52 protein-coding genes (2 of these 52 cut by a window edge) are annotated in these 57,671 nt (G+C 55.6%); 21 read left to right on the top strand and 31 right to left on the bottom strand.

What is annotated here, in order from left to right; all coding sequences use genetic code 11:
• The 11 genes in view from Q1B27_RS18980 to bchF are tightly spaced (at most 43 nt apart) and all read right to left on the bottom strand, a layout consistent with a single transcriptional unit that may run on beyond the window.
• Nucleotides 1-183, bottom strand: partial view of a hypothetical protein gene (locus Q1B27_RS18980; RefSeq protein WP_299849920.1) — the 5' portion only. The gene continues 114 nt to the left of window position 1, outside the view; only the first 183 of its 297 coding nucleotides appear in the window; it begins with the start codon at nucleotides 181-183; the stop codon falls past the left edge of the window.
• Nucleotides 183-668 carry a photosynthetic complex assembly protein PuhC gene (gene puhC, locus Q1B27_RS18975; RefSeq protein ID WP_299849918.1) on the bottom strand — a complete coding sequence of 162 codons (486 nt, stop codon included), beginning with the start codon at nucleotides 666-668 and terminating at the stop codon, nucleotides 183-185. The genes Q1B27_RS18980 and puhC overlap by 1 nt, the downstream gene beginning before the upstream one ends.
• A 9-nt stretch (nucleotides 669-677) precedes the next feature.
• Nucleotides 678-1,310 (bottom strand): photosynthetic complex putative assembly protein PuhB, encoded by a 633-nt coding sequence (puhB, locus tag Q1B27_RS18970; protein WP_299849916.1) that lies wholly within the window; start codon nucleotides 1,308-1,310, stop codon nucleotides 678-680.
• A 15-nt stretch (nucleotides 1,311-1,325) separates the two neighbouring features.
• Nucleotides 1,326-2,099, bottom strand: a complete 774-nt coding sequence (puhA, locus tag Q1B27_RS18965) for a photosynthetic reaction center subunit H (protein WP_299849914.1) — start codon at nucleotides 2,097-2,099, stop codon at nucleotides 1,326-1,328.
• Between the two features lie 27 nt (nucleotides 2,100-2,126).
• Complete coding sequence (locus Q1B27_RS18960) at nucleotides 2,127-3,572, bottom strand: PucC family protein (RefSeq protein ID WP_299849912.1); 1,446 nt, start codon at nucleotides 3,570-3,572, stop codon at nucleotides 2,127-2,129.
• Complete coding sequence (gene bchM, locus Q1B27_RS18955; RefSeq protein WP_299849910.1) at nucleotides 3,569-4,249, bottom strand: magnesium protoporphyrin IX methyltransferase; 681 nt, start codon at nucleotides 4,247-4,249, stop codon at nucleotides 3,569-3,571. The genes Q1B27_RS18960 and bchM overlap by 4 nt, the downstream gene beginning before the upstream one ends.
• Nucleotides 4,249-5,145 (bottom strand): ferredoxin:protochlorophyllide reductase (ATP-dependent) iron-sulfur ATP-binding protein, encoded by an 897-nt coding sequence (gene bchL / locus Q1B27_RS18950; protein WP_299849908.1) that lies wholly within the window; start codon nucleotides 5,143-5,145, stop codon nucleotides 4,249-4,251. The genes bchM and bchL overlap by 1 nt, the downstream gene beginning before the upstream one ends.
• 43 nt (nucleotides 5,146-5,188) lie before the next feature.
• Nucleotides 5,189-8,761: a magnesium chelatase subunit H gene (locus Q1B27_RS18945; RefSeq protein WP_299849907.1), complete on the bottom strand. Its 3,573-nt coding sequence runs from the start codon at nucleotides 8,759-8,761 to the stop codon at nucleotides 5,189-5,191.
• Nucleotides 8,751-10,277, bottom strand: coding sequence for a ferredoxin:protochlorophyllide reductase (ATP-dependent) subunit B (gene bchB / locus Q1B27_RS18940; RefSeq protein WP_299849906.1), 1,527 nt, complete (start codon nucleotides 10,275-10,277; stop codon nucleotides 8,751-8,753). Before bchB ends, Q1B27_RS18945 begins: the two co-directional genes overlap by 11 nt.
• Nucleotides 10,274-11,551 carry a ferredoxin:protochlorophyllide reductase (ATP-dependent) subunit N gene (locus tag Q1B27_RS18935; RefSeq protein WP_299850007.1) on the bottom strand — a complete coding sequence of 426 codons (1,278 nt, stop codon included), beginning with the start codon at nucleotides 11,549-11,551 and terminating at the stop codon, nucleotides 10,274-10,276. Before Q1B27_RS18935 ends, bchB begins: the two co-directional genes overlap by 4 nt.
• Nucleotides 11,552-11,586: 35 nt before the next feature.
• Entirely contained in the window at nucleotides 11,587-12,075 is a 489-nt protein-coding gene (gene bchF / locus Q1B27_RS18930) for a 2-vinyl bacteriochlorophyllide hydratase (protein WP_299849905.1), read from the bottom strand.
• Between the two features lie 335 nt (nucleotides 12,076-12,410).
• Between bchF and Q1B27_RS18925 the strand changes: the two genes are divergently transcribed.
• From Q1B27_RS18925 to Q1B27_RS18880, 10 genes are all read left to right on the top strand, one after another.
• Complete coding sequence (locus Q1B27_RS18925) at nucleotides 12,411-13,235, top strand: hypothetical protein (RefSeq protein WP_299849904.1); 825 nt, start codon at nucleotides 12,411-12,413, stop codon at nucleotides 13,233-13,235.
• 93 nt (nucleotides 13,236-13,328) lie between these two features.
• The gene (gene ppsR, locus Q1B27_RS18920) at nucleotides 13,329-14,699 is read left to right on the top strand and encodes a transcriptional regulator PpsR (protein ID WP_299850005.1); all 1,371 of its coding nucleotides are present in this window, start codon (nucleotides 13,329-13,331) and stop codon (nucleotides 14,697-14,699) included.
• 69 nt (nucleotides 14,700-14,768) lie between these two features.
• Nucleotides 14,769-15,680 (top strand): chlorophyll synthase ChlG, encoded by a 912-nt coding sequence (gene chlG / locus Q1B27_RS18915; RefSeq protein WP_299849902.1) that lies wholly within the window; start codon nucleotides 14,769-14,771, stop codon nucleotides 15,678-15,680.
• A complete protein-coding gene (locus Q1B27_RS18910; protein ID WP_299849900.1) occupies nucleotides 15,677-16,966 on the top strand; it encodes a BCD family MFS transporter in 1,290 nt (429 codons plus the stop codon). Before chlG ends, Q1B27_RS18910 begins: the two co-directional genes overlap by 4 nt.
• Before the next feature lie 2 nt (nucleotides 16,967-16,968).
• Nucleotides 16,969-18,147 (top strand): geranylgeranyl diphosphate reductase, encoded by a 1,179-nt coding sequence (locus tag Q1B27_RS18905; protein ID WP_299849898.1) that lies wholly within the window; start codon nucleotides 16,969-16,971, stop codon nucleotides 18,145-18,147.
• Nucleotides 18,144-18,659, top strand: a complete 516-nt coding sequence (idi, locus tag Q1B27_RS18900; RefSeq protein ID WP_299849896.1) for an isopentenyl-diphosphate Delta-isomerase — start codon at nucleotides 18,144-18,146, stop codon at nucleotides 18,657-18,659. Before Q1B27_RS18905 ends, idi begins: the two co-directional genes overlap by 4 nt.
• Nucleotides 18,660-18,833: 174 nt before the next feature.
• A complete protein-coding gene (locus tag Q1B27_RS18895) occupies nucleotides 18,834-19,208 on the top strand; it encodes a hypothetical protein (protein ID WP_299849894.1) in 375 nt (124 codons plus the stop codon).
• Nucleotides 19,205-21,493 (top strand): ATP-binding protein, encoded by a 2,289-nt coding sequence (locus Q1B27_RS18890; protein ID WP_299849892.1) that lies wholly within the window; start codon nucleotides 19,205-19,207, stop codon nucleotides 21,491-21,493. Before Q1B27_RS18895 ends, Q1B27_RS18890 begins: the two co-directional genes overlap by 4 nt.
• A complete protein-coding gene (locus Q1B27_RS18885; protein WP_299849890.1) occupies nucleotides 21,486-22,091 on the top strand; it encodes a response regulator in 606 nt (201 codons plus the stop codon). The genes Q1B27_RS18890 and Q1B27_RS18885 overlap by 8 nt, the downstream gene beginning before the upstream one ends.
• Nucleotides 22,092-22,551: 460 nt before the next feature.
• Entirely contained in the window at nucleotides 22,552-23,379 is an 828-nt protein-coding gene (locus Q1B27_RS18880) for a hypothetical protein (protein ID WP_299849888.1), read from the top strand.
• Nucleotides 23,380-23,845: 466 nt separating this feature from the next.
• Here Q1B27_RS18880 and Q1B27_RS18875 read toward each other — a convergent pair whose 3' ends face one another.
• The gene (locus Q1B27_RS18875) at nucleotides 23,846-24,100 is read right to left on the bottom strand and encodes a GMC oxidoreductase (RefSeq protein ID WP_299849886.1); all 255 of its coding nucleotides are present in this window, start codon (nucleotides 24,098-24,100) and stop codon (nucleotides 23,846-23,848) included.
• Between the two features lie 32 nt (nucleotides 24,101-24,132).
• On the opposite strand from Q1B27_RS18875, the gene Q1B27_RS18870 reads away from it, so the two are divergent.
• The 10 genes from Q1B27_RS18870 (at nucleotide 24,133) to Q1B27_RS18825 (ending at nucleotide 34,334) form a co-directional block, all read left to right on the top strand.
• Nucleotides 24,133-25,836 carry a proline/glycine betaine ABC transporter permease gene (locus Q1B27_RS18870; RefSeq protein WP_299849884.1) on the top strand — a complete coding sequence of 568 codons (1,704 nt, stop codon included), beginning with the start codon at nucleotides 24,133-24,135 and terminating at the stop codon, nucleotides 25,834-25,836.
• The gene (locus Q1B27_RS18865; protein ID WP_299849882.1) at nucleotides 25,833-28,163 is read left to right on the top strand and encodes a molybdopterin guanine dinucleotide-containing S/N-oxide reductase; all 2,331 of its coding nucleotides are present in this window, start codon (nucleotides 25,833-25,835) and stop codon (nucleotides 28,161-28,163) included. The genes Q1B27_RS18870 and Q1B27_RS18865 overlap by 4 nt, the downstream gene beginning before the upstream one ends.
• Nucleotides 28,160-29,101 carry a hypothetical protein gene (locus tag Q1B27_RS18860; protein ID WP_299849880.1) on the top strand — a complete coding sequence of 314 codons (942 nt, stop codon included), beginning with the start codon at nucleotides 28,160-28,162 and terminating at the stop codon, nucleotides 29,099-29,101. Before Q1B27_RS18865 ends, Q1B27_RS18860 begins: the two co-directional genes overlap by 4 nt.
• A complete protein-coding gene (locus Q1B27_RS18855) occupies nucleotides 29,101-29,283 on the top strand; it encodes a glycine cleavage T C-terminal barrel domain-containing protein (RefSeq protein ID WP_299849878.1) in 183 nt (60 codons plus the stop codon). Before Q1B27_RS18860 ends, Q1B27_RS18855 begins: the two co-directional genes overlap by 1 nt.
• A gap of 67 nt (nucleotides 29,284-29,350) precedes the next feature.
• The gene (locus tag Q1B27_RS18850) at nucleotides 29,351-30,535 is read left to right on the top strand and encodes an iron-containing alcohol dehydrogenase (RefSeq protein WP_299849876.1); all 1,185 of its coding nucleotides are present in this window, start codon (nucleotides 29,351-29,353) and stop codon (nucleotides 30,533-30,535) included.
• Nucleotides 30,536-30,579: 44 nt separating this feature from the next.
• Nucleotides 30,580-31,437, top strand: a complete 858-nt coding sequence (locus Q1B27_RS18845; RefSeq protein ID WP_299849874.1) for a CoA ester lyase — start codon at nucleotides 30,580-30,582, stop codon at nucleotides 31,435-31,437.
• Nucleotides 31,438-31,440: 3 nt separating this feature from the next.
• A complete protein-coding gene (locus Q1B27_RS18840) occupies nucleotides 31,441-32,790 on the top strand; it encodes a selenium-binding family protein (RefSeq protein WP_299849873.1) in 1,350 nt (449 codons plus the stop codon).
• Complete coding sequence (locus tag Q1B27_RS18835) at nucleotides 32,787-33,152, top strand: 2Fe-2S iron-sulfur cluster-binding protein (protein WP_299849871.1); 366 nt, start codon at nucleotides 32,787-32,789, stop codon at nucleotides 33,150-33,152. Before Q1B27_RS18840 ends, Q1B27_RS18835 begins: the two co-directional genes overlap by 4 nt.
• Nucleotides 33,153-33,155: 3 nt before the next feature.
• Nucleotides 33,156-33,620 (top strand): CoA-binding protein, encoded by a 465-nt coding sequence (locus tag Q1B27_RS18830; protein WP_299849869.1) that lies wholly within the window; start codon nucleotides 33,156-33,158, stop codon nucleotides 33,618-33,620.
• A 75-nt stretch (nucleotides 33,621-33,695) separates the two neighbouring features.
• On the top strand, nucleotides 33,696-34,334 hold the full coding sequence (locus Q1B27_RS18825) for a glutathione S-transferase family protein (protein ID WP_299849867.1): 639 nt from the start codon (nucleotides 33,696-33,698) through the stop codon (nucleotides 34,332-34,334).
• Between the two features lie 195 nt (nucleotides 34,335-34,529).
• On the opposite strand, the gene Q1B27_RS18820 is transcribed toward Q1B27_RS18825, so the two are convergent.
• The 5 genes from Q1B27_RS18820 to Q1B27_RS18800 all read right to left on the bottom strand — a co-directional run bounded on the left by Q1B27_RS18820 (nucleotide 34,530) and on the right by Q1B27_RS18800 (nucleotide 39,878).
• Complete coding sequence (locus Q1B27_RS18820; protein ID WP_299849865.1) at nucleotides 34,530-35,354, bottom strand: ABC transporter permease; 825 nt, start codon at nucleotides 35,352-35,354, stop codon at nucleotides 34,530-34,532.
• The gene (locus tag Q1B27_RS18815) at nucleotides 35,354-36,223 is read right to left on the bottom strand and encodes an ABC transporter permease (RefSeq protein ID WP_299850003.1); all 870 of its coding nucleotides are present in this window, start codon (nucleotides 36,221-36,223) and stop codon (nucleotides 35,354-35,356) included. The genes Q1B27_RS18820 and Q1B27_RS18815 overlap by 1 nt, the downstream gene beginning before the upstream one ends.
• Nucleotides 36,224-36,234: 11 nt before the next feature.
• Entirely contained in the window at nucleotides 36,235-37,329 is a 1,095-nt protein-coding gene (locus Q1B27_RS18810; protein WP_299849863.1) for an ABC transporter ATP-binding protein, read from the bottom strand.
• Nucleotides 37,330-37,394: 65 nt separating this feature from the next.
• A complete protein-coding gene (locus Q1B27_RS18805; RefSeq protein WP_299849861.1) occupies nucleotides 37,395-38,435 on the bottom strand; it encodes an ABC transporter substrate-binding protein in 1,041 nt (346 codons plus the stop codon).
• A gap of 99 nt (nucleotides 38,436-38,534) precedes the next feature.
• Complete coding sequence (locus tag Q1B27_RS18800; RefSeq protein ID WP_299849859.1) at nucleotides 38,535-39,878, bottom strand: FAD-binding oxidoreductase; 1,344 nt, start codon at nucleotides 39,876-39,878, stop codon at nucleotides 38,535-38,537.
• Between the two features lie 154 nt (nucleotides 39,879-40,032).
• Here Q1B27_RS18800 and Q1B27_RS18795 point away from each other — a divergent pair, with 154 nt between their 5' ends.
• Nucleotides 40,033-40,932, top strand: a complete 900-nt coding sequence (locus tag Q1B27_RS18795) for a LysR substrate-binding domain-containing protein (RefSeq protein WP_299849857.1) — start codon at nucleotides 40,033-40,035, stop codon at nucleotides 40,930-40,932.
• A 154-nt stretch (nucleotides 40,933-41,086) separates the two neighbouring features.
• Here the strand turns inward: Q1B27_RS18795 and ugpC are convergent, their stop codons facing one another.
• The 14 genes from ugpC to Q1B27_RS18725 form a co-directional block, all read right to left on the bottom strand.
• Nucleotides 41,087-42,142 (bottom strand): sn-glycerol-3-phosphate ABC transporter ATP-binding protein UgpC, encoded by a 1,056-nt coding sequence (ugpC, locus tag Q1B27_RS18790; RefSeq protein ID WP_299849855.1) that lies wholly within the window; start codon nucleotides 42,140-42,142, stop codon nucleotides 41,087-41,089.
• A gap of 3 nt (nucleotides 42,143-42,145) precedes the next feature.
• A complete protein-coding gene (gene ugpE, locus Q1B27_RS18785; protein ID WP_299850001.1) occupies nucleotides 42,146-42,982 on the bottom strand; it encodes a sn-glycerol-3-phosphate ABC transporter permease UgpE in 837 nt (278 codons plus the stop codon).
• Nucleotides 42,983-43,002: 20 nt separating this feature from the next.
• Nucleotides 43,003-43,884: a sn-glycerol-3-phosphate ABC transporter permease UgpA gene (gene ugpA, locus Q1B27_RS18780; RefSeq protein ID WP_299849853.1), complete on the bottom strand. Its 882-nt coding sequence runs from the start codon at nucleotides 43,882-43,884 to the stop codon at nucleotides 43,003-43,005.
• Nucleotides 43,885-43,940: 56 nt separating this feature from the next.
• Complete coding sequence (ugpB, locus tag Q1B27_RS18775) at nucleotides 43,941-45,254, bottom strand: sn-glycerol-3-phosphate ABC transporter substrate-binding protein UgpB (RefSeq protein ID WP_299849851.1); 1,314 nt, start codon at nucleotides 45,252-45,254, stop codon at nucleotides 43,941-43,943.
• A 421-nt stretch (nucleotides 45,255-45,675) separates the two neighbouring features.
• Nucleotides 45,676-47,073: an exonuclease domain-containing protein gene (locus Q1B27_RS18770; RefSeq protein ID WP_299849849.1), complete on the bottom strand. Its 1,398-nt coding sequence runs from the start codon at nucleotides 47,071-47,073 to the stop codon at nucleotides 45,676-45,678.
• A gap of 1 nt (nucleotide 47,074) precedes the next feature.
• On the bottom strand, nucleotides 47,075-47,596 hold the full coding sequence (locus Q1B27_RS18765; RefSeq protein ID WP_299849847.1) for a hypothetical protein: 522 nt from the start codon (nucleotides 47,594-47,596) through the stop codon (nucleotides 47,075-47,077).
• A gap of 30 nt (nucleotides 47,597-47,626) precedes the next feature.
• The gene (locus Q1B27_RS18760) at nucleotides 47,627-49,453 is read right to left on the bottom strand and encodes a DUF294 nucleotidyltransferase-like domain-containing protein (protein WP_299849845.1); all 1,827 of its coding nucleotides are present in this window, start codon (nucleotides 49,451-49,453) and stop codon (nucleotides 47,627-47,629) included.
• A 59-nt stretch (nucleotides 49,454-49,512) separates the two neighbouring features.
• The gene (locus Q1B27_RS18755; protein WP_299849843.1) at nucleotides 49,513-51,312 is read right to left on the bottom strand and encodes a sodium:solute symporter family protein; all 1,800 of its coding nucleotides are present in this window, start codon (nucleotides 51,310-51,312) and stop codon (nucleotides 49,513-49,515) included.
• 4 nt (nucleotides 51,313-51,316) lie between these two features.
• The gene (locus Q1B27_RS18750) at nucleotides 51,317-51,598 is read right to left on the bottom strand and encodes a DUF4212 domain-containing protein (RefSeq protein WP_299849841.1); all 282 of its coding nucleotides are present in this window, start codon (nucleotides 51,596-51,598) and stop codon (nucleotides 51,317-51,319) included.
• Between the two features lie 48 nt (nucleotides 51,599-51,646).
• A complete protein-coding gene (locus Q1B27_RS18745; protein WP_299849839.1) occupies nucleotides 51,647-52,333 on the bottom strand; it encodes an adenylate kinase in 687 nt (228 codons plus the stop codon).
• Entirely contained in the window at nucleotides 52,333-54,312 is a 1,980-nt protein-coding gene (gene acs, locus Q1B27_RS18740) for an acetate--CoA ligase (protein WP_299849837.1), read from the bottom strand. Before acs ends, Q1B27_RS18745 begins: the two co-directional genes overlap by 1 nt.
• Before the next feature lie 674 nt (nucleotides 54,313-54,986).
• Entirely contained in the window at nucleotides 54,987-55,769 is a 783-nt protein-coding gene (locus Q1B27_RS18735) for a dimethylarginine dimethylaminohydrolase family protein (protein ID WP_299849835.1), read from the bottom strand.
• 13 nt (nucleotides 55,770-55,782) lie between these two features.
• On the bottom strand, nucleotides 55,783-57,384 hold the full coding sequence (locus Q1B27_RS18730) for a 5-guanidino-2-oxopentanoate decarboxylase (protein ID WP_299849833.1): 1,602 nt from the start codon (nucleotides 57,382-57,384) through the stop codon (nucleotides 55,783-55,785).
• Nucleotides 57,381-57,671, bottom strand: partial view of a pyridoxal phosphate-dependent aminotransferase gene (locus Q1B27_RS18725; RefSeq protein WP_299849832.1) — the 3' end only. It continues 897 nt past the right edge of the window; the window shows 291 of its 1,188 coding nt (coding positions 898-1,188); its start codon lies off the right edge, out of view — the gene reads right to left on this strand; the stop codon is at nucleotides 57,381-57,383. Before Q1B27_RS18725 ends, Q1B27_RS18730 begins: the two co-directional genes overlap by 4 nt.

Here is a 57,671-nt window from a genome sequence, read left to right as displayed (position 1 = left end):
GCGTTCTTCACTTACGATCTGGCCGAAAGGGGCCATGATCTCGGGTCCGTGGACCTTTACCTCGTCACCGGGGTAGATGACCGCGCCGTTGTTGAAGCGGACATGCGCGTGCAGACTTTCAAACTTGTGACTGATTTCCACTGTACACGGCGCATGTTCGATATCTTTGGTAAGCCATCCCATTATTGGCCTCCTCTCTGTTGTGGTGCCAAAAGCCGTGCGAAGGCCTTGGCGTTACCTGCGCCGAATCCCATTAAATCGGAGCTCCAGCCTGTGCTGGGGTCTTGAATTGAAATGCGTCCCGTGTCCTGCCAGATGAGTTGCACGGGACCGTCAAGCGGGACGCGGTTTTTCAAACGCTCACGTTCGACGACGCGTCCGACGCCGGAGATAAACCCACCCTGTTCGGGTGACAGGTCGGCGACCAAGGTACCATCCGCATCACGGACGGTGGCCGCGCCGCTGGTGCTGACCGCCAGATGGACAACCCGGCTTGCCACGGTCTTGCCTTCGGGCGGGGTTGCGATCAGCGGCGTGTTGGTCATCCGCGCCAGTGTCACAATGGCGAGGCAGACCAGAACCAGCACCAGCATCATCCGCACCATCATGCGCGGTATCAGTTCCTTGTCGTGCAGCTTTGCTGGCTGGTGGGTTTCGATCTGTACCATTTGGTCCTCTTATTCTGCGGCAACGGCCGTTGGGGGAACATATCGCGATACTTGGGGCATGCTGATCCGGGCCTCGGCTGCTTCGGACAGCAGGCGGGCCACTCTTTCGGCGTCGGGGATGCAGCGCAGCGCCGGTTGCGTGCGGCGCATGACCCAGGGGCGCGTATGTGGCCAGCACACCAGGTATGACAGGCGGGTCTTGCCCATTAGATCCATGGCAATCGTGCCGGTCCCATCGCGGTTCAGCTTCAGGTTGGCGTTTCCAACCTGTGTAAAGGGCAGGTTCAGCGTGACGGTCAGCGCCGCACCGATACGCATGGCGACACGGCGATTTGTGACCGTGTAGACCGTGGCCCTCGCCTGGACATATCCAACGATCAGGAGCAGGGCGCAGACGACGAGGCCCATGATCAGAAATGGCGAAGATGCGGCAAACGCCGTGATGACGCCCGCCTGATCGACAAGCGTGATGAACCGCCAGACAGCCAGAAAGACGAAATATCCCGCGACCCAATAGAGGTTCAGCGCCTCGCGCGTCAGCGCCCACCAGTTTGGCCGGCCCTGCCAGAGAATTTCTTCCCCCTCAGGCGGCGGTTCGGGCAGGCCCTTGACCGGTTCTATTGCGAAGTCATCGTGGCTCATGATGCGTCTCCCAGATTATCCCAGCACCGGCTCTTGCCGTTCTTCACTGGCGTAAAGCGTGCCGCCGGCGAAGTAGCCGCAGATCTTGTCTTCCTCGAGAAGGGTCACCTGATGCGGCGACGCGATTTGTGGCACGCCCGCGAAATGCTTGCCAAAGATCGAACGGACCTTGACGCAGTCGGATTTGATGCACGCCATGGTCAACGGGACAAGGCGTTTGCCCTTGCCGAATTCACCGTCCAGTTCGAATTCGAGATAGCGCACCATTTGTTCAGGTTCGTCGATCCACATGTCAGTGATCTTGCCGACGATGGCACCGTCACCGGCCTTGACTGGTAACCCGCGCGGATCGCGGCCTGCGGCGACGCTGAACTGTTCATGCGAGGCCATCGGGACAATCTTGGGGTGGCCCGCACCGTTGAGTTCGGGGATGTCACGGCGGGGTGCCCAGGACGCGGGGCCAACGCCATCTGCCATCGGGTCACCGGTCGGGGCAAAGGGAAATCCATTGCCCGCCGCGGTTTTTTCCAAAGGCAGGTCCGCGCGTTCGGGTGTCTGGCCGGATGGAACAGCCTTGTCGCCGCGCCCGTGGGGCAGCTTGAAGACCTTGTCGTCCGGCACCGGGAACATGCCCTGGTTTGCCGAAGGCTTGCCATCGTCATCCTCAAGCGGGTAGCCCTCGCGCATGTTTTCGCGCTGGATGTAGAAGATCAGCAGCGCAAAGAAGATCCAGAACAGCCATAATGTCAGGCTGGCCAGGTCGAAGTTTCCAAAAAATGGTTCGGTCATCTCAGTTTCCTCTCCGCGGTTTACGTCTCATGTTGGAAAATCGGCCAGGCCCACGGGTGCCGATTTGCGGTGTTGCGTCTTGGATGGGCGGCGCATGTTGCGCACCAGCGGTCCGAGAAGGGCCAATGTGACAAAGATCAACCCGATCTCGATGTGGTAGACGAATGAGTATCCGGTCGCCGGGGTGTTCAGCGCCTCGCCCCAGGCCCCCGAGGTGGCCAGGGCATTGACCCAGTCGCGCAATCCACCGCCAAGGGCGATGGCCAGCCCCGCCGCCGTGGCCTGTGCAGCCCCCCAGGCGCCGAGCGCCAGGCCGTGACCCGAAGCGCCGCTGGCTTTCATGTTCATCGCGGCGATCAGCGTTGCGACGGCGAATAGGCCGCTCCCAAATCCGATCAGGCCCGCGCCGATAAAAAATATGGTGGCCGAATTCATGGGCGCGGCAAAGATCACGGCCGAGAAGGCGTAGATGCCCACGACCAGTCCGGCCCCAGCTATGCGGTAAGTATCGCTGCCGCGCGCCAAAAGCCGTCCTGCCAGTGCGAAACCGGCCAGTGCGCCAAGCGCCCAGAGGGCTGTCAGAAAGGTCGTGGCCGACACCGAAAGGCCCAGAATTTCACCGCCATAGGGCTCCAGCAGCACGTCCTGCATATTAAGCGCCATCGTGCCAAAGAAAACCACCGCCAGCAGCCGCCCGGCCTCGCCGCCCCTTGTCAGATCGGCCCAGGCATCACCAAAACGAGGCCGGGGAGCGGCACGTTCTTCCTGGGACATCGGGCGAACTTTTTCCTGTTTCCAGAGCGCGATGAGGTTGAGGATGATGCCGACAGAAGCGGCCCCCTGAACCACGCGCACCAGCGTCAGGCTTGAAAAGTCAGTGAGCAGCCACCCGATGATGACTGCCGACACCCCCATGCCCAGCAGGAACATCACGTAAAGCAGCGCAACCACGCGTGGGCGGGTTTCGGGGTCGGCGCGGTCCGTTGCCAATGCCAGCCCGGCGGTTTGGGTCATGTGAAGGCCAAGCCCGGTCATCAGAAACGCAAGGGCCGCCAGGACTTCGCCAGCCCAGGACGGGCCAACGGTTTGTTCCCCCGATAGCACAAGCAGTGCAAACGGCATGACGGCCAGACCGCCCATTTGCCAAAGCGACCCGAACCAGAGGTATGGGATGCGTTTCCAGCCGATGGCGCTGCGGTGCGTGTCTGAGCGGAATCCCAAAAGCGCACGGAAGGGGGCAATCAGAACGGGCAGCGCAATCATGAAGGCCACGATCGTTGCCGGTACGGACAGTTCGACAATCATCACGCGGTTAAGCGTTCCCAGCAGCATTACCGTGGCCATGCCGACGGACACCTGAAACAGCGACAGGCGCAGCAACTGACGCATCGGCAACCCTTCACTGGCGGCATCCGCGAAGGGCATGTAACGCGCAGAAAGTTGCAGAAGGGCGGCAGGGGGGCGACGGATCATGGTGTGAACTCCATCGCTTGCGAGATGTAAAAGCCCAAGCTGACGCGGCGCAATGCTTTCAGATCCCCGCGTATTTCAGACTGTAGCAAGGCGCGGTTCAGCCGGGCAGGTGCATGCGGGACCATGGTGGGAGAGCGATCGGTGCGCGGAAAAAGCTGCCCCAGCCGCCACATGGCCATCAGCAGCGGTGTGCGGGGTGCCACGGTGAAGTTCACATGCCCCGAGGTTCGCGCGCCAATTGCACCGAGCACCTGGGCGATATCCGCGCCGCTGTAATAGATCAGGCTATCCATCGCGATCACGTAATCGAACTTTCCCAGGGAAGGGTCTGACATGTCGCCGATACAAAAATCGACGCGGGAGTGCAGGTTGATTGGGAGGCGTTTTTGGGCAATGTCGATCAGCGAGGGTGATATATCGACACCAACCACTCGGGCGCCGCGCGTCGCCAGTTCGGAGGTCATTTGACCAGCCCCGCATCCGGCATCCAGAATGCGCGCGCCGGTCAGATCATCAGGCAGACGCGACAGTAGTAACGCGCGCATCTCGTCCCGACCCCGGCGGACCGTTTCGCGAATTTTCGAAACCGGTGCATCACTGGTCAGCCGTTCCCAGGTGCGGGTGGCTGTCTTGTCGAAATAGGTTTCGACAGAGGCTAGGGTGCGGTCATAAGACATCAGTCAAATCCCAGCAGCTCGAATATATCGCGGTCTTGCATTGGGGCAGGGGCCAACGGCTCGGTCCCGTTCCAAAGCGTTTCGGCAAGGCGAACGTATTCCTTGCGGCAATTGACGATATCTTCCTCGTCATCCATCTCGAAAAGCGTCTTCTTTTTAAGGCGCGAGCGGCGGATGGCGTCGATATCGGGCATATGGGCAATGCGGTTGAAACCCACCGTGCCACAATAACGATCGACCTCGTTGGTATCTTTCGACCGGTTGGCTACGCAGCCGGCCAGGCGCACCTTGTAGTTGGCCGATTTGGCCTGAACCGCAGCGATGATCCGGTTCATCGCATAAATACTGTCGAAATCGTTAGCCGTGACGATCAGGGCGCGGTCGGCATGTTGCAGGGGGGCTGCAAATCCGCCGCAAACTACGTCCCCCAGCACGTCAAAGATCACCACATCGGTATCTTCAAGCATGTGATGCTGTTTCAGCAGTTTGACGGTTTGTCCCACCACATAACCGCCGCAACCGGTACCCGCCGGGGGGCCGCCGGCCTCAACGCATTTCACTCCGCCCCAGCCTGTCGCAACGAAATCCTCGGGACGCAGTTCCTCGGGGTGGAAATCGACCTCTTTCAGGATGTCGATGACGGTGGGTTGAAGTCGACCCGTCAGTGTGAACGTGCTGTCATGTTTGGGGTCGCATCCAATCTGCAACACGCGCTTGCCCATCGCCGCAAAAGCCGCCGAAAGGTTCGAGCTGGTCGTGGATTTGCCGATGCCGCCCTTGCCGTAGACGGAAAACACCTTGGCACCTTCGATCTTGGCGGCGGGATCCTGATGAACCTGGACCGACCCATCGCCGTCCTGACCCTTGATAAGCGGAATTTCGTCGCGGGGGCTCATGGCGTGGTCCCTTTCTGGGAATGTGGGACGGGTGAAGTGCATTTCATTCTGCGGCAACTCCCTCTAACTGGTCTTCCATCGCGTCAGCGGCATTGCGCAACGCATCAAGTGTGGCGTCGTCCGGTTGCCAATAATCGCGGTCATGTGCTTCGAGCAGGCGGTTGGCCATGCGGGACGAGGCAGTGGGGTTGAGGTCAATCAGGCGCTGGCGCATGTCTTCATCCAGAACGAAAGTTTCCGAGATACGCTGATAAATCCACGGTTCGACCTGCTGGGTGGTGGCCGACCAGCCGACCGTGTTGGTGATATGGCTTTCGATCTGGCGCACACCTTCGGCACCATGCTTCAGGAGCGCCTCGTGGAATTTGGGGTTGAGAGATCGCGACCGGGTTTCCAGGGCAACCTGATCGGACAATGTGCGTACCTGACCTGCGCCACGGGTCGTATCGCTGATATATACGGCGGCTTCCTGTCCTCCGCGGGCGCGACGGACCGCGCGTGAAATGCCGCCCAACGTGTCAAAGTAATGATCGACAGACGTGATGCCCAACTCGGTGGATTCGAGGTTCTGGTAGGCCAGATCAACATCGCTTAGCACTTTTTGCAGCAATTGGGTGTTCTGCCGGGCCTTGCCGTTGGTGCCATAGGCAAAGCTTTTGCGTGCCTCGTAGGCGTCGGCCAGTTCATCTTCGTCCCCGAAGGCTGAACTATCGACCAGCATGTTGACGTTGGACCCATAAGCACCTTCGGCGTTCGAAAACACCCGGAGCGCTGCGGTTTCAAGGTCGCATCCAATTTCATTGGCATAGGCGATGGCGTGGGCGCGCACAAAGTTCCGCTCTGGTGGTTCATCGGCGGTGGCCGCCTTGAGGGCGGCCTCGGCCAGAAGTTTGGTCTGTAACGGCAGAAGATCGCGGAAAATGCCCGAAAGCGTCATGATGACGTCGATGCGCGGGCGACACAGCTTTTCAAGCGGGATGAGATCAGCGCCACATAGCCTGCCGAAACTGTCAAACCGCGGCGTTGCCCCCATTAAGGCCAGGGCCTGTGCGATCGGTGCGCCGTCAGACTTGATATTGTCAGAGCCCCAGAGCACCAGTGCCACGGTGCGTGGTATCGCCTTATGGGTGCGCAGCAGTAATTCTGCCTGCGCTGCGCCATCGCGGCAGGCAAATTCCGTCGGCATCCGGAAGGGATCGAATGCATGGATATTGCGGCCTGTCGGAAGAATATCGGGTGACCGGATCAAATCGCCACCCGGAACCGGCGCGGTGTAGCGGGCGTCAAGTGCGTTTAGCAGGGCGGGTAATTCACTGTCGTATTGCAGCAGATGATCGACGCGGGCACGGGTTTCGTCATCCGCATCCGCCAGAAGCGCCAGATAATCGGCCCGCGCCTCGGCGTTCATCGGTTCGCCCAGCACATGCAGACCTTCAGGGATCAACGCGTCTTCGGTTTCCAGAAGCTTCAGCCAGAGCATTTCGGCATCACTGCCGTCCATGTCCACCGCGGCAGCCTGTTCGGTAATAAGGGTTTCGATTTCGGGGCGTTCGGGCGCGTCAGGGGCGGTTTCGCGCCAACGGGTCAGGCTGTCTTTCAACTCGGCCAGCCCCTTGTAAAGCCCGGCACTGGACAGCGGTGGCGTCAGGTGCGTGACCGTTACGGCGCCCGAGCGACGTTTGGCCAGTGTCGCCTCGGACGGATTGTTGGAGGCGTAGAGATAGACATTGGGCATATCGCTGATCAGGCGGTCGGGCCAATCTTTCGCGCCTGGACCTGCCTGTTTACCCGGCATGAATTCCAATGCGCCGTGCATCCCGAAATGTAATAAAACATCGGCCCGGAATGTGTTTTTGAGCCACAGGTAGAATTGGGTGAACGCATGGGTTGGAGCAAAGCCGCGTTCAAAAAGCAAGCGCATCGGGTCACCCTCGTAACCGAACGCAGGCTGCAGGCCGACAAACACGTTGCCGAACCGGGCCCCCAGAACAAAGACACCACGCCCGTCGGACTGCACCTTGCCCGGTGCTGGGCCCCATTGGGCCTCGATCTCAACCAGCCAGGGAGTATCCGACACGATAGTATCTGCACCGACATGGGCGGCGACATTGGCCTCTTGTCCGTATTGTTGCGCGCTGCCCTCAAGCACGGCGGCGCGGGTTTCCTCGACAGTGGCGGGAGGGGTCAGGTCATAACCGCGCGCGGCCATTGCGTGCAAAGTGTTGTGCAATGACCGGAAGACATCGAGATAGGCCGCTGTACCCGCTGCCCCGGCGTTTGGGGGAAACCCGAAGAGGACAATTGCAACCCGGCGATTGGCAGTGTCCGAACGGCGAAGCAGGGCCAGATTTTCTATCCGATTTGCGAGGTGTTCAATCCGTTCAGGGCAGGGTGCCATTGCCTTGACCGTGGAATCGGCCTGACAGGCATGCGCGCAGCCGGAACATCCTTCGGCTCCGTGGCGCCCGGCAAACACCGTGGGGTTGGTTGCACCGTCCAACTCGGGCAGTGCAATCAGCATCGTGGTTTCAATCGGGCCCAGGCCCTGCGCAGAGGTGGCCCATTGATCCAAGGTCTGAAATTCAAGCGGATGCGCGGCGATATAAGGAATATCAAGCGATTTCAGTATATTGATAGCCGCCTCATTGTCATTATAGGCGGGGCCGCCCACAAGGGAAAACCCGGTAAGGGACAGCAATGCGTCGATCCGGGGCAGATCGCCTTCGCGGAAGAACGTGTCGATGGCCGGCCGTCCGTCAAGCCCACCGGCAAAGGCCGGCAGAACCCTTAGTCCTCGCGCTTCAAGCGCGCGTATCACCGCATCATAATGCGCCGTATCGCCGGACAAAACATAGCTACGCATCATCAGCAGGCCAATCGTGGCAGCCCCGGGGGCAGCCGCGGGAAGGGCCGCCAGGTTGGTGGTGATACGGTCCGGCAGATCCGGGTGATACAGTCCGGTATCTGGATAGGCGAAGGGTTCCGCTGCTTTTGCCCCGCGCCAGGCCTCGATACGCGCATAGCGTGAGACCAGAAAGCGTACCATTGCATCGACATTATCATCCGACGCGCCCAGCCAGTATTGCATCGCAAGAAACCATGCCCGCAGGTCCTGTGCCTTGCCGGGGATCAGGCGCAATATGCGGGGCAGCTGACGCAGGAGCTTCATCTTGCGCGCGCCTTTTTCCACAGAGGGCTTGCCCGCGCCGCGCAGCCTTGCCAGCAACTTGCTGGTGCCGGATTTTGGAGCGGACATATCCAGCGTCCCCATCCGGGTCAGTTTTACAATCGCGCCGTCCGCGATGATGCCGACCATCGCGTCGCATTCAGCGCGACGTGCTCTCAGGTCAGGCAGGATCGCGTTTATATGTTCTTCGAGGAAAAGCAGATTGGCGATGATGATGTCACCGCTGGCGATGGCCTCTTTAGCGGCACGCAGAGCATCGGGGCATTCACCCCATTCAGCGGCGGCATGAACGCTGAGCTTGAGACCCGGGAAATCCCTGGCAAGAGTGCCGGCAACCCGGTTACACGGACCGGCCGCATGGGAATCGAGCGTCAGGATTACGACATTATAGGCGCGGGGCGCGCGGGATATGACGATGTCATCGCGCATAATATGCCTTTGCCTCGTAAAGAGTGTCGATGCTGATCTCGTGCATGCCCTGATTGGTGGCAAAAAGTTCGGTGTTGCGGCGGGCTTTGCCGCGCACGAAAAAGGGAATTTTCCGGAGTTCTTTTTCGGCATCCGCCAGCCAGATGATGTCGGCAGTCTGCTGGGCTGGTTCCGCAGTCTCTGTCGGTTCATTAGTGGATTGGAGCGCGGTGCCGCCGTGATGGCTCGGACCTGCGGCATCGTTAAATTCGAAATCGTCGCGGAACATGTGCAGCAGATGTTCCTCGAGCCCCATGACCAGCGGGTGTACCCAGGTGTCGAAAATCACGTTCGCACCTTCGGACCCCATCTGTGGCGCATAACGAGCCGGGAAATCTTGAACATGGACCGGGGACGAGATGACCGCGCAGGGGATGCCCAGACGTTTGCCGATGTGACGTTCCATCTGGGTGCCCAGGATCATCTCGGGGGCCAATCCAGCGATGCAACGCTCGACCTCCAGATAGTCATCGGTGATCAAAGCATCGACGCCGTAGTCTTTGGCAAGGTTACGGACCAACCGGGCCATTTCGCGGTTGTAACAGCCAATTCCCACCACCTCGAAGCCCATTTCGTCGCGGGCAATCCGGGCTGCTGCGGCAACATGGGTGCCATCGCCAAAGATGAACACGCGCTTGCCGGTCAGATACGTGGAATCGACGCTTGACGCATACCATGGCAGGCGGAGGCGTGTTTTGTCGAACTGCGGTTTGACACCCGCGATTTCAGCCACTTCGGCCACAAAATCCAGGGTTGCGCCAACACCAATCGGGACCACCTTGGTGAAGGGTTGTCCCAACTCGCGCTCCATCCAGCGACACGCGCTTTCGCCCGTTTCGGGGTACATCAGGATGTTGAAATGTGCGGCCCCCAGCCGGGTGATATCCTGGGGTGTGGCATCATAAGGCGCACAGACATTGACCGAGATGCCCATATCTTCGAGCAGTGCGGCCACCTCTGTGATGTCGTCGCGATGACGAAAGCCGAGGGCCGTCGGGCCGATCAGATTGCAGCTTACATGCTGGGTGCGTTCCATTGGCCGGGCCAGATGGCGAACGATCTGAAAAAAGGTCTCGTCGGCTCCGAAGTTTTCCTTGCGTTGATAGCTGGGCAGATCAAGCGGGATCACCGGCACCGGCAGGCCCATCGTTTCCGCCATGCCACCGGGGTCATCCTGAATGAGTTCGGCAGTACACGAAGCGCCCACGATTATCGCCTGAGGTTTGAAACGGTCATAGGCGTTTTGGCAGGCTGTCTTGAAAAGATTTGCGGTGTCAGCGCCGAGATCGCGTGCCTGAAACGTGGTGTACGTCACTGGCGGGCGATGATCGCGCCGTTCGATCATGGTGAAAAGAAGATCGGCATAGGTGTCACCCTGCGGCGCGTGCAGCACGTAATGCAGGCCTTTCATCGCGGTGGCGACGCGCAATGCTCCGACATGTGGTGGGCCTTCATATGTCCAGACGCTCAGCTTCATTCGGCCGCCTCCAGCCTTAGCATCTCGCGACGACGGAGCGGGCGGGAGAAAAGGCCCGCCAGATCGCCCGCCTGTTCGTAGAAATGGACCGGAGAGAAGACCAGTTCGATGGCCCATTTGGTGGCCAGTCCTTCGGCCTCAAGCGGATTGGCCAGACCCAGACCGCAGACCGTCAGATCGGGGCGCGCGTTACGGCAACGATCGAGTTGCAGATCGACATCCTGTCCTTCGGCAATGGTGGGCCCTTCGTCTAGCAGATCCATGTCGGGGCCCACGATGCCCTTATGGATGAAGGGTGCGGACACTTCGATGGCCTGCATGCCGCATTCGCGGGTCAGGAACCGTGCCAGCGGGATTTCCATCTGGCTGTCAGGGAAAAAGAAGATTGATTTGCTAGACAAGGTTTCGCCAGCTTTTGCTATCGCGCGTCTGGCGCGGGCACGGGGCGCGTCTGTCACGGCGTCGAAATGCGCCTGATCAACGCCGAATTCTTGCGCCACGGCCAAAAGCCACGCGGTGGTGCCTTCTTCGCCAAACGGGAAAGGCGCGGGTATGTGACGCGCCCCGCGCCTTTCCAGGGCGGCATGGGTGCCCCCCAGAAACGGTTGAGTGAGAGCAAAAACAGTGTTCGGGCCAACAGATATGCCACTGTCCAGCGTCCGGGCGGGCAGGACGGATACATTCTCGATACCGAGTTTGGCCAGCAGGTCCAGTGCCTGGTCTTCGACGACATCAGGCAACGCACCGACCATAAGAAGCTGCCGCGCGTCGGTATCGGGCAAGACCGGGACCATCGCGGCAAGGCAGGCATCTTCGCCTTCGGTGAACGTCGTTTCGATACCCGAACCGGAATAGTTCAGAACCCGGACCTTGGGAGCATATTGCGCCGACAGCCTTTCGGCGGCGCGCGCCAGATCCAGCTTGATGACTTCGGAAGGGCAACTGCCAACAAGAAATAACTGACGAATATCCGTTCGGCGCGCCAAGAGGTCCTGAACAACACGTTCCAACTCGTCCTGGGCGTTTTTCAGCCCGGCAAGATCTCCTTCTTCCAGAATGGCAGTGCCAAACCTGGGTTCGGCAAAGATCATCACCCCGGCTGCCGATTGCAGAAGGTGAGCGCAAGTTCGCGACCCGACCACCAAAAAGAACGCATCCTGCATCTTGCGGTGCAGCCAAATGATGCCCGTCAGTCCGCAAAACACTTCGTGTTGGCCGCGTTGTTTGAGAATCGGTGCGTTGCGACACCCTTTGGTGGACGGCGCCGGAACCATATCAGGATTGGGAATTTCAGGCGTTTCGTGGCGGGTCATGCAACGCCTCCCGCCTGTTTCCGTGCAGCCCTGAGCTTGAGCAGAAACTGACCGGCATTGATGACATAAGCCGCGTAGGCGGTCAGCGCCAGAACCATCAGGCCGGCAGGGGAAAGCGCACCCGAAAAAAGCGCCCAGACATAGCCAGCATGCAGGGTGATTACGGCGAAGCTAAAGACGTCTTCCCAAAAGAATGATGGTGCGAAAAGATATTGACCGAAAACGACTTTTTCCCAAATAGCACCAGTTACCATGATCAGAAAGAGAAAGCCGGTTTTGATAAGGATCGAGAGCGTGGCCAATTCGTATCCATGGCCGGTCAGCAGGAAGCGCAGAACGAGGCCCAGGGAGACGAGAAAGACCAGGAACTGGGCAGGGGCCAGAACGCCTTGGACCACGGTCCAGATGCTCGCATCACGACGGGCGCGTTGCACATCAGTGTATAGTTTGGTGCCCTCAGATTTATGCGGCGCGTGTGGCGTCATTTTCCCTCACCGACCGTAACGTTCAGCTTTGATGCTATGTGTTGCGGTGACGTAGTGTCAATTATAATTTACACAATGAAATTTAGTTGTGTAAACTTAGAAGGTTGCGCAAAGTTACTGGTGCGCAGTAGGCAAATTTCTATATTTCAACTTGTTTTGTAGAAGTTACGCTGGCTTCCTGACGTGTTTCCACGACTTTTTTCAGGGCACATTCTTTCAAGTGTCAACTATAATTGACAAAATGATACGATTTGCACACACTCTGAATCATTGAAGCAGCAAAAACAGAACCGTTGAAAGCGGCGTCACCGGAAATGCGTCCGAAGGAGGGGCACATGGAAGAACGCTTGAGTAAGAACGCTGGTGAACGAAGTGAAAAGAATATTGGTTCAGCAAAACAATCCCCGGCAATTCAGTTTCTTGTTGAAACTGCCTTGCAATCACTGATGCGCGAGGACGCAAAAGCCAATTCCCGCAGCAGCACGGAATGGGCTGCTCAACTGGGAAAAGCGGTAATGGCGGAATCTGATGCCGCGCATGAGAAGGTAATGTCTTCACTGATTGCGTCGGGCGTCAGCAGCGAGGATTTCTATCAGTTCTACATTCCTGATGCGTCGCGTTATCTCGGAGAGAAGTGGGTCAGCGATGAAGCGAGCTTTGTCGAGGTCACGACTGGCGCTTCACGGTTGCAGGCATTCTTCCGGAATCGACCCAATACTGAGGGTGCTCAGCGGCTGATGGGCGGTGGGAGCCCGACAGGCCCATCGATACTGATGATTATACCGAGTTTCGAACAGCATTCGCTAGGGGCCTTCGTGGCAGCTGATGGGTTACGTGGACGCGGTTTCTGGGTCCGGATGGCGATCGGGATGAATGATACGGAGTTGATCGAACTTATGTCATCCGGTCGCTTTTCTGTAATAGGGATAAGCCTTGCCACGTGGAAATCTGTTGAATGCGCAGCTGAAATGATTGGTTCCATCCGCAAATGTGTGGAAAATTTGCCACCAATCGTCGTTGGCGGACGCGTTATCGAGGATCGGAAGCGGATAACACAGTGTACAGGCGCGGACTATGCAGTTAAGTCAATTCACGAAGTGATAAAGTGTTGCGGGCTTGAAACCGCGACCGATTTGTCTCCAATCGCTGGGGTCGGGTAGCTGGAACGTTGAATTTAGTGGGGAAGTCGTTTGGCACGGCAAGAACCTAGAGCCGATATTTTGCATGCGGGCGAATTGCCGGCAATCGGGAGTGTGGAATGTCTGATCGAGCGGGCATCCGATGTTGCGATAATGGTTGGTTTTGATGGCGTGGTTGAGGGTATCCTGGTCAACCCGGAATGCCCGTCACTTGGGTGTCTGGATCATTGGGTCGGGCGACCATTTGATGAGTTTCTGACGATCGAGAGCCGGGAAAAGTACTCGGGACGCAGCGGATCAATGTTTGCTGATCTGGATTTTGTACCGAGATCATTGCAATTGAATCACATGGACAATGCTGATTGGGAATTTCCCATCCGGTATACGCTGCACCGTGTCGCCGGGCGAAATTCATTATTGCTGTTTGGTCGAGATATGCAGCCGGTTGCCGAAGTTCAGCAGCGCTTGGTTTCCGAACAGATTGCCCGGGACCGCGACCAGCAAAAGATCCGCAGCAGCGAAACGTTTTACCGGGTTGTCCTGGGGGCATCGGAAACTCCCCTGCTTGTTGTCGAACCCGAAACCGGTCGACTGCGCGATCTGAACAGCGCCGCGGCGACATTGCTTGGTTCAAACGTCGAGACCCTCGCCGGAAGTTCCTTTGCGCAGGCACTGGAGGGGGGGCGCAAGAGTGGCGTGATCGAAGCATTGCGGACCGCTGCAAGTGCTGAAGAAATGAAGGTCGTTGAAATCGCAGCGCGGCGCAGCGGTCGTGATCTTGTCGCCTTTGCCCAGTATTTCAGAGCAGCCGGTGATTTGTTTCTGCTTTGTCGCTTGGCGCCGGTCGAAGATGCGGACGCCGCAGGACCGGAAATGGCACAATCACTCGCAGCACTGTTCACAGAAGCCAGTGACGCGATTGTTCTGACGGATTCCAAAGGCCTGATCCGCGATGCAAATGAGGCCTTCTTGATCCTGACCGATGCGGCGCAGAATCGGGATGTTCGCAACAAGTCTTTGGGCGATTTTCTGGTGCGGGGCGGTGTCGATCTGAAGTTGATCCTTGAAACCACCGTGAAGAAGGGCCGGTTGCGCAGCTATGGAACCCAGATCCTGAGCGCGGTGGGCACGCGTGCGAATGTAGACATCTCATCTGCGCGTTTGCGTCGTCGTGATGGTGACCTTGGGTTTGGACTGATCATACGTGATACCACGCCGCGCGAGGTGGTCGAGACTGATAGCGGCGCATCGGTGATGAGCGAAGAGGCGATGCAGAATGTCATGGACCTTGTGGGAACGGCGTCACTCAAGACGCTGGTTTCTGCGACCTCGGATGTGATCGAAAAAATGTGTATCGAGACCGCGATAAAGTTGACGTCAAATAACCGAGCGGCCGCCGCTGAAATGCTGGGCCTGTCGAGGCAAAGCCTTTACGTGAAGTTGCGTAAACATGGCCTGTTGAAAACCGACGACAGCCGGGAATAGACATCACAATCTAAGGCAGCGCCGAGAAAACTCTTTCCGAAACTCTGTTTGTATAGTTTAATTGACACTATGAGTGTCACATTAGATTTACATATTGGTCGCCGATACCCGCAACCGCGCGCTGTGCTGACCTTAATCAAGCCGATTACGTGGTTCCCGCCTATCTGGGCCTATCTTTGCGGTGTCGTCTCATCAGGTGTGCCGCTGGCGGAGTCGCGTTGGTTGCTGCTGACGGGAATGGTTTTGGCTGGCCCTGTCGTGTGTGGCATGAGCCAGGCTGCAAATGACTGGTGCGACAGGCATGTCGATGCCATCAACGAGCCAAACCGTCCAATTCCGTCTGGGGCAATCCCGGGGCGATGGGGCCTTTGGATCGCTCTTGTCATGAGCGGGTTTGCATTATGTCTCGGATCATTCCTGGGCCCCTGGGGATTTGGCGCGACCGTGTTCGGTGTGGTCGCCGCATGGATTTATTCGGCAGAACCTTTCCGCCTGAAACGTTCGGGCATTTGGGGCCCGGGGCTGGTCGGTCTTTGTTATGAGGGTTTGCCATGGTTTACCGGGGCTGCGGTAATGGCGGCAGGGGCACCGGCGTTACCCGTCATCGTGATCGCGCTGCTTTATGCCTTGGGTGCACATGGCATCATGACGCTAAACGATTTCAAAGCATTGGAAGGTGACCGCCAGACTGGCGTCAATTCGTTGCCAGTGGTGCTGGGGCCAGAACGCGCGGCACGCATGGCCTGTTGGGTCATGACCCTGCCACAGATTGCGGTCATTGTGGCGCTTTTGTCGTGGGGGCGTCCATTGCACGCGGTAGCGATTACCGCAGTTCTTTTCGCGCAATTCTGGGCGATGCGAATCCTGCTGTCCGATCCGAAAGAACGGGCACCTTGGTACAATGCCACGGGCGTCACGCTTTTTGTCAGCGGGATGATGATTGCGGCCTTCGCACTGCGTGACGTGGGAGGCTTGGGATGACGCTGAGTTGGCTCTCTATCGTCCGGTTGGGTTTGGTGCAGATGGCGCTTGGCGCAGTGGTGGTCTTGACCACGTCGACCCTGAACCGGTTGATGGTTGTCGAACTGGCGCTGCCGGCGGTCTTGCCGGGGTTCCTGATTGCTCTGCATTACGGCATTCAGATCACGCGCCCGAACTGGGGGTTCCGGTCGGACACCAGCGGACACCGTACCAGATGGATCATCGGCGGCATGATTGCGTTGGCCCTTGGCGCCTTCGGCGCAACCGTCGGGGTGTTGCTGTTTGAGAGCAGTTTCGCTTTGGCGATGACCGTATCAATCGCGGCCTATGCCCTGATTGGCGTCGGTGTGGGTGCATCCGGCACATCCCTGTTGGCGCTTCTTGCAACTGCGACCGCACCCCATCGTCGAGCTGCTGCCGCTACGATCACCTGGCTGATGATGATCGCTGGTATCGCCGTGACAGCCGGGACGGTTGGTGCATTTCTGGATCCATACACGCCGGCGCTGTTGCTGCGGATTGTCTCATATGTGACGGGCGGCGCGATTTTGCTGACGATACTGGCCGTATGGGGGGTGGAGCGTGACGTCTGTATACAACCTCAAACCGGCGACAAGACAACCTTCATCAAAGGGCTGCGCGAGGTGTGGTCGGAGCCCGCCGCACGGAAATTCACAATCTTCGTCTTCTTGTCCATGACAGCCTACTTCATGCAGGAGTTGATCTTGGAACCCTACGCCGGGCTGGTCTTTGGCTTTACGCCGGGGCAGTCAACCGCTCTGAGCGGGGCGCAAAATGGTGGCGTATTCCTCGGGATGCTGACCGTTGGCATCGTGGCTACCGGCCTGCGCCGTGGCAGTTTGCGCAATTGGGTGACCGCCGGATGCATCGGTTCCGCAGGCAGCCTCGCGACGATCAGCATATTGGGTGGTGTTGCCAATCCGGTCACGCTGATGCCCGCGGTGGTTTGTCTTGGGTTTTTCAATGGCATGTTCGCGGTGGCCGCGATCGGATCCATGATGGCGCTAGCCGCTCGGGGGCGCGAGGCGCGTGAAGGCACGCGCATGGGCCTCTGGGGCGCTGCACAAGCTGTGGCGGCAGGTTTCGGTGGATTATTGGGGGCTGCAGCCGTCGATGTGATGCGAATCTTCACCCATAGCGACGCAACTGCCTTTGGTGCTGTCTTTCTTTTCGAAGCGGCCCTCTTTGTCGTCGCGGCACTGCTGGCGCTGCGCGTGATTGAACACAATCGAGGCCGCCATATGGCCGTAGTACCGGGAGAATGACCATGTATGATGTCGTTGTTGTTGGTGGCGGACCTTCAGGTGCCACGGCGGCCGAGGATCTGGCGCGTTCTGGTCAGCGGGTTGCGATGATCGACCGGGCAGGGCGGATCAAGCCCTGTGGCGGGGCGATACCACCGCGGCTGATCCAGGATTTTGACATTCCCGAAGACCAGCTTTGCGCCCGGGTGACAACGGCGCGCATGATCTCACCAACCGGACGCAAGGTCGACATCCCGATTGAGAACGGATTCGTCGGCATGGTAAATCGTGAAGATTTTGACGAATTCCTGCGGGCTCGTGCGACCAAGGCGGGGGCCGATCGCTATACCGGGACGTACCGTCGGATTGACCGCAAGGATGGCCGCAAAAGCGTGGTTTATCGCGACAAAGACAGTGGTGAAGAACACGCGTTGGAAACCAAGCTCATCATAGGAGCCGATGGTGCCCGATCCAATGTGGCACGCGCCGAGGTTCCCGGGGCCGAACGCATTCCATATGTCATAGCATATCACGAGATTATCGAAGCACCTGTCGCTACTGGTAGTTATGATCCGGCACGCTGCGACGTCATTTATGACGGACGGATTTCGCCGGATTTCTACGGTTGGGTTTTCCCGCACGGAAAATCCGCCAGCGTTGGTATGGGATCGATGGAGCGTGAGGTGGACCTTAAACAGGCCACAGCCGACCTGCGCATCGCGAGCGGATTGGAGGCATGCAAGACACTCCGTCGCGAGGGGGCACCGATTCCGCTCAGGCCGTTGGACAAGTGGGACAACGACAAAGACGTCGTACTGGCCGGGGATGCGGCAGGTGTCGTCGCACCAAGTTCGGGCGAAGGGATATATTATGCCATGGTCGGCGGCCGGGTCGCTGCCACAGCAGCTTCGGCTAGCCTCGCATCTGGCAGGGCGCGCGATCTGAGGTTGGCGCGTCAGCTTTTCATGCGCGAGCACAAGATGGTGTTTCGTGTTCTTGCATCCATGCAGAACGCCTATTACCGCTCAGATGACAGGCGGGAGAGATTTGTCTCGCTCTGTCACGATATCGATGTACAACGCCTGACGTTTGAGGCCTATATGAACAAAAAACTTGTACGTGCGCGTCCGATGGCACATCTGCGTATTGGTTTGAAAAACCTTGCCCACCTTACGCGCCTTGTTTCGGCGGAGTACACATGAATTCCATGATACCAGCCTGGGTTGACGGTGATCTGGTCGCCATAGAAAAACTGGACGTGCATCGGCGCGGTTTGCGACACAAGGCCGTTTCTGTCTTTGTGATGTGTGAAAATCAAACCTTGATTCAACGCCGTGCACTGTCGAAATATCACACGCCAGGGCTTTGGGCGAATACCTGCTGCACGCATCCACACTGGAATGAAAGTGCCAAGGATTGCGCCATACGTCGGTTGGGCGAAGAACTGGGTATCATGGCGCATACACTGGAATATCGGGATCAGGTTGAATATCGCGCCGATGTCGGACATGGCTTGGTTGAGCACGAACTTGTTGACGTGTTCCTTTGGCGCATTTCCGAAAAGATGACTTTAACCCCAAATCCGGGCGAGGTCATGGATACGGATTGGGTCGATATGCAGGCGCTAGCACACCGGGTCAACGCGCAGCCAGGCAAGTTTACGCCGTGGTTAAAAATATATCTGGAACGTCATGCAGAACAGATATTCGCGTGATCGCTCATCTCGGATCCAGATCGTACTGTGATCTGGCCGAGTGTGCGTTCACCAATTTCATCCGGGGCATCGGCGGGAAAAGAACTTCCTTTCTTAGAGTTGATAAGGCGCTAGTATGATCCTTGGCACGTGCCGCAATTCTGCGCCGCGCAATAGCAGGTTTTGGAGCAAAATTTGTTAGATGATCACAGGACTTCGCAGGATATCAATGTTCACAATATCCTACATGCGCGCACCGAAGAGGCGCACGAGCGCCTGCATCAGCACCATGCGATCAAAGATGCTGCACTGGGTGGGTCGCGGATCGATCGGGCGTTGCGAAAAAAGCAGAACCAAGATCAACCATTTGGAAAGCACTACTGGCACTGGTGCAGAACCAATAGCAAGCAACGCTGGTCACTGGTGAACTATTACTTGAAAGATCTGCCTTTCGAAGATTTCAGGATCAGCGACCTGACGGCTGGTGCTCTTGGTGCAATTCAACCGCTGGTTGAATGGCTAGCGCCGTCGGATTTTCCACTTTCTACCGCCAGTAGGGGAATGTCGTGACAGCCAGCCGGGTCGATCTGGAAACATGTGATCAAGAGCCGATCCACTTTATCGGTGCCGTTCAACCACACGGTGCGTTGATTGCGTTGGATTCAGAAAGCTTGGTCATAGAATATGCCAGTCGCAACACCGCGTCGTTCGTGGGATCGCCTCCCGAGGCTTTGCTGGGCCAGAAGCTTGGTAAACTGATTGGCAGGGAAAACGCCTCGGCACTGCTAAAATTCCCGCTTGAACCGTCGACACCAGAGTTGTTGCGGCCCTGGTTCATCAGCTTCGAAGGATTAGATGGAAAGCGGATAAAGGCCGAATGCCTGCCGCATCGAAATGACGGCCATATCATTCTGGAATTTCTGGAACCTGAGCCAATTCCCGCGCCTATCTGGGAAGATGAACTTTTGCGTCGTGGCATTATTTCCGAATTGGTCAAGCCGGGCGCGCTTGCAGAGCTTGCCGATGCCAGCGCGAGACTCATTCGTGACGTCACAGGTTTTGACCGGGTGATGATCTACAAGTTTGCGGAAGACAAGCATGGCGAGGTGATTGCCGAAAGTACCAACCGACCCGATAGTTTTCTGGGTTTACACTATCCTGCATCGGATATTCCAGATCCTGCCCGCCGGCATTTTGCTCTGAATGTAATGCGGTCGATACCGGACATTAACGGGGATCATGTGCCAATTGTCAGCAAATATGGCGCCGTTGCCAACGCGGATTCGGCCCACCCGCTAGATCTGACATTCTCTAAATTGCGCGCCGTTGCGCCGGTGCATATCGAGTATCTAAACAACATGGGCGTTGGCGCCAGTCTTTCGATATCGCTCATAACAAACAACGAATTATGGGGCCTCGTCGCATGCCATCACTACAGTAAACGGCTGATCTCATCCAGCCGGTTACGATTTGCTGAATTGCTTGGTGGTACAACATCGGCCCTTCTCCAAAGCATCGAGAATACAAATCAGCTTCGCAAAAGTATCCAAGCCGAAAAGGCGGCCTTTCGCATCGAGCAACAGGCACGGTCCGGCACTTCGTTACCGGAATTGATTGCGCAGCAGGCGCAGGAGTTGATGCAAATGATTGGTGCACAGGGACTATTGCTGGTCCTGGATGGTGAACTTGTCAAATTCGGCGATGTCCCGGAAAAACCACTTGATTTCACAAATCTCCGAGACGCTGTTAGCGACGGTATTGCTGCGACATCGCATTTATCTTCTGTGATCGAAATGGACGACGTGCAACGGCAATCGGCTGCGGGTGCAGCGCTGTTGGACCTTTCCGAAGACAGTAGCGATTATCTGGTGTTTTTGCGTAGCCATTTCGACCAAACAATCCGATGGGCGGGCAAACCCGAAAAGTTGGAAACCACGGACGATGATGGGATTACGCGCCTTTCCCCACGGGGTTCCTTTGCGCTCTGGCAGGAGGAAAGGCGCGGTATGAGCCGGCCTTTCGACTCGATTGATCGGGATGCGTTGCGCATTTTGCGTCGGGCCCTTTTTGCCTTGAACAGTATGGAACGTGAGCGCGCTGCCCTTGAGGCACAAAAAGTAGCCGAGGCGGAGGAACAACATTTGCGCCATGCGTTGCTCGACGCAGCGAGGGCAAGTTCAATGGGAGAGCTTGCATCGGCGATTGCGCATGAACTGAACCAACCATTATCGGCGGTTGCCAATTATGTCAGCGCATGCCGACAGGAATTCAAAAATACCGGGACAGATATACCCGAACACGCCGAGCAACTGATGGACGAGGCCATTGCGGAATCTGCGCGGGCAGGTGATCTAGTGCGCCGGGTACGCAACTTCATTTCTAGAGGTGACTTGAACGCTGACTATATTGATCTGAACGAAGCAATCAAACAGGGTATAGACTTGGCACTAGTTTCCAGTGAGCTCACGAATTTGCAGGTCAATTTGATACTAGATCAAAGTTTGCCAAAGGTATTGGCCGATCCGGTTCAGATCGGACAGGTGGTGCTCAACCTTGCGCGCAACAGCATTGCCGCGATGGAATCCAGCGTAAAACAAGTGCTGACTGTTGAAGTGGCTGGTTCCGAGGAAACTGTGCAAATCTCAGTACGCGACACCGGTCGCGGAATCCCCTCAGAACAACAGAAGTATCTTTTCGAACCGTTTCATGCGTCGACCACCAAAGGAATGGGTATTGGGCTTTCGCTCTGCCGTTCTATTGTAGAGGCCCACGCTGGACGTATCTGGTCGCAGACATCCCCCAGCGGTGCAATTTTCATGTTCCAACTTCCAATCAGAAGAGAGCAAGATGACTGACACAGAAGAAAAGTTTTCGGTCTACGTCGTCGAAGATGACAACGGTGTGCTGAAATCTCTCTGTGCGTTACTGAATGCACATGGTTATGAGACTATTGCGTGCCGATCAGCGGAGGAATTCCTGAATCTCTATGAGCCGAACCGAAAAGCGTGCATGGTGTTAGATCTGCGTCTACCCAAAATGAACGGTTTGCAGCTGCAAGCCCATCTTGCCGACATCCGGGTCAATATTCCCATTGTTGTGGTTACTGCGCATGGCGATGTTCCAATAGCGGTTCAAGCCATGCGGGCTGGGGCTATTGATTTTATCGAGAAGCCCGCTCGAATCGATCGCCTTCTGGAAGCCGTTCGATTGGCGGGCGGGATGCTTTTCAACCGGCTGCCTCCTGAGATCCCGAAGAAGATTGTCGCGGACCGACTTTCCAAATTGACAGAAAGAGAACGCGAAGTCCTGCAACATCTCCTTCAGGGAAAGCTCAACAAAGAAATCGCTGATGCATTAGATGTAAGTCAGCGCACTGTTGAAGTTCACCGGTCCCGTATCCGCGAGAAAATGCAGGCGCGGGGTATCGCAGATCTCATTCGGATGGTTGGCTGACTGCGTATTGTGCGTACGTAATATTACGTAGTGGGAAATCCGAAATAGCTTCTAGGCTCTCTCGCACACACACTCATTTAGATTCGAGAGGCGCACCACTGCCTAGGTTTGTGGAGCGCTTCTGGGGTGAGAATGTGGTGGGAGCATTCTATAACTTTGAAATATGCTGCTGAAGACTTTCTGGAAATAATTTCAGCGGTTTAAGCCTGTTTCTTCGCGAGTGTAATTGACGGTTTTTCGAGCCTTGATTCGAGTAACTGTCGATTTTTATCATGAAATCATCAGACACGGTTTGGGTTGCGAAAGACGGTTGGTTGGCATCAGTTACCCTGCTGGATTCAATCGCAACTCGAAAGGAACATAGACTTTTTCATCGCGCGAAACGAGTGAAGCGACGAGATAGTGAAGGCAGCATGAAGACTGCAATTCCTGAATAATGTGGAAGCTGAGAGGACAAATCTTGTTTACGACAGATGTTTCGCCGGCGCCTTTGGAATTCGAGGCTTACGAACAGAGCCAATACAGCATACGGCGTCTCAAAAAGAGCCTGCCGGATGAAATCGTCGCTGGATTGGCCCGCGAAGTTATTCGACGTCTTGCGACACGTGATAGCAAACTTGATCATGTCCCTCACAGCCCGTCGACAACTGAGCTGCAAAATTTTTGCATGGCCCTGATATCGGACGATGACAAAGCAGCGGCTGAAATTATTATCGGCGTTCGCGCAGAAGGGATGCCCGCAGAGTTAATCTACCTAAAGTACCTTTCCGCAGCAGCCCGAATGCTTGGAGAATGGTGGAATGAAGATCGGGCTAACTTTGTGGAGGTCACCGTAGGAACGGGTCGAATGGTAGCGATCATGCGCGGAATGCGGCACCTTTTCACGCCGACAGTTTCTGCAACGAACAGGTCTGCAGTTTTCGCCTCGGTGCCCGGCGAAGATCATACAATGGGCGTTCGAATGGCAGCGGATCTCTTTCGTAAAGATGGCTGGGAAATTTCTCTCAAGATTGGTTTAAATCATGATGCGCTAATTCGTGAGATAGAGCTTACGCCCAACAGTATAATAGGTTTGTCAATTGGCGGGAGGCATTCCATCGACGCACTCACACGTCTTGTCGTTGCATTGCATATTTGCTGTCCAAACGCGCCACTTTTGGTTTGCGGACAGGATATTCGCAGCATGAAGCCACTCCTTTCCTTATTGGGTTTGGATGGAGTCGCCTATGATGTCGAAGATGCAAAAAAACACATGTCTGCATTTCGGGAACAAAAAAAGCTGGTTTGAGTAAATATCGCGCCAGAAAGGCCTATAGTTTGAAATGGCCTGGCGGAAATTAAAGGCTACTTTGTTGGTGCGAAGCTATCACTCCTCTGAGTGTTTATAGCCTTTACCCTTTTTACCGTGAAGAAACGCGGGACTCCTCTTGAGCAGCCCAATTTGGCGGGTCCAATATGATTGCTGGTGCATCATTGGCCCGGGTTCAATCGGGGTGATGGTTTCCGGGAACGGTGGGCGATAGGCCGACTTGCGGCATGGCAGGCGTTGATGCGAAGGGCGGTGTAACGTAGAATTCGGTGGCCTTTTTCGCGAGGGAAGGCGCGTAGGAGGCGTAATTTTCTTTGCGCTCGACTTGCATCAGGCAAAACGGCGCGAAGATAGCTTCACGAAACACCGCGGCGCTGTCCAGATTATTGGTGCCGACTATTGCACACCCGATCCCTTCATCGATCCTTTGTCAGTTGAAAGCCAGTTAACGCTGGCAAGTTTCATAGTCCGGGTTTTGCCAGACGTCCGTTTCGACCCGGGGCAAAGGGTCGCGGCCCAGAATGTGATCGCTCAGTTTTTCAGCCAACATGATGGTCGGCGCATTCGTATTTCCGTTGGTGACAACGGGCATGATCGACGCATCGACAACCCGCTGCCCGTTCAACCCATGCACCCGCCCACTGGCGTCAACCACCGCGCCTTTGTAGATCGCGCCGCCCATCCGTGCGGTACAAGACAAATGCCACTGTGTGGTCGTATTGGAGCGAGAGCATGAATACGCTGTCGCTGGTGGCGATTTCTGTGCCGCTTGCCATTCTGGTGGGCTTTGTCTTTGGCGTATGGGGGTTCTTTTCCGACCGGGCTGAACGCATTATCTTACCGATGCTGGATCTGCTGCAAACGGTGACGTCCTTCGCCTACCTATTGCCCATTCTGATGCTCTTTGGTTTTGGCACCGTGGTTGGTTTGATCGCAAGCGTCCTCTACTCCTTCCCACCGATGGTGCGGAACACAATGGTGGGTTTGCGGGGGGTATCGCCCGAGGTTATTGAAAGCGGTTTGATGTCCGGTGCAACTCCGGGACAATTGTTCTGGCAAGTCCGCGTGCCATCGTCACTGCGGCAACTTCTTCTGGGGGTCAATCAGGCAACGATGGCCTCGCTCAGCATGGTGATCATCGCGTCGATCATTGGCGGAACGGCTGATATCGGTTGGGAGGTTCTTTCAACGATCCGCAAGGCACAGTTCGGCGAGAATCTGCTGGCCGGGATGGCGATTGCACTGATGGCCATGGTGATTGACCGGATCACTGCTGGCCTTGCGGCTCGATCCGGAGATTACGACCCCGACGACAAAACCTTTGTGCAAAGACACTGTTACTGGATTGTCGCAGCACTTGACGCCACTCTGTTTTTCGTTTTAGCGCAGATCATTAGCGTGCTGAATGAATGGCCTCGGGATTGGGAGATCAATCCCGCTAAGGCGATGAATGACGGTCAGACCTATGTGGTGGTCAACTTCCGTGCTGAGATAGAGGCGCTCAAGAAACTAGCCTTCTTCTTTGTGATGCTGCCCGCTAAGATCGGCCTTCAAGGGGCCGTTAGCCCCTTTACCTGGGGTTTTGAGTTAATGCCGGTGCATAAGATTGCCTATACGTTTGGTATGATCGTCCTGGCGGTTTGGGCCACGTACAGAGGAAAAGCACAGGCAGGTATCTTTATCTTGATATTTACAATCCTGATCTATTTCGGCCTGACAGGTATGCCTTGGCCCGCAATTTTGTTGATATGTACTATGCTGGGCTGGAAAATTGGGGGGCGTACTTTGGGCCTTGGGACAGCTTTGGGGCTTGGGTTCATCGTTGTCACGGGCATTTGGCCAGAGGCGATGCTTTCGATTTACCTCTGTGGTATCGCGGTTCTGATATCGTTCATCTTGGGGACAATAATAGGTATCTGGGCGGCGCATAACGATACGTTTTCAGCCATAATACGCCCGTTCAATGACACGTTGCAGACCATGCCTTTGTTTGTGCTACTGATCCCGTTTGTGATGGTGTTTAAGATTGGCGAATTCACAGCCCTTCTTGCGATCATCGCCTATGCAATCGTTCCCGCTATCCGCTATGCTGAACACGGATTGCGGAACCTGCCTGAGAATGTGATCGAAGCCGCAACGATGATCGGGGCCACGCAGCGGCAGATGCTGTGGCAAGTGAAAATCCCGCTTGCGCTGCCGGTTATGATGTTGGGCCTCAATCAGACTATTATGTACGGCATCGCAATGCTGGTGATTGCTGCCCTTGTCGGCACCAACGGGCTGGAACAGATCGTTTATATCGGCCTCAGCGACGGTGATTTCGGGGTAGGGATGATAGCGGGGATTGGCATGGCGATCATCGCTATCATCACCGATCGGATGACACATGCCTGGAGCCGCAAGCGTCAAGAAGAATTGGGGCTTGGTGTCGGATGAACAGACATGACGATCTGCCTTTGACCAGCTCGCATTGGGGTACCTATCGCGCGCGTGTCGGCAATGGACGAGTGCAGGAGCTTCTGGCGTTTGAGCATGACAGTGATCCGTCGCCCATCGGGCCGGGCATACTGGATGTACAACACGGACCCACGCGAATAGACGCGCCGATGGTACGCAAAAGCTGGCTTGAGGGTGGGCCGGGCACGCGTACCGACTTGCGCGGTGTCGATCCTTTTGTTGCGGTGAGTTGGGAGGAGGCGAACTCATTGGTCGCGGTCGAGTTGGACCGCGTGTGCTCTAAGTATGGCAATGTTTCAATCTTTGGCGGCTCCTATGGTTGGGCCAGTGCCGGACGCTTTCATCACGCCCAAAGTCAGCTCAAGCGGTTTTTGAATTCAATCGGTGGTTTTACCAGCTCAAAATTTACCTACAGTTTTGCCGCCGCTGAAGCGATGGTGCCACATATCCTTGGCAGCTTTCGCGACTATCTGGATACCTGCACCAGCTGGGAGGTGATCAGCGAGCATACGCAGCTTTTTGTCTGTTTCGGGGGAGTGCCTCTGAAGAATGGACAGATCAGTCAGGGCGGCACCGGTTGCCACATTCAACGCAATGGGCTTCTTGCGGTGGGTGAGGCCGGGATAGACATCGTCAATATCAGCCCGCTGAAATCCGATCTGCTGGAAGATTTGGGTGGAGATTGGTTGGCCCTGCGGCCCAACACGGATGTCGCCCTGATGCTTGGGCTGGCGCATACGTTGCATGTTGAAGGGCTCAGCGATCAGGCCTTTCTGAATGGCTACACGGAAGGTTTTGAGACATTCCTGACCTATCTCACGGGCGACAGCGACGGCATCGCCAAAACTGCTGATTGGGCTGCTGGCATCTGCGAGATCCCCGCAGATACGATCCGCGCGTTGGCCCGGCGCATGGCGTCTGAGCGCACGATGATATCGGTCAGTTGGTCCCTGACACGACAAGACCACGGTGAACAACCGTTCTGGATGGCCATCACACTGGCGGCAATGCTGGGCCAGGTCGGACTGCCCGGTGGCGGCTTCGGATTTGGTTATAGTGCGATGAATTTTATTGGCGGCACCTTCACCATCATCCCCGGCGCATCCTTTCCGCAGGGCAAGAACCCGGTTGAAAACTTCATTCCGGTGGCGCGGATCACTGATCTGTTGCTGAAACCGGGGGAGCCTTTCGATTTTGACGGGGCGAGGTACGAATATCCCGATATCAAACTGGTCTGGTGGGCGGGCGGCAATCCGTTCCACCACCATCAGGACCTGAACCTGATGAGGCAGGCTTGGCAGAAACCGGACACGATTATCGTCAATGAATGGTGCTGGAATCCGTTGGCCAAACACGCCGATATTGTTCTGCCCTGCACCACACCACTGGAGCGTGCCGATATCGCAATGACACCGCGCGACCCTTATGTCATCGCGATGTCCAAACTGACCGAACCATATGAGCAAGCCCGCGACGACTTCGATATTTTCGCGGGTATCGCACGGCAAATGGGTGTGGAAGACGCGTTTACCGAGGGACGCAGCTCCGGGGAATGGCAGCATCGGATATATGACCAGACCATAACCCGGGCCAAGGATGCCGGGATTGAGATACCTGACTATAAGACCTTTCGCGAAAAGGGTTGGTTCAAGCTGGACGATCCGGCGAAACCAACAATCATGCTGGAGGCCTTCCGTGCCGATCCGGTCGCCAACCCGCTGGTTACGCCAAGCGGCAAGATTGAAATCTTTTCGCGGACCGTTGCGGATTTTGGCTACGATGATTGCCCCGGTCACCCGGTCTGGCGCGAGCCTTATGAATGGCTCGGCAATGTCGGCAAATGGCCACTTCATTTGATCTCGAACCAACCCGGGGACAAGCTGCATTCTCAGTTTGATCATGGCGGTGTGAGCCAAGCCAAGAAAGTAGCTGGACGTGAACCACTGCATATCCATCCCGAAGATGCCGCCGCGCGCGGGCTGAGAGACGGCGACATCGCGCGGCTGTTCAACCACCGTGGTGCCTGTCTGGGAGGTGTCGTGATTGATGCCGCCATCCGCCCCGGCGTGGTGCAGATGAGCACCGGTGCCTGGTACGATCCTGACAAAACCGGGATGTGCAAACATGGCAACCCCAATGTCCTTACGCGTGACAAGGGGACATCGAAACTGGGGCAGGGCCCAAGCGCGCATTCCTGCCTGATTGAGGTTGAGCTTTACACTGAGGCCCCGCTGGAGGTGACAGCGCATGAACCGCCAAAAATTCTACGACCCGTCCCACCAAACGACCCAGAGGCTCAGAAATGAGCAACGTGCGGGAAGTCTCCGACCTGGCAAACAACATCTCAATCAGCGCCCGGCGCTTTGAAGAATCGCCTTTCATAGCGCGTACCGATTGCCCAGAGATGATTCGCGGTGTTTATGCGGGTCGGTTCTTTCCGATCCACATCGGTGAGGACGAAATCGAGAAGTACTGGTGCCTGCGTCAGAAGGCTTTGATTTTCGACGTGCCGGAAAAGCCCGTTGAAATCTCGGGGCCTGATGTGGTCCCGTTCCTTGAAAAAGTATTCGCCCGCAAGGTTTCCACAATGTCTGAAGGGCGTGGATATTACGCCCTCGCCTGCACGCCCCAAGGCGGGGTTTTTATGGATGGCGTCATGTTCCGGTTAGGTAAGGACCGGTTCTGGTATGTCCAGGCCGATGGTCCTTTTGAAACCTGGTTGGTGGCTCATAGCGGCGGATTCAACTTGACCATCTCAGATCCGAAAAGCCGCGTCTTGCAGGTTCAGGGCCCTGCCTCGATTGACATAATGAAAGCGGCCTCTGACGGCGCTATAGACGAGACCATGAAGTATTTTCGGTCGGGTTTCTTTGATCTGGGAGGTCAGCGGCTTTATGCCTCGCGCACCGGGTTCACCAACGAGCTCGGGTTCGAGATTTACTCGGATGGGGTCAACACCGATCATCTCGCGCTGTGGGATCATCTTATGGGCTGTGGCGCACCTTACGGGATGGAATTTTCCTCGACGCGCGCCCTGACCATCCGCCGGATCAAGGGGGGAATTCTTGGCAATCTCACGGATATGACCCCTGACATGATCCCGTTCGAGGCGGGGCTAGCTTCCTTCATCAACATGGACAAGGGGGGCTTCATCGGGCGTGAGGCGCTGGTGGGCAGGGACACGCGCTCGTGCCTCTTCGGGCTGACTGCGCCACAGAAACGCCCGCGGCGGGTAGCGCTGTGATGGACGAAGACGCGGTTGTCGGCCGGATCACGGCGGGAATTCCCTCGCCAACACTTGGTGTTGGTGTAGGCTTTGTGCGCTTTGACAAGCCCGGCGACTGGGTGGGTCGAACGCTGTCCATGCGCTTGCCTGACGGCAGTGTGCATGACGGTCAAATTGTCGAGCTGCCATTCTTTGATTAAGAGAAAAACATTGTTCGTGGTATCGACCGTAGGATACCTAAACGCCCTGAGAACTGATTGAAGAGCCATGCAAACAAATTCGGAAGCCGACCTTCTGCAACATCAGGACTGGTTTTTTCCGGTGCGGATTGCCTATGGGCCGGGCCGACTGTCCGAGATCGGACAGCGCTGTGCCGCGATGGGGCTGTCCAATCCTTTGGTTGTCACCGACAAAGGCAGCCGCGGCTTGCCGTTCATTTCGCAACTACTGGACTATTTGGCTGGTGCGGGGCTTTCATCGGGAATATTCGCCGACATCTCACCAAATCCACGCGATGATGAGATCGGTTCCGGGCGGGAAGCCTTTCGGTCTGGTGGTCATGATGCGATCATTGCCATCGGTGGCGGCAGCGCGATGGATGGCGGTAAGGCGATTTGTCTGACTGCGAATAACGACATTGATCTTTGGGATTTCGATTACCTCAAGCCAGTGCCTGAGCTCGGCCTGGATCAGCCGTTTCCGACCCTGATCACCATACCGACCACTGCCGGTACCGGGGCCGAGACCGAAGCTACCGCGATGGTTACCCATGTCGCGAGAGGTATGAAGTTCTGCATTGATCATCCTGACCTCAGGCCTGCGTTGGCACTCTTGGACCCTGAACTGACCGTTGGTCTGCCGGTCAACCTGACTGCCTGGACCGGGGCAGATGCGATGACCCATGCAATCGAGGCTTATCTCGTGCCCGGTTTCAACCCGCTCTGCGACGGCATGGCGCTGGAAGGATTGTCCCTTATTGCAAAATGGCTGCCCGTCGTGATGGTAGAACCGCAGAATGTCGCGGCGCGCGGCGGTATGTTGGTGGGGTCATGCCTGGCTGGCGTTGCTTTTCTGAAGGGGCTGGGTCTGGTTCACGCAATTTCGCATATGATCGGGGCCGAGTTCAACACGCAGCACGGGTTGACCAACGCGATCATCCTGCCGGTCGTCCTGCGTTTCAACCTGCCGGGGATTGAGGATAAGGTAAAGCGAATGTCCGACGCGATGGGGCTCAAAGACGCGTCGGTTGAGGCCTTCATTGCCGAGATCGAGCGTATTTTGGACGAGCTCGATATCCCAAGATCTCTTGGCGAAATCGGCGTGCCCGCTGATTGTACTCAGCGTATTGCCGAAAAGGCTTCGCTGGACAGTGCGGCGGGTACAAACCCCAGACCCGCCAGCCTTGCAGAAATACAGGCTCTGGTCGAAACCGCCATTGCCAAAGCGCGTTGATTTCACGGGTTTGACGGATTGGAAAGCAGTATGGACATAACATGATGACTGGTCGACACCCTCGTCCGCGCCGCAGCTTTATCTTCACACCTGGTCTTCGGCCAGAGATGTTCCCCAAGGCGTTGGCGTCGGGCGCAGATATTGTCTGTGTTGAGCTGGAAGACGGGATCGCGCCGAAGGACAAGGCAGAGGCGAGGCAGAACGCGCTGGCGCTCTTTGAGGAGCCGCAGGTAGATGATGGAGTCGAGCGGATTGTCCGGATCAACTCGATGCGCGAGCGGTTCGGGATCGAGGATGTGAACGCTGTGCTGGCCACAGACACACCGCCGCCCGCGCTGATGATGCCCAAAATCCGTACACCTGATGAAGTGGTGATGCTGGATCAGCTTCTGACCGAGGCAAATCATGCCACCCGGCTACATGTAATTATCGAAACCAACGCCGGGCTAGAAGCAGCTTTTGATATTGCTCATTGTTCTGACCGAATAGACGCTATGTTCTTTGGTGGCGTCGACATGGCGGCCGAACTGCGTTGTCAGAACGCGTGGGAGCCGCTGCTTTATGCCCGTTCCCGCGTTGTGCATGCCGCGGCCTCCGCAGGGCTTGATGTGATCGACGTGCCATATCTGGATTTAGACGACCCGGACGGTATGCGCGTGGCTGCCGAACAAGCGCGTGATCTGGGTTTTGCGGGTAAGGGCTCGGTGCATCCCAAGCAGATCGCCGCGCTGAACGAGGTCTTTACGCCGTCGGAGGCGCAAATCACCCGTGCGCGACGGATCATCACCGAATTCGAGGCTGCGGATACCGGTCTTGTGGTGATTGATGGTAAGTTAATCGAAAAACCGGTCCTGCGCGACATGTACCGCATTGTCGCAATCGCCGACCGGATGGGAGAGTAAGACATGGAATGTTGCGGACCGGGTTATGCATCACCAGCGGAGGCTATCGAGGCTCCGCGCGAAAAACTGCTTTACACGATTGCGATCTATACCGGGACCGGTATTCAGAAACCGGATTATTTGGCGACGGTCGATGTCGACCCCGAGAGTCCGACCTATTCCCAGGTCATTCATCGGCTTGAGATGCCGGGGATCGGGGACGAGCTGCATCATATGGGCTGGAATGCCTGTTCGTCGTGTTTTGACGATGGCAGTATGAGTCGAAAATATCTGATACTGCCGGGGGTTCGGTCAAACAATCTGCACATCGTCGACACCGCCACCGACCCGCGCGCGCCGCGCCTGCACAAGGTGATCGACGGGGCCGAGATCAAGTCAAAGGTGGATCTCAGCGGCCCGCATACGGTGCATTGCTTGGGTTCTGAAATCATAATTTCCTTCCTCGGCGATGCCAAGGGTGAGGCTCCGGGTGGCTATCTGCATCTCAACAAGGATTTCGAGATCGTTGGCCGCTGGGAAAACTCGATGGGCGACATCAAGTTCGGTTATGATTTCTGGTACCAACCGCGTCACAATATCATGGTTAGCAGCGAATGGGCCGCGCCCAACACGTTTATGCCAGGCTTCGATTTGGAAGAAGTCGGACACCTGAAATATGGTCGAGAGCTGCATTTCTGGGACTTTGAAAAGCGTGAGCCAATTGAGACAATTTATCTGGGTGAGGATGGTCTGATCCCGCTAGAGGTGAAATTCCACCATGACCCCGACAGCACGCATGGTTTCTGTGGCGCGGCGCTCAGCTCAAATGTCATTCATTGGTGGAAAGATGAGGCCGGAAAATGGCAGTGGGAAAAGATCATTGACGTGGCGAACGAGCCGCATCCCGAATGGCCGATACCGGTGCCGGGCGTGATGTCGGCCATCTTGATCTCGATGGATGACAGATACCTCTATCTCAACAACTGGCTGCACGGCGACATGCGCCAATACGACATCAGCGACCCGCATAACCCCAAGCTTACCGGTCAGGTCTGGATGGGGGGGCTTTTGGGCAAAGCCACACATGTCAACGGCGTCAAAATGGCTGGCGGTCCGCAAATGTTCCAGCTCTCGCTTGACGGTAAGCGACTATATGTGACGACCTCTCTGTTTTCCACTTGGGACAATCAATTCTACCCCGAAATCCGTGAACGGGGTGGCGTGATGTTGATGATTGATTGTGATCCGGTTAACGGCGGGATGGTGTTGAACCCCGACTTCATCGTTGATTTCGGCAAGGAACCAAACGGGCCCAGCCGCTGCCACGAGGCGCGTTATCCCGGTGGCGATTGCACTAGCGATATCTGGTTATGAGGACGCACACGGTCACCATCGCCAACCGCGACAATGCTGCTTATGAGGTCGATACTCGTCGTCCGCTGCTGGAAAGTTTGCGAGATCAGGGTGTCGATCTGCCCTATGGCTGCAAGTATGGTGGCTGCATCACCTGTGCGGCAAAGCTGAAGTCCGGCAAGGTGGACCAACGACGCCAGGTCGCGCTTAATAACCGGCAAATCGCGGAGGGATATGTCATTCTCTGCGTGGCGCGCGCCACGAGCGACATTACCATTGAAATTGGTGTCGAAAGCCATGACAGGCTTTATCGCAATCCGTTCCTTGACCCCTTGAAGCCCCACGAGCTGAAAGCGGACATCGCCACGCCTAAGGAGGTTTGACCAATGCCTGCCGCTGCAATGGATGAACTTTACGATTACGACCCGAAATATCTGGCCGATATACTGAAATCAGTGAAATCCATCGCTATGGTGGGTGCCAGTGCCGACAAGACCAAGTTCAGCTATGGCGTGCTGCGCGTGTTGCACGAAACGGGCTATGACATGATCCCGGTCAATCCGAACCCAAAGATTACCGAAATCCGTGGCATCAAAGTCTATCATTCTCTGGCTGAGATTGACCGTCCTGTTGACATGGTCGAAGTGTTCCGCCCTAAAGAAGAGCTTTATGGCTTCGCTGAACAGGCCATAGAGATCGGAGCAAAGGTGCTCTGGGGTCAGATTGGCGTTTACGACGACAAAGCCGCGAGGCTGGCCGAAGGCGCTGGGTTGCAAGTCGTAATGAACCGCTGTCCGAAAATTGAACTCTTCAGACCCTTCTGGAAGCCGAGATTAGACTTGGGAATTTAATAGAACCGTCGAAAATCGGTGGTATGGCGGTATGGTGACACAGACCATGCCTGACCGAACTGGAGGTAGGTTTGCATGTATAAACTCTTCTACACACTCAAAAGCGCCTCCATGGGTGTACGTGTCCTTCTAGAAGAAATCGGCGCGCCGTATGAGCTGCTTGAAACCTCTGTCGAAAGTGACAAGCCCCGTCCGTCTGAACAACTCGCTATCAATCCCAACGGTTGGGTGCCGGTGCTGACATGGGAAGGAGGAACCATGTATGAGTGCGCGGCGATTACGATGTTTCTATGTGACCGTCACCCCGAGGCAGGTCTCGCACCTTCAATAGATGACCCGGCCCGCGCGCTTTATCTGCAGACGCTCGTGTATTTTTCCAATTCGGTTCAGAATGCCTATCAACTTACCTACTACCCGGATCGCTTTGCTGACACGCCGGCGGATGAACCAAGCGCGCAAAGACGTGGTGTTCGGCGACTCAGGGAGACCTGGCAGGTCATTGACGATCAAATTTGCGACAATGAATGGGTGTTGGGAAATAGATTCAGCGCCGCCGATATCTACCTTTTCATGCTGACCACCTGGTTGCGCAAGGCCAGAGGTCATTCAGTCATCAATGAATTCCCTAACGTCAAACGCATTGCAGATTTGGTTGTAAAACGTCCAAGTGTTCAGTTTGTCTACCAACCGTGGATCGAAAATCCTGAATACTGAAAAAATTGGTTGGATGGCCTGCAAACCGTCAATTTCGGTCCGATCGCAATAGACGCTGTGAAACGTCCTTGGCGGTTCTGTCACCCTTCGCACTACACAAGACTATTGCTCGTATCTGGTGTCAAATCCTAAGTTCCGGCTAGATTATGTAAGGTGAACCCCGTCGCGACAATGATGATTTTACACTTAAGAAAATCACTTTCTGGAATTGCCGCGTCCAAAAATTTGTGCCAGCGCCATCATCAATGTTGTCACTACGATCATCAACGTCGAGATTGACGCAATGGTCGGATCAATCTGGTCGCGCAACGCATTGAACATATTGCGCGTGAGCGTTGGGTTATCACCACCTGAAATAAACATGGCGACGACCACTTCATCGAATGAAGTCAGAAACGACAAGAGCGCACTTGTGACAACCGCAAAGCGGATTTGAGGCAGTGTGATTGTTAAAAACGCCTTCCATCGCGGAGCTCCAAGAGACCTCGCAGCGTTCTCCTGATTCATATCGTAACTTTTGAGCGCGGAACCAGTGACAATCAATACGAGTGGTATTGCCAACATGGTATGAGCCAGCACTAGCCCGGTCATGGTATATAGTATCTTTAGTTTGACATAGGCGTAGAAGGCACCGATTGCCACCAGCACGACAGGCACCATCATCGGGGTGATCAAAAGGACGAAAGCCGCCCGGATATAAGGCAGTTTCGATGCATGTAACCCGTAGGCTGCGATTACGCCAACAGGCGTAGCAACCAGCATCGTCAGAACCGCTGCCGCGAAAGACGTACGTGTGGCGCGCATCCATTCTTCCGAGCCAAAATAGTGGCCATACCAGCGGGTTGACCATGTTTCAGGGGGGAATTCGAGATACTGCGAATCCGAAAACGACATTGGAATGACGATCAACGTGGGTGTCACCAGCAGCAGCATGGTGATCCCCGCAAATATATAAAGCCAGAGCCGCTGGCCATGGGTAACTTGCGTTTCCGAAGCGGGGCTGCGCAGCCATTTCAACATCAGTGACCGCCCCCCGTCATCTGTTCGAGTTTCAGAAAGCGGGAGGCCAGCCAAAGGACCGCCACCGTTAATATCAGCAAGACCACGCCAAGCGCGCTGGCCGCACCCCAGTTCACGAAAAGCTCGATGTTGGAGACGATTTTCATAGACACCATGATGACCTTGCCACCGCCCAAGACCGCAGGGGTAACAAAAAAGCCGAGGCAAAGGACGAAAACCATAAGTGCACCAGCGAAGAGGCCGGGTGTCGACAGTGGAAAGAATACCGTCCAGAAAGCCCGCGCAGGGCTTGCGCCCATATTGGCAGCAGCCTTCAGATAGTCGCGATCAATCGCCTTCATGGCGCCGTATGTGGGTAAGACCAGAAAGGGCAACATGATATGTACCATCCCGATCAGCGTCCCGTTGAGGTTATGGACAATCTTGATCGGTTCATCCCAGAGACCCAGCGAAATGGCCCATTTGTTCACAAGGCCGTTTTTTTGAAGCAGCACCAGCCATGCGTAGGTACGTACCAGAAGCGACGTCCAGAAAGGTAAGAGCACGGTGATTAAGCATAGGTTGGCGATGCGATTGGGCAATTGCGACATGAAATAAGCAAGCGGATAGCCGATCAGGATGCACAGGCCCGTGGTTAGCAGACTGACTTCGAATGTCGTCAGGAAGATACGCCCATAGGATTTACGCTTGATCATGCGTTCGTAGTTTTCCAACGAAAAGGAGCCATCCGCGCCTATGAACGAGACATAAAATAGCCATCCGACCGGAATGACCAGTATGACTAGCACTAGCAGAATAGCGGGTGAGCTTAGTCCGAACAGTTTCAGTCGTTCCAGCCTTTCATCCCGTTTCAGACCTGCAGCGTTCATATCCGTTGTGGTCACAGCTGCTGCTCCCGGTCCGAAAGGATGACAGTATCGGCACTGTCCAGTCCCAGGCGCACTGTCTCGCCCGGTTTCGGCAGAGAGGTGAATGAGCCGCTTCTAATGGCTCCACGCACGGCCATTTCGGTGCCGTTTTCAAGGGCTGCATAAAGTAGAAAGCTCTCGCCCTGATAGACGACTTCGCTGACCGTGGCGGTAAATTCGTTCACATCTTCGCTGGCCGCATTCTCAAGCAGACGCACACGTTCAGGGCGCATCATAAGCGACAGGTTATTGCCCTCTGGTACAGGTCGTGTGGTTTTTAACACGGTTGTTCCGGCAACAAGTTTTTCGCCGTCGCGCTCGACGTCCAAAAAGGTGGAATCTCCGATAAAATCCGCAACGAACTTGTTTTCCGGCTGGTCGTATAATTGTTGCGGTGTGGCGAGTTGCATGATCCGGCCGAAATTGACTACTGCGATCCGGTCAGACATCGTAAGCGCCTCGCGTTGGTCATGTGTAACGTAGACCGTTGTCATGCCAAGTTTTTCGTGCAGGTGCCGGAGTTCGATTTGCATCCGGTCGCGCAGCTTCTTGTCCAATGCAGATAGCGGTTCATCCATCAGCAGAATTCGGGGTTCGAACACGATGGCACGCGCCAGCGCGACGCGTTGTTTTTGACCGCCTGACAATTGGTCTATCCGCCGTTCGCCATACCCGGACAATTGAACCGTTTCCAGGGCACGTTCAACGCGTTCGGCCGCCTCGGCCTTGGGCACGCGGCGTAGGCGCAGCGGATATCCGACATTGCCAGCCACGGTCATGTGCGGAAAAAGCGCGTAGTTCTGGAAAACCATTCCGACATCACGCAGATGTGGGGGCTTGCGGATCACTTCGTCATTGCCGAACTTCAGGCTACCCCTGTCCGGTCTGGTGAAGCCCGCCAGAACCATCAAAAGCGTTGTCTTGCCCGAGCCGGACGGCCCCAGCAACGTCAGAAACTCGCCACTTTCCACCTCAAGCGATACGTCGTCCAGTGCGAAAACATCCCCATAGGTCTTGGTCACGTCGCGCACGCTAATCGGAAGCGCGTCCTGCTTGGTAATAATCACTTGCCTATCCCCATTGGTCTGCCACGGGCAGCTTTTGCCCGTGGCTCTGTTTTGTCACGGACCGCTTATTCCGTCAGCATTTCCTGATACATTTCAGCCGCGATGGTTTCCCATTTGGCGTACCAGTCCAGCGAAACGGGTACCTGCATCGCCGCGTTCTCTGGCGATGATGGCAGCCCTGCGGCAACTTCGCTGGTTATTTCACCTGTGTCGTAGGCAGCTTTGTTGGTGGGACCATAGGTGATGTATTTGGGAAGATCGTCTTGATATTCAGGTTTGGAAATCTCATTGAGGAATTCCATCGCCACGTCCTTGTTGGGTGCACCTTTGGGCACGGCAAAGCAGTCGTAATCAAGCAGTGCCTGATTGAAGCTGTAGGCGACCTTTGCACCGTCCTTTTTGGCATTGTCGAATCGACCGTTCCAACCAGTTGTCATGTCAACTTCACCGTCTTTCATCAGTTGGGCGTGCTGTGCACCAGACGTCCAGAAAACGTCGATATGTGGCTTGAGTTCGCGAATTTTGTTCAATGCGCGCTCGATCCCTTCTTCCGAACCCAGAACGTCGTAGACATCTTCTGGTGCTACACCATCTGCCATGATCGCCGGCTCAAGCGCACCGGCAACCTTGCCGCGATAGGCACGTTTGCCCGGGAATTTTTCGACGTCAAAAAAATCAGCCCAGCTTTGTGGTCCGTTGTCGCCAAAGGTGTCAGTGTTCCAGGCGTAAACGGTCGAAAACACGTCGCCGCCGACGCAATAATCTGAATACAGTGTTGGATAGAAATTCGACACATCAATCACACCATAGTCCAGAGGCTCTAGTAGACCCTCGGCAGCAGCACGCGCGGCAGAGCCCGATCCGCTGGCGACAATGTCGAGCGTCACCTGGCCGGAACTGACTTGCAACCGAACATCCGACATACCGCCATATGTTTCCTGTTTGACCTCAATACCGGTATTGGAAGCAGCAGGTTCGAACAGAGCTTTGCTTTGTGCCTCTTGATACGAACCACCCCACGATGCGATTGTGACTGACTTGTCGGCTGCTACCGCCGCAGATGCCAAAATACTGGCAGCCACTGCCGTTGCTATCTTAATATTCATTTTTTACTCCTCCACTGATTTGTTGGGCAAATTGGAATTGCGCCCGTTGTCGCCATTTTGTTTTTCCGAACGGGTAGGCGAAGTCCTGTCCGGGGTAGCCTAATTTGTGGATCTTGCCCTTTCATACTGTACGCGGTCGCGCCAACGGTACCAGGCCACAATTGGTGGCAGAAACCAGGGTTTTCCGTTGTAAAGCGGTCGCGTCGGAAAGGGCAGGTCGTCAAACGCTGTCTTGCCTTCCTTGAGGCCCAAAACCTTCTGTCCCACCCGCATGCCCAGATAGCTCGCCATTGAAACTCCGGATCCGCAATATCCCATCGCGTAGTGGATGCCGTCCTGTTCGCCGATATGAGCAAGCTCGTCAAAGGTATATGCCACCGTCCCCATCCAGGAATGCGAAATGCGGACACCGCGTAATTCGGGAAAAATCCTGCACATGTCATTGTGAAGACGCGGGCCGCTTACGCTTGGGTCGGTTTCGCCAGCCGAAACGCGACCGCCAAATAGGATGCGTCTGCGATCCGGCGATGCTCGATAGTAATAGATAACCTTACAGGTATCGCTGGCAATACGGTCTTTGGGGAACAGCCGGTTCACTAGATCAGGTTCCAGCGGTTCGGTCGCGATAACATAACTGCCAATTGGAATTACCCGGCGATGCAGCCAGGGTGTCAGGTTTTCGGTATATCCGTTGGTTGCGACAATTACGTCTCTCGCTTTGATGTGGCCTTTCGTCGTTGTTACGTCATGGCCAATTGAGGTTTTTGTTAAACCAGTCACAGCGCAATGTCCGATTACATTTGCGCCCGCATCTACAGCACGCTTGAGCAGGCCGTGATGATAGCGCGCCGGATCAAGCGCGGCGTGTTTCGGAAAAACCAAGCCGCCATGATATACGTCTGATCCCAGCTCTGATCTCTGATCATGCCGTGGTACAGGATAAGCTTCGATACCTTCTTCTCGGGTCAGGTACTCTGCATCGCGCGTCAAAAGCTCGTAGCTTTGAGCGTTGTGCGCTGCATGAAAACGTCCGACCCGCCGGAAATCACACTCGATACCTTCGCCTGAAATCCGCTCTTCAATCCAGTCAAGTGCCGCCTCGCCTTCGCGACGAATATCAATAGCAGTCTTGTTACCGAATTTGGCAGAAAGCTTCTGTCGTGATGGTTTGATGCTAGTGCTGATCTGGCCGCCATTTCGCGTGCTGCATCCCCAACCTGGCATTTGTGCGTCCAAAACGAGGGTAGACCGACCAGCGCGCGCGGTTTCAATGGCAGCGTTCAACCCAGTATAGCCCGATCCGACAATCACGACATCAATGGCTTTGGGCAATTGCCTGGAGAAATCCTGGACTTCAGGATATCCATCCAACCAATACGAGCTGTCCTTCCAGTTGTCAGCCCAGATAGAACTCTTGCGTTCATTCTTAGAGTGAACGGTCAATTCGACCCCTTCCTGGCTCACGTACCCAGACAGGCACTCGACCCCAGGGTATCTAAATTTTCGCACTATTGGACGGTAATAAAGTGAGTTGAATTAAGCAATTTAATATAGATAATATTTGTATTCGAAAAATTTATAGAGTTGAGGAGTGTAGATGAGGTTGAAGTTGCGACATCTTGAGGTGTTCAGTGCCTTGTTTGATGCGGGCTCTGTGTCGCGCGCCGCACAGCGCCTAAATCTTTCACAACCGGCTGTCAGTGTCGCCTTGGGGAACCTTGAGGCTGAATTGGGTTTTCGCCTGTTTCATCGTGATCGCGGCTTCTTTGCGCCCACAAATGAAGCCATCCTTTTGTATGAAGAAGTGCAGCAGGGCATAACGGCGCTGGCACGCGTCGAACAACGCGCGAATGAAATCCGTTCAGGTGCGACTGCCGGTATCAGCGTCGCAACCAACGGTGCAATGTCCTACAATTTCCTGCCGAAGGTTATCGCTGAATTCCAGCGTGACTATCCAGGAACCCATGTCGAGCTACGTGTACACAGTTCACGCAGGATTGCCTCTTGGGTTGGCAGCCGACAGATCGATATCGGTCTTATCGATGCTCCGGTTCCGGTTGCCGGTTTAAGTACCAAGCTGGTTCGCATGGAGTGTGTCTGTATCATGCGCAACGAAGACCCCTTGGCCAAGCTCGATGTGATTACGCCGAAAGATCTGAATGACCGTCCCGTTATTGCTGTAACCGGAGATCACAGTATTGACCGGCAACTTGCCGAAATAATGTCCAATGCTGAAGCGCCTTTAACTTACAACGCTTCAAGTTATTTTTACGCTATCGCCAGAAATCTTGTCGCTGCAGGAGACAGCATTTCGATCATCGATCCCGTGAATGGAAAAGCGCCCCTGGGCGACGGTGTAGTTTGGCGGCCCTTCATGCCAACAATTATTCACGAGCTCGCGATGATAACCAACCGTGGTCAACCTACTGGCATTGCAGCTTCACTTTTCCAAACACGAATTAGCGAAGAGTTGATGCATTATGAGGTTCTTGATTGATCGGTTAAGGAATAAGCCGCTACTGCGTGCTTGTGAAATGCTTTCGGGGGCGTGCAATTCGACCGCCACAACAGTGAACAGTTTCGGTCTCAGATAATATGAATTTCAAAGCCAGTAGTATTGGTTCGTGTTGAAAATGATCTACTCGCTCGGGTCAGATTTCAAGCCGCAATCTGGTGGTTGCGTCAAAAGCATGAGCCATCTCTGGTTGAACCGAAAACCGCATTTCGGTGCCCGTCTGTGAAAGGGTATGTACACCCTGAAGACTAACCGTGAATTCCTCATCGGTCTCGACCAAACGCCCATGAAACAAGGTATTTGCGCCCAAAGGTTCGGTCATCTGTATTTGGGCGTGCAACGGGCCTTCATCATCCTGGCGAAGATGTTCAGGGCGAACGCCAAATTTTACTGGGCCGTCCGGCCCATGAGCTGCAACGATCTCTGTGCTGCCTGAAACGATCTGCTCGTTCACGATCGTTGCATCCAGAATGTTCATCGCCGGGCTGCCGATGAACTGGGCCGCAAACAGCGTGCGCGGGGTTTCGTAGACCTCCAAGGGTGTTCCGATCTGCTCGGCCACGCCACCATTCATCACGATCATCCGGTCGGCCATCGTCATTGCCTCGACCTGATCATGCGTCACATAAAGCGATGTGATGCCAAGCTTGGACTGAAGCTCTTTTATCTCCAGCCGCATCTGTACCCGCAGCTTGGCATCTAGATTGGACAGCGGTTCGTCAAAGAGGAACACCGCTGGTTCCCGTACGATTGCCCGGCCCATCGCCACCCGTTGCCGTTGTCCGCCCGAAAGTTGCCGCGGCTTGCGGTCCAAAAGCGCGTCCAGTTGCAGCAGCCGCGCGGCCTCGTCGACCTTGGCGGTGATTTGATCCTTGGGCAGGCCCGCGATCTTCAACCCGTAACCCATGTTCTGGCGCACCGACATATGCGGATAAAGCGCGTAGTTCTGAAACACCATCGCGATGTCCCGGTCCATCGGCTCTTTGTCATTGGCGCGGTCGCCACCGATCAGGATGCCGCCCGCGCTAACGGTTTCAAGGCCCGCGACCATGCGCAACAGGGTGGATTTGCCGCAGCCCGACGGGCCCACGATCACAATGAATTCGCCATCTTCGATTTCGACATCGATCCCGTGGATCACATCTGTTGGGCCAAAGCTTTTTTTGACATTGATGAGTGCGACCGTCGCCATGGCTTATTTCTCGCTGTCGACAAGGCCACGGATGAACAGCCTTTGCATTGAAATCACGACGATGACCGGGGGGATCATCGCAAGGATGGACGTGGCCATAATCACCGGCCATTCGGCCACGTCATCGCCCGAGGGGAACATCTGCTTGATGCCCATCACGATCGTGTTCATCTCGGGATCGGTGGTGATCAGAAGCGGCCAGAGATATTGGTTCCAGCCGTAAATGAACAAGATCACAAACAGCGCGGCAACGTTTGTCCGGCTCATTGGGATGACGATGTCGATGAAAAACCTCATCGGTGAGGCGCCATCAACCCGGGCGGCTTCGGCCAGCTCATCCGGGATTGTCAGGAAGAACTGGCGAAAGAGAAAGGTCGCCGTGGCCGAGGCGATCAGCGGGAAAATCAGGCCGGAATAGCTGTTGAGCATGCCAAACCCGGCAACCACCTCAAAGGTGGGGACGATGCGAACCTCAACCGGCAGCATCAGGGTCAGAAAGATCAGCCAGAAAAAAGTGGTTCGACCGGGAAAGCGGAAATAGACGATGGCAAAGGCCGACAGAAGCGAAATGGCGATCTTGCCGACCGCAATGCCGATGGCCATGATCAGGCTATTGAACAGCATCGTCGCGACCGGAACATTGACACCCGAAAACAATGCTGCCGTGTAGTTTTCCCAGAACCTGTCACCGGGCCAGATCGGCATTGGCGGCCTGACGATTTCCGGCTGGCTGACGGTGGAGGCCACAAAAGCCAGCCAGATCGGGAAGAAGATGACCAGCACACCCAGGATCATCAGCACATGGGTCAGCCATAGGCCCGCACCCCGTTTTTCGACCATGCCATGGGTTTCACTGGCCATCAGTAATGCACCCGCTTTTCGATGAACTTGAACTGGATGACGGTCAGCAGTCCGACCACGATCAGAAGAATGACCGATTGCGCCGAGGATGATCCCAGATCCTGCCCGACAAACCCGTCTGAAAACACCTTGTAGACCAGGATTGTCGTGGTTTGCTGCGGCCCGCCAGCAGTGATGGTGTGGATAACGCCGAAGGTTTCGAAAAAGGCATAGACGATGTTGACGACAAGCAGGAAGAAGGTCGTTGGTGACAGCAGCGGCAAAACGATCGTGAAGAACCGCCGCCAGAAGCGGGCGCCGTCTATGGCCGCCGCTTCGATCACCGAACGGGGGACTGACTGAAGGGCGGCGAAGAAGAACAGAAAGTTGTAGCTGATGCGCCCCCAGGCGGATGCGACAACTACAAGCCCCATCGCCTCGCCCCCGTTCAGGACATGGTTCCAGTCATAGCCAAGCTGGCCCAGATACCATGACACCACGCCAACGCGGGTGTTGAACATGAACAGCCAAAGCACGCCTGCTACCGCCGGAGCCACCGCGTAGGGCCAGATCAACAGGGTGCGATAGACCCCGGACCCCTTGATCAGCCGATCCGCCAGCACCGCTAGGAAAAGTGCCGGGATCATCGAGCAGAGCGTGACAAGGATCGAGAACACCGCGGTTGTCAGGAAAGAGGCGCGGTAGAATTTGTCGGTCAGCAGAAATTCGAAATTGCCCAACCCCACGAATTGTGACGACAGTCCGAACGGGTCGGGTATGAACAGCGATTGCCAGATCGCCTGGCCGGCCGGATAGAAAAAGAAAACAGCGGAAATGATCACCTGAGGTGCGATCAGGATCAGTGGCAGTAACCAGCCGCGAAATGTGACGCGTTTTTCCAAAGCATTGCCCCGTCATGCAGCAGGCGGACCCAAGTGACCCGCCTGTCCGATTTGCCTTAGCGGTTGGCGGTCTCGAAACGGCGCAGAAGCGCGTCGCCGCGTTCTTTTGCGCTGTCCATCGCTTCTTGGGCGGTCTTGTCACCCGACCAGATCGCTTCGAGTTCTTCGTCGATGATCCCGCGGATCTGATCGAAGGACCCCAGGCGCAACCCCTTGGAATTGGCGGTGGGTTCATTCATGGTCATCTGAATTACCGCGATATCGGTTCCCGGGTTCTGCTCGTAGAAACCGGCGGCACGGGTGGCGTCGCCTGCCTCAGATGTGATCGGCAGATAGCCGGTATTCTGGTGCCAGGCCGCCTGAACATCCGAGGATGAAAGGTAGCTCAGGAACTGCCCGACACCCTTGTACTCTTCGGCCTCATGACCAGACAGAACCCAAAGCGACGCACCGCCGATGATGGTGTTTTGCGGCGCGTTCCCGACACCTTCCCAATAGGGCAGGGGGCGTACGTCGAAATCAAACTCGGCTTCCGAGCTGATGCCCGCATAGCCTGCGGAACTTTCGGTAAAGAGCGCACATTCGCCCGCGCGGAAATTCGCGCCACCTTCGTTGCGGCGACCGGTGTAGATGAATTTGCCGTCTCTGGCCCATTCCCCCATGGCTGTAAGATGCGCGACCTGCGCTTCGCCATTGAGCATCAGTTCGGTATCAAGACCGGCGAAACCGTTATCCTGCGACGCGAAAGGCACATCGTGATAAGCTGAGAGATTCTCAAGATGAATCCAGCTTTGCCATGCGGTGACCAGCGGGCATTCCTCGCCCCCGGTCTTGAGCTGATTCAGAACCGTGTCGACATTCTGCCAGGTTGAAAGATCGGTATCCGGGTCAACGCCCGCCGCGTGCATCGCGTCGCGATTGACCCATAATACCGGTGTTGAGGAGTTGAACGGGAGCGACAGCATCTGGCCATCCGTGGAAGTGTAATAGCCTTTGACCGCGCCAATATAAGCGTCCGGATCGAAGCTGGCACCACTTTCCGCCATCACCTCGTAGACGGGTCTGACCGCGCCACCGGCCGCCATCATGGTGGCGGTGCCAACCTCGAATACCATAAGGATATGCGGTTGTTCACCGGCCCTGAAGGCCGCGATGCCGGCGTTCAGGGTTTCGGAATAGTTGCCCTTGTGGCTTTCAACGATCACATAGTCGCTTTGGCTGGCATTGAAGTCTTCAACCTGGGCTTTCACAAGCTCTCCGAGGCGACCGGTGAAAGCATGCCAGAACTGGACTTCGGTCTGTGCCCAGGCTGCAAGCGGGCTGAACAAGGTGCCCGTCAGCGCCAGTCCGGCGATCAGTGTTTTTTTCATATTTTCCTCCCTTGCGTTTTTTAACGCTTTAACATTTGTCTGGCGGGGCGCGTGAAACCGCGCAAATTTTGGTGGGTTCAGATACAAAAAACGTTGCATGTGTCCGGGTATAATTCAAGCGTCTAAGGCGTGCAAAAAGTGCTGAAGTCTATCATTGATGGGCCAATTATTTTGAGTCTGACCCCACCTTGAAACAGATTCTTGCCCTCGCGCGCCAGAGGCAATTGTGAAAACTTTTCATCACAGTCCGATGACACTTGGGCGCCAATGAAATTGCCATCAACCAGATCGCTCTTACCCAACTTAACGAGGATCAAGCTGAGATTTGCGCTATGGGGTCTTAAAGAGCGGCAGTCGCGTTGTTTCCGGACATGTGTTTCCGTATCACCGGCCCTTTGGAATTTGGAAAAACAGCCCTTGGTTAAGGTTGAACTTGCAATATCCGGCTGTGTTTTTTGATTTCTGATTTTACTTGCCCATAGGTCTTTAAACCCCTGGCCTCCAGTATTGGCAGCATTGCGATGAAAACCTGTGCGGTAGCAACTGCATCGCCAATCGCTGTGTGGCGCATGTCTTGGGGGATTTCTACCTCCAGCCGGTGGCAAAGCGCATCCAATGTGTGCTCGGCGGAGCCGCCAAACACAACGGCAGATATATGTACCGTGTCGAGGATTGGATGATCAAACTGAATGCCGATCTTACTGGCTTGACGGTGCATGAAGGCCATATCAAACGGCGCATTATGTGCGACGATCACTGCGTTTTCAGAAAATTCATGAAAGGCGCGGCACCCTTCTTCGAACGAAGGTGCTTGCACGACCATCTCATCCGTTATGCGATGCACCTTCGTAGAGCTGGCGGGTATTGGCCGACCGGGATTTATGAATGTCTCGAAAACTTCTCCGGGGACAGTTTTTCCGTTAACGATGCGCACCGCTCCCAGTTGCACAACATCATCTTTGTCGGGGTTCAGCCCGGTCGTTTCGCTGTCAAATACCACAAATGTAAGATCGCGCATCAGGGTGTCGTGAAGGGCGGATGACTGACCTTGTTCCAACAGATCGAAATCATAAACCAATGGGCGTTCGGCATCCGGATCGAGTGATTCAAGCATCAAGGTGTATCCAGCGTTTTCTCCGAAGCTGCGAATATGACCCGAATAAACGGCCCCTGAATGTCCTTTAAGCGTTAGCGCAATGCGTTGGCTTTCTTTCTTCGCCAGTTTCGAAAGGGCATTTTGAACGGCTTCTTTTTCAAGGTAATCAAAAACAGACCCGTTCAGCCGCGCCGGGGCCTCAACTTCCATCAAGGCTGCCGCCTGACCGTCATAGAGAACAATCTGATGGTCTTGGTTCGCAACAATCACTGCAATGGGTATATCTGATAGTATACGCAACAGTTGCTGTCTTTGATGCCGAAGCCGATTGTTTTCTTCTTTACTTGCCCAGGATGCCCCTTGAGACGCCTCTTGCAGTTTTTGCTGGAGCGCTGTTGCCGCTGGTGCCAAATCGCCCAGATACTGTGCTGTGGCCTCATTGAATTCGGCTTCGATATTGGCATGGGCTCGCAGGCGAAGGTCTGCAGCCAGACGCTCGATCGGTTTGCTGACGTTGTCATCAAAAAACAACCAAATAAAAAGCGCTAAACCAGAAAGGCCGAATCCTGAAATGATCGCGCTGGTGACAAAGGCAGACATCGCTTGGGGGTCGCCCAATTGTCGAAACCCGAACCAAAGCGCGGCTAGCGAAACCGCAGTTCCCCCTAAGGCGAGGAGACAGAAGAAGAGAAAAACCCGCAACCGAAGACTAAGGTCTTTCATCTCAGACCTCCGTGCAGGCTGCCTGTAAGATCGGATCTTTTGCCGATATGTCGCGCCATTCGGCATTCTTCACGGCACCGTCAGTATCGAACTGGACTCCGTCAACGATGTCAGCGCGTTTGCTTGATGCGCAGTCAAACAGAACCGGAACCTTCGCAGTGCGGGACCACCGGCCATAAAACACCAGATCGACGATGCGTTGGCCCGGTTGGTTCGGATGGGTGCGCATTGTGGCCTGATCCACAGCAACGAACCTGGTGACGAAAGGTTTGGCATAGGTCCAGGGCCGATAGATTGCCTTTTCCTCGATCTTTTCGGCAACGATCATACCTTTTGGCATGTTGGCTTGGGTGCGTGCGAACCAGCCATATTCGCTGGAAATAGTGGCAAGCAACATCGCGATACCGGCCGAGACTGGCACAAGCCATCCGGGGAGGCGACCCTTGAGTGTTCGGTTGATAGCCCAGACGATAAGTCCCGTGGCAACCCCGGCGACAACCGTTCCGATCAGCTCGAAAAACATTTGTGTTTCCTCCCTCGTTCTATGCCTGAGCTATCCCAGAATACCACGTCCCTGCATAAGCGCAGACTGCATTGTCTTGATTACCACGAAGGCATCCCGCAGATGGCTGCGTTCAAAACCCGATAGTGTTGCTGGTGGCAGAAAATTGTCGGGCGATTTGCCCTGTTTGATCAGTCTTGCCTGATGCTCCAGACGGGTCTGCGCCACCAGATCATAAGCGTCAAGCAAATCCTGCCCTCCGCTTTGGCTGACAAGATCATTTGCCAATGCACCTTCCAGACGCGCGCGCGTGTTGACGGCAATCAATTGTCCTTGCAACGCATACATGCGACCCAGGTCAACTACCGGAACGACGCCGTTCAGCTTTGTGTCAATCGTGTTGCGATGCTCGCCGGAGCGTATCGTGGCAAATCCCCGGAGCAGTCCCAGAGGGGTGGCATGGGTCAGGGCGTTGCTGGCCATATGCGCTGTAAATATCGAGTTGCCCGCCGCAGCCTGCAACGTCTCCGTTCGGAGCCCGTGAAAAAGCGAGGCATCGCCACCAATAGGACGCAGGTCGAACATGACGGACGCCAACATCTGTGCCTCTTTACTGGGTTGGGCGATCCAGCTTTTGAAATAGTCGCGCCAGACCGACAAGGGTTGTCGCCAGCGTAGGTTCGTCGCCATCATGTTGCCCGGGCAATACACGTATCCACAGGCATCCAGCCCATCGCTCACAAATTGTGCGAATGGTTCAAAATACGCCATGGCAGTTTCATTCAGCCCATCTTCGAGGATAAGGCAATTATCCTGATCTGAAACGCCAGTCTGCTCCTGCCGACCCTGCGATCCGCAGGCAAGCCAGAGATAGCGCCCGGGCGGCGGCCCGAATTTTTCCTCGGCCATCCGCAGCAGGCGTCGCGTGACCACATCGGCGATATCCGTGATCATACGAGTGACAGTGTCGTGCCTGTTTCCCGCTGCTACCAGTTGTACCAAAAGGCTTGGAATGCGCTTGGTGACGTCACTCAGCGCTGCAACATCTGCAGCACGCGCCGCCTCTGCCACGAAAATAGCTGTGTTCGAGGCTTGAAATTTGGTCAGGTCGGTTTGTGTGACGATACCGACCAACTGCCCAGATGCAACGATCGGCAAGTGGCCCAGTCTGTATTCCATCATCATGTGCAGCACATCGGATCCGATGGCTGAGGGTGGTAAAACACGGGGGGTCGGTGTCATGATCGTGCTGACCGGCGTGTCATGGGCCAACCCGTCAGCCAATGCCTTTCCGGAAAGATCGCGCACCGTCAAAATCCCAAGCAAAGCTTCGCCGTCGGTGATGCAAAGGCACGAGATATATCGGTCTCGCATCACGCGTGCAGCTTCCAGAATTGAGGTATCTGGGCCGCAGGTGATCGGTGGTGTCACCATTAGTTTGTCGACGCGTAGACTGGTGAGGTCGTTGGATTTGGCAAGCGCCTGCGTAGCAACCGGTCCTGAACGATCAAAGAAGCGCCGATAATCGTCATGTTCGCGGCGCAGGCTTTGAAAAAGATCGGTGGGAATGCAAATTAACCGCGTGTCTTCAACAGTCTTCGCAGACGTGGCCGCCAAACCATTGCGTAAAAGTCCGCGTTCGCCAAAAGAATTCTCACATTCAAGTAGTGAAACGGGGTTACCGTTCTGATCGGTGACCGAAACTTTGCCTTTGAAAATAATATAAAGGCCTTTCAATCTTTCACCAAAAATGTAGACCTCGTTGTCTTTGGCAAGGTCTACCCATTCCGCTCTCTCGGCGATGTCCTTACGCACCTCTTCAGGCAGCACGTTGTATGGGTGCAGATGCGACAGGAATGACAGGCGGTCATCAGACATTGAGGTTCCTCGGCAAAAGGTGTCGGGCTGGCGGCAGTTTTCCCGCCAGCCCGGATGACTTAGTGATCGACAGCTGCACCAGCACCAGCGGGCACCCGAACACTTTCGACCAGATCCTTGATCTCTTGCGGGGTATCCTTGGTCGACATCGACACTGCGTAAGCAACGGCGAAGTTGATGATCGCGCCAACCGCACCGATTGCGGTGGACTGGATGCCAAAGAGCGATCCGTCAACCGTATCCGGGAACGAGTTAGTGCCAGCAACGAAGAACCAGCCCTTGTGCAGGAAGATGTAGATCAGGGTAAAGACCAGACCCGACAGCATGCCCGCAACAGCGCCAACGTTGTTCACGCGCTTCGAGAAGATACCCATCATCAAGGCCGGGAAGATCGATGCCGCTGCCAGACCAAAGGCGAGCGCCACGGTCTGTGCTGCAAATCCCGGAGGATTGAGGCCCAGCCAGGTGGCAACGCCAATCGCCACAGCCATCGCGATCCGGGCGGAAAGAAGCTCGCCCTTTTCCGAGATGCTGGGGTTGATCGCGCCTTTCACGAGGTCATGCGACACCGCCGACGAGATCGCCAGGAGCAGACCCGCCGCCGTGGACAGAGCTGCCGCAAGACCGCCCGCCGCAACCAGACCGATCACCCAGCCCGGCAGATTTGCAATCTCGGGATTGGCAAGCACCAGGATGTCACGGTTGAAGTTGGTCAACTCGTTACCTTCCCAGCCATTTGCAGCAGCTTTTTCAGCCATCGCATCGGACTTATCGTTATAGTATTGGATCTTGCCGTCGCCATTCTTGTCTTCCCAATCCAGAAGACCGGTTTTCTGCCAGGTTTCCATCCAGTCATAACGCTCGTCGCTCTCGATCGTCTGGACCGAAACTGCTTCGCCGTTTGTGCCGTTTGGCCACATCAGCTCCGTGATGTTCAGGCGTGCCATCGCACCCACGGCTGGCGCCGTCAGGTAAAGCAGCGCGATAAAGACCAGCGCCCAACCCGCGGACCAGCGCGCGTCAGACACTTTGGGCACGGTGAAGAAGCGCATGATCACATGGGGCAGGCCCGCCGTCCCGATCATCAGGCTCAGAGTGAAGAGAACCATGTTGAGGTTGTCTTTGTGCGCCTCGGTATAGCTGGCAAAGCCCAAGTCGGTCACGATCTGGTCCAGTTTTTGCAGCAGATACACACTGCCTTCGCCGCCTGTTGTCGTGGTTTCACTGAACAGGCCGAGCGCTGGGATCGGCATGCCCGTTAGTTGCAAAGAGATGAACACCGCCGGAATCGTGTAGGCCATGATCAGAACGACATATTGCGCCACCTGGGTGTAGGTCACGCCCTTCATGCCGCCGAAAACAGCGTAGGCAAAGACAACACAGGCACCGATCAGCAGGCCCGAGGTGTTGGAAATCTCGAGGAACCGGCCAAAAGCCACGCCCACCCCTGTCATCTGACCGATCACATATGTGGTCGAAGCCACAATCAGGCAGATCACAGCGACAAGGCGTGCAGTTGGGGAGTAGAAACGGTCACCGATAAATTCCGACACGGTAAACTTGCCGAATTTGCGCAGATAGGGGGCCAGAAGCAGCGCCAGCAGAACGTAGCCACCGGTCCATCCCATCAGGAAGGACGAGTTATCGTAGCCGGTGAAGGCGATCAGGCCCGCCATCGAGATGAAAGAGGCCGCCGACATCCAGTCCGCCGCCGTTGCCATACCGTTAGTGACAGGGTGAACGCCCCGCCCAGCGGCATAGAATTCCGAGGTCGAACCCGCCCGGGCCCAGACCGCGATGCCGATGTAGAGTGCGAAGGACGCGCCGACAAACAGCAGGTTAAGTGTAAACTGGTCCATCAGATCAGTCCTCCTCTACGCCGAATTCACGGTCGAGTTTGTTCATCCGCCAGGCGTAGAAAAAGATCAGCGCCAGGAAAACGATGATTGAACCTTGCTGTGCAAACCAGAAGCCAAGGTCGGTGCCACCTACTTCGATGCCCGAAATTGCCGGACGCAGCAGAATGCCAAAACCAAAGGACACAACGGCCCAGATGATCAGGCTGACGACGATGATACGGATGTTTGCCGACCAGTAGCCGGCCCCATCCTCGGCCGCCTTGGTATTGAGTGATTGATCTGCCATTTTGGCTCTCCTCCTTATTTGATTGTAGTAATTGCGAATTCGTCTGCGTCAGGCCGCAACATGTTCGACGATGCTGGCCAGTTCGTTGCTGATAGCTTCGATATCGCCCATAGCATCCACGCGTTGGAGCGTGTTTCGTTGGCCGTAGTATTCGATCAGCGGCGCTGTCTGCGCGTGATAGGCATCAAGACGTGCCATGACCGTGGTCGCATTGTCATCCGCCCGTCGTTTCATGTCGTGCGAACCGCAGCCGTCACATCTGCCTGCGATTTTAGTGGGCTTGAATGTGTCGTGATAGCCTTCGCCACAGCCTCCGCAGGTGAAACGACCGGTGATGCGTACCACCATCTTTACGTCATCCACTTCCAAGGATATCGCAGCGTTGATCCGCTGCCCTTGAGCGTCCAACATGTCGTCCAGCGCCTCGGCCTGGGCGGTTGTGCGTGGGAAACCGTCAAGGACCACGCCGTTGATGCAATCAGGTGCGCTCAGCCGATCCCGCAGAATCGAGATCACAATCTCATCGTTTACCAGGCCGCCGGTTTCCATGATCTGCTTGGCTTGCTTGCCAGCATCTGTGCCAGCGGCTACGGCCGCGCGCAAAAGATCTCCGGTCGAGAGTTGAATCAGACCGAACTTTTCTTCTAGCATCCTTGCCTGAGTTCCCTTGCCAGCGCCGGGTGGTCCCAGCAGGATCAGTACAGGCGCGATTTGGGGTGTGTGTCCGCCGTCCATCATACGTCCTTTCTGTTCATGCGGTTTTGGATCAGATCATCGACGACGGCGGGTTCCGCCAGCGTCGACGTGTCGCCCAAAGTTGCGAAGTCGTCCTCGGCGATTTTGCGCAGGATGCGGCGCATGATCTTGCCCGAACGGGTCTTGGGCAGACCCGGCGCCCATTGGATCAGGTCCGGCTTGGCGATCGGGCCAATCTCGGTACGCACCCAGGTTTCAAGTTCTTTGCGAAGCTCTTCGGACGGGCTTTGCCCATTCATTAGCGTGACATAGGCGTAGATGCCCTGACCCTTGATGTCGTGCGGATATCCGACCACTGCCGCCTCAGCCACTTTGGCATGAGCGACCAGCGCGCTTTCGACTTCAGCCGTGCCCATGCGGTGGCCCGAAACGTTGATCACGTCATCGACCCGGCCGGTGATCCAATAATCGCCATCGGCGTCGCGGCGGCATCCGTCACCGGTGAAGTAATAGCCTTGGTAGTCAGAAAAATAGGTCTTTTCGAACCGTTCGTGATCGCCCCAGACGGTGCGCATCTGACCTGGCCAGCTGTCGGCAAGCACCAGCACGCCTTCGGCCTCTGTGGCTGTGATCTCCTCACCTGATTGGGGATCAAGCACCTTGGGAACGATGCCAAAGAATGGTTGCTGAGCCGAACCGGGCTTGAGCGTCGTGGCCCCCGGAAGCGGTGTTAGCAGATGCCCGCCAGTTTCGGTTTGCCACCAGGTGTCGACGATGGGGCAGCGCCCCTTGCCAACAACGGTGTTGTACCAGTTCCAAGCCTCTGGATTGATCGGTTCGCCCACTGTGCCCAGCACTTTGAGATCTGACAGATCGTGGGCTTTGACCGGGTCATCACCCGCCGCCATCAAGGCGCGAATGGCCGTGGGGGCAGTATAGAACTGATTCACTTTATGTTTTTCGCAAACTTCCCAGAAACGCCCGGCATCGGGGTAGGTGGGCACGCCCTCGAACATGATCGTGGTGGCGCCATTGGCCAGCGGCCCGTAGACGATGTAGCTGTGGCCGGTGACCCAGCCCACATCAGCGGTGCACCAGAAGACATCGCCATCATGGTAGTCGAACACCAGCTCATGGGTCATCGCGGCATATGTCAGGTAGCCACCAGAAGTATGTACCACACCCTTTGGCTGACCGGTTGAGCCGGAGGTATAGAGGATAAAGAGCGGGTCTTCGGCATTCATCACCGCGGGGGCGCAATGATCATCCGCCTCAAGCGCCAATTCGTTGTAATCATGGTCGCGATCGGTCCATGTCGTCTGGCCACCAGTGCGTTTGACAACAAGACACTTAACATCGTCTTTGCAGTGCAGCAGCGCGGCGTCGGTGTTCGATTTGAGTGCGGTTTTTCGACCACCGCGAGGAGCCTCGTCGGCGGTGATCACTAGCTTGGCGTCGCAGCCGTTGATCCGCGCGCCCAGTGCATCGGGCGAAAAACCTGCGAAAACGATCGAATGAATGGCACCGATACGCGCGCAGGCCAGCATCGCATAGGCAGCCTCTGGGATCATCGGTAGATAGATGACAACGCGGTCACCCTTGCGAACGCCCAGGCTTTCGAAGACGTTTGCCATCTTACAAGTATTGCGATGCAACTCTTTGTAGGTGATGTGCAGCGCCTTATCGTTGGGGTCGTCCGGCTCCCATATGATGGCTGTCTGTTCGCCGCGGGTCTCTAGGTGACGGTCGACGCAGTTGGCCGAGACGTTAAGCTCACCATCTGCGAACCAGTTAATGGACACGTGCCCCAAGTCAAAGTTGACGTCCTTGACCTTGGTGTAGGGCTTTAGCCAGTCCAGCCTCTGGCCTTGCTTGCCCCAGAAGTCTTCCGGATCCGAAACGGATTCCTCATACATTTTTTTATATTGATCGGCATTCACATGAGGGGTGCGGGCACCCGCGCGGTCTGCCTTCTGTGTATTTTCTTTGTCTTCGAAATCATTTGGAACGGTGTCCATGCTTTCCTCCTCAAGATTGCACCGGAGGGGATGAAACAAATAAAAAAATGAAAATCGCTAACGCCCCTGTCGTAAATATGTTTAATCAAAAAACAGAAAATAAAGAATTATCTTTCTGTAATTAAATGTTAATTTTGTAAATTAATTAACTTACAAACTTAAATATTGTAAATTTATGACCTGCTGGATTGAAAAACGCAAACAATCTCAGTGCTTTGGAGGTCAACCATTGGGCGAGTTTTGGAACGTTGGAATGAAAATCAATAGGCTGCAGCGGCGAGAGCTGGTCAAATAAGTGCTCTTGCCATTCCCTAATGGTTTGCAAATGGTCAATAATTATTCAGTTTTGCCGCAGACGGTGCATTGTTGACTTGAAAAGAACATTACGCGTATCGGCTTGGCAAATACGATCTGCGTTAAGGTAGTCGCCGAACTGGTCTGCCTGATGCCGGTCATTGGATAGACCAACACTATTTGCATCGGTATGCTGGGGCTTTATGCGCGGTGACTGGAATAATGCCTTAGGCTCATCGGGGATATTTCCTAGTATATTAGCACTCCTTCACCAGCAGACCTGAGACAAGGGCCGTTGCAACAAGGTGAATTAACAGTAGTCCTGGCTATGCGTCAGTTGTTCGCCATCAGATGGTGTCTGCTAAAGGTCGTCTGGGCCCTTAGAACCTGAGCGACAAACAGGACATGCCGCCATCAAGCTTGGCGCATTCCGAATTATTGATCTCAACCACATCATAACCATGTTTGCTAAGCATCTCTGTTGTTCGCGGAAAACCTGAAGGGCAGAGGACAAGCTGGTTGAACCGAATGGAATTTGCAGCAGCTTCTTCACCTTCGGCCACGTGTAAAACTCGGTAGCCTTCAAAGCAGCCAGAGGCGTCCAGGCGTTTGGTTGACAGAATGGTTTCTCCATCCAGCAACGAACAGTCCGTCTTGAAATGCAGCACACCTGGCGGGGTAAAAACCTCGCGTAGGGTATGGCCCCAATCGGCGACAATATCTGTTAGTTCGGCCACGCCTACCGCATCCGTGCGATTAGATCGACCGACCAGTATCTCGCGTCCTGTCACCAGAATATCCCCGCCTTCGATATGGCCCGTGCCTCTGATCCGCCGAACATCGTCATATAAGTCGCGAATGGTTGGCTCCATTTCATCAACTTCACCCAGGCGGGTAGGGGCGCCGGGGCGCATCATTATCGCCCCTTGCGGCAGGCAGAGCGCGGTATCTTCTACAAAAACCGCATCGGGATATTGGTCAAGCGGCGGCAGTTCGATCACCTCAGCACCGGTTTCTTTAAGCGTGGCGACATAATGTGCATGATCAGCCAGCATCTGCGATAGATCAGGTGTTCCGATGTCTTCTGCACGCAATCCATTGGCGATGGTTCTTGCGGGGCGGCGTGTGATCGCGCGGGAAAATTCAAAGGTAGGGTCGGTCATTTTGATCTCGAATTTATTGAGGGTTTTGAGATTGATTGGGTGCACGAACCTCAATCAGACGCGGCCCGTCGATCGTCTGTGCCGACGAAAGTGCATCTGCGATTGCCGCTGGATCCGCCTCAACCCGCCTGAAAGGAATGTCGTAGGATCGCGCTACGTGTTCAAAATCTGGCGGCGTTGGATCGCACCCCAGAACGCTCACCCCAACGGCCTGCATGGATGTGGCGATTTCCTGGTAGCCATGATTGTTCCAGATTAAAAACGTGATAGGCAGCTTTTCATCTACGGCACACATGATCTCGGGCAAACTGAACTGAGCGCCACCGTCCCCAGCGATACAGATGACAGGCGCCGACCGGTCAGCCAGCGACGCGCCAATTGCAGCAGGGATGCCATAGCCAAGTGCGCCAAAGCCTGTGGCCGCATTGAACCAGCCTCCGGGCCTATCATGGTCATAATAGAGATTGCCCGCGTAGATCGCATATGTTGAATCTCCCACCATTATCGCCTCTGGCACCGCTGTGCGGGCCGCGTCTAATATTGCACAAAGTGCCCGCATCTCCGGACCGATTTCCTCTTGCGCTTTCTGTCGTGCCGTTGAGGCACGAACAGCACCGTTCTCGGCTTTAACTATGTCCTTAAGGAGTTCGTTGATTGCTTCAATCGTGCGCGATGCCTCGCCCAGAATTGGGAGCTTTGCGGTGTGGCGTGCCAATTGGTCGGGGCACAGGTCAATGCGGATCAGGGATGGCATGTCGGATATCGTACCGGTGGCATACATGTCATAATCGGTCTGTCCCAACTCAGTTCCGACCGCAAGAACAACGTCCGAAGATTCGATCAACTCTCTTACTGCCAACAAGCTGGGGCTGGCAGGAACACCAAGCGGGTGATCGAACATGATGCCACGGGCATTTACCGTCTGCACAACGGGGGCATCCAGCTTTTCGGCCAGCAATTGGATCGCTTCGCTGGCCCACCGTGCGCCGCCACCTGTCAGAATGATCGGCGCTTTGGCTCCTGCCAGCATTTCAGCGGCTTGAGCGACCAATTTGGGGTCAACCGGGTGGTCTGTTGGTTGCGTCGAGGCGATTGGGCTGGCTGTGTAATCTGTTCCGGCGACATCCAGGGGTATTTCGATATGGGTGGGCCCAGGCCGGCCTGATCGAAACGGCGCAAACGCCCGGTCCAGTGCAGGGGTCAGATCTGCATCGTCTTCAACCCGTTCAGAGATCAGCGCAACCGTTCGCGCCATCGCCCTTTGATCGGGTAATTCGTGCAAGTGGCCTAAACCCAATCCCAGACTGTCCAAGGCGTTCACGCCAGAAACAACCAGCATGGGTACACTATCTGCTCGCGCCTGACCCATAGCTGTTAACGTATTGGCAAGCCCTGGGCCGGTGATGACAAATGCGACTCCAGGTTTGCCTGACACGCGGGCATAGCCATCGGCCATAAACCCTGCGCCTTGCTCGTGCCGGGGTGTGATATGGCGAATGCCCGAGTCGGCCAGGCCACGATAAAGCTCTACCGTGTGTACGCCAGGAATGCCAAAGGCGGTGTCCACTTCGCGTTCAACAAGCTGGGCTACCAGCGCTTGTCCGACACTTGTCATGCTGTTTCTGCCTCCAACTGTTTGGCATGTTTGATGATGCGGTCACAGGCGGCACCAAATGCAGCATCGTCAACCGTCAGGGCGATGCGCACCCAGTCATCCATAGTGTCACCAAAAGACGCGCCTGGCATCACAGCTACACCACCATGCTCCAACAGATGGATCGCATATTCCTCGCCGTTCATGCGGGTGGTGGAAACATCAATCATTGCAAACATGCCTGCTTGTGGTCGGTGCACCCTAAGCCCACATTCCTGTGTTAGTCGATTTTGTAAGCGCGCTGCGCG

The sequence above is a fragment of the uncultured Roseovarius sp. genome (assembly GCF_947489715.1).
In the GTDB taxonomy this organism is placed as follows: domain Bacteria; phylum Pseudomonadota; class Alphaproteobacteria; order Rhodobacterales; family Rhodobacteraceae; genus Roseovarius.
Note: the sequence above shows the minus strand (reverse complement) of the source record. Positions and strands in the feature narration are given on the sequence as shown.

Excerpts from the sequence above, each read along its gene's own strand:
- puhC (WP_299849918.1), bottom strand. The coding sequence starts at position 668 with ATGGTACAGATCGAAACCCACCAGCCAGCAAAGCTGCACGACAAGGAA.
- puhB (WP_299849916.1), bottom strand. The coding sequence starts at position 1,310 with ATGAGCCACGATGACTTCGCAATAGAACCGGTCAAGGGCCTGCCCGAA.
- puhA (WP_299849914.1), bottom strand. The coding sequence starts at position 2,099 with ATGACCGAACCATTTTTTGGAAACTTCGACCTGGCCAGCCTGACATTA.
- Q1B27_RS18960 (WP_299849912.1), bottom strand. The coding sequence starts at position 3,572 with ATGATCCGTCGCCCCCCTGCCGCCCTTCTGCAACTTTCTGCGCGTTAC.
- bchM (WP_299849910.1), bottom strand. The coding sequence starts at position 4,249 with ATGTCTTATGACCGCACCCTAGCCTCTGTCGAAACCTATTTCGACAAG.
- bchL (WP_299849908.1), bottom strand. The coding sequence starts at position 5,145 with ATGAGCCCCCGCGACGAAATTCCGCTTATCAAGGGTCAGGACGGCGAT.
- Q1B27_RS18945 (WP_299849907.1), bottom strand. The coding sequence starts at position 8,761 with ATGCGCGATGACATCGTCATATCCCGCGCGCCCCGCGCCTATAATGTC.
- bchB (WP_299849906.1), bottom strand. The coding sequence starts at position 10,277 with ATGAAGCTGAGCGTCTGGACATATGAAGGCCCACCACATGTCGGAGCA.
- Q1B27_RS18935 (WP_299850007.1), bottom strand. The coding sequence starts at position 11,551 with ATGGTTCCGGCGCCGTCCACCAAAGGGTGTCGCAACGCACCGATTCTC.
- bchF (WP_299849905.1), bottom strand. The coding sequence starts at position 12,075 with ATGACGCCACACGCGCCGCATAAATCTGAGGGCACCAAACTATACACT.
- Q1B27_RS18925 (WP_299849904.1), top strand. The coding sequence starts at position 12,411 with ATGGAAGAACGCTTGAGTAAGAACGCTGGTGAACGAAGTGAAAAGAAT.
- chlG (WP_299849902.1), top strand. The coding sequence starts at position 14,769 with ATGAGTGTCACATTAGATTTACATATTGGTCGCCGATACCCGCAACCG.
- Q1B27_RS18910 (WP_299849900.1), top strand. The coding sequence starts at position 15,677 with ATGACGCTGAGTTGGCTCTCTATCGTCCGGTTGGGTTTGGTGCAGATG.
- Q1B27_RS18905 (WP_299849898.1), top strand. The coding sequence starts at position 16,969 with ATGTATGATGTCGTTGTTGTTGGTGGCGGACCTTCAGGTGCCACGGCG.
- idi (WP_299849896.1), top strand. The coding sequence starts at position 18,144 with ATGAATTCCATGATACCAGCCTGGGTTGACGGTGATCTGGTCGCCATA.
- Q1B27_RS18885 (WP_299849890.1), top strand. The coding sequence starts at position 21,486 with ATGACTGACACAGAAGAAAAGTTTTCGGTCTACGTCGTCGAAGATGAC.
- Q1B27_RS18870 (WP_299849884.1), top strand. The coding sequence starts at position 24,133 with ATGAATACGCTGTCGCTGGTGGCGATTTCTGTGCCGCTTGCCATTCTG.
- Q1B27_RS18865 (WP_299849882.1), top strand. The coding sequence starts at position 25,833 with ATGAACAGACATGACGATCTGCCTTTGACCAGCTCGCATTGGGGTACC.
- Q1B27_RS18860 (WP_299849880.1), top strand. The coding sequence starts at position 28,160 with ATGAGCAACGTGCGGGAAGTCTCCGACCTGGCAAACAACATCTCAATC.
- Q1B27_RS18855 (WP_299849878.1), top strand. The coding sequence starts at position 29,101 with ATGGACGAAGACGCGGTTGTCGGCCGGATCACGGCGGGAATTCCCTCG.
- Q1B27_RS18850 (WP_299849876.1), top strand. The coding sequence starts at position 29,351 with ATGCAAACAAATTCGGAAGCCGACCTTCTGCAACATCAGGACTGGTTT.
- Q1B27_RS18845 (WP_299849874.1), top strand. The coding sequence starts at position 30,580 with ATGACTGGTCGACACCCTCGTCCGCGCCGCAGCTTTATCTTCACACCT.
- Q1B27_RS18840 (WP_299849873.1), top strand. The coding sequence starts at position 31,441 with ATGGAATGTTGCGGACCGGGTTATGCATCACCAGCGGAGGCTATCGAG.
- Q1B27_RS18835 (WP_299849871.1), top strand. The coding sequence starts at position 32,787 with ATGAGGACGCACACGGTCACCATCGCCAACCGCGACAATGCTGCTTAT.
- Q1B27_RS18830 (WP_299849869.1), top strand. The coding sequence starts at position 33,156 with ATGCCTGCCGCTGCAATGGATGAACTTTACGATTACGACCCGAAATAT.
- Q1B27_RS18825 (WP_299849867.1), top strand. The coding sequence starts at position 33,696 with ATGTATAAACTCTTCTACACACTCAAAAGCGCCTCCATGGGTGTACGT.
- Q1B27_RS18820 (WP_299849865.1), bottom strand. The coding sequence starts at position 35,354 with ATGTTGAAATGGCTGCGCAGCCCCGCTTCGGAAACGCAAGTTACCCAT.
- Q1B27_RS18815 (WP_299850003.1), bottom strand. The coding sequence starts at position 36,223 with ATGAACGCTGCAGGTCTGAAACGGGATGAAAGGCTGGAACGACTGAAA.
- Q1B27_RS18805 (WP_299849861.1), bottom strand. The coding sequence starts at position 38,435 with ATGAATATTAAGATAGCAACGGCAGTGGCTGCCAGTATTTTGGCATCT.
- Q1B27_RS18795 (WP_299849857.1), top strand. The coding sequence starts at position 40,033 with ATGAGGTTGAAGTTGCGACATCTTGAGGTGTTCAGTGCCTTGTTTGAT.
- ugpC (WP_299849855.1), bottom strand. The coding sequence starts at position 42,142 with ATGGCGACGGTCGCACTCATCAATGTCAAAAAAAGCTTTGGCCCAACA.
- ugpE (WP_299850001.1), bottom strand. The coding sequence starts at position 42,982 with ATGGTCGAAAAACGGGGTGCGGGCCTATGGCTGACCCATGTGCTGATG.
- ugpB (WP_299849851.1), bottom strand. The coding sequence starts at position 45,254 with ATGAAAAAAACACTGATCGCCGGACTGGCGCTGACGGGCACCTTGTTC.
- Q1B27_RS18770 (WP_299849849.1), bottom strand. The coding sequence starts at position 47,073 with ATGAAAGACCTTAGTCTTCGGTTGCGGGTTTTTCTCTTCTTCTGTCTC.
- Q1B27_RS18765 (WP_299849847.1), bottom strand. The coding sequence starts at position 47,596 with ATGTTTTTCGAGCTGATCGGAACGGTTGTCGCCGGGGTTGCCACGGGA.
- Q1B27_RS18760 (WP_299849845.1), bottom strand. The coding sequence starts at position 49,453 with ATGTCTGATGACCGCCTGTCATTCCTGTCGCATCTGCACCCATACAAC.
- Q1B27_RS18755 (WP_299849843.1), bottom strand. The coding sequence starts at position 51,312 with ATGGACCAGTTTACACTTAACCTGCTGTTTGTCGGCGCGTCCTTCGCA.
- Q1B27_RS18750 (WP_299849841.1), bottom strand. The coding sequence starts at position 51,598 with ATGGCAGATCAATCACTCAATACCAAGGCGGCCGAGGATGGGGCCGGC.
- Q1B27_RS18745 (WP_299849839.1), bottom strand. The coding sequence starts at position 52,333 with ATGGACGGCGGACACACACCCCAAATCGCGCCTGTACTGATCCTGCTG.
- acs (WP_299849837.1), bottom strand. The coding sequence starts at position 54,312 with ATGGACACCGTTCCAAATGATTTCGAAGACAAAGAAAATACACAGAAG.
- Q1B27_RS18735 (WP_299849835.1), bottom strand. The coding sequence starts at position 55,769 with ATGACCGACCCTACCTTTGAATTTTCCCGCGCGATCACACGCCGCCCC.
- Q1B27_RS18730 (WP_299849833.1), bottom strand. The coding sequence starts at position 57,384 with ATGACAAGTGTCGGACAAGCGCTGGTAGCCCAGCTTGTTGAACGCGAA.